General features: G+C 66.5%; 45 protein-coding genes and 1 pseudogene (1 of these 46 only partly in view). 30 read left to right on the forward strand and 16 right to left on the reverse strand.

Annotated elements, in window-relative coordinates; all coding sequences use genetic code 11:
* Positions 1-1,812, forward strand: the 3' portion of a protein-coding gene (locus CSC78_RS11015; protein ID WP_162337929.1) for an efflux RND transporter permease subunit. 1,275 nt of this gene lie to the left of the window's left edge; only the last 1,812 of its 3,087 coding nucleotides appear in the window; the start codon falls outside the window, past its left edge; the stop codon is at positions 1,810-1,812.
* Positions 1,813-1,879: 67 nt separating this feature from the next.
* Here the strand turns inward: CSC78_RS11015 and CSC78_RS11020 are convergent, their stop codons facing one another.
* From CSC78_RS11020 to ykgO, 8 genes are all read right to left on the reverse strand, one after another.
* Positions 1,880-3,115: a TraB/GumN family protein gene (locus CSC78_RS11020; protein ID WP_162337930.1), complete on the reverse strand. Its 1,236-nt coding sequence runs from the start codon at positions 3,113-3,115 to the stop codon at positions 1,880-1,882.
* Between the two features lie 16 nt (positions 3,116-3,131).
* Positions 3,132-3,662 carry a GNAT family N-acetyltransferase gene (locus tag CSC78_RS11025; protein WP_162337970.1) on the reverse strand — a complete coding sequence of 177 codons (531 nt, stop codon included), beginning with the start codon at positions 3,660-3,662 and terminating at the stop codon, positions 3,132-3,134.
* A gap of 9 nt (positions 3,663-3,671) precedes the next feature.
* Positions 3,672-4,556: a carbon-nitrogen hydrolase gene (locus CSC78_RS11030; RefSeq protein WP_162337931.1), complete on the reverse strand. Its 885-nt coding sequence runs from the start codon at positions 4,554-4,556 to the stop codon at positions 3,672-3,674.
* Positions 4,557-4,637: 81 nt separating this feature from the next.
* A complete protein-coding gene (locus CSC78_RS11035) occupies positions 4,638-5,945 on the reverse strand; it encodes an NTP/NDP exchange transporter (protein WP_162337932.1) in 1,308 nt (435 codons plus the stop codon).
* Between the two features lie 4 nt (positions 5,946-5,949).
* The gene (locus CSC78_RS11040; RefSeq protein ID WP_162337933.1) at positions 5,950-6,927 is read right to left on the reverse strand and encodes an aldo/keto reductase; all 978 of its coding nucleotides are present in this window, start codon (positions 6,925-6,927) and stop codon (positions 5,950-5,952) included.
* A gap of 123 nt (positions 6,928-7,050) precedes the next feature.
* Positions 7,051-8,082 carry an agmatine deiminase family protein gene (locus tag CSC78_RS11045; protein ID WP_162337934.1) on the reverse strand — a complete coding sequence of 344 codons (1,032 nt, stop codon included), beginning with the start codon at positions 8,080-8,082 and terminating at the stop codon, positions 7,051-7,053.
* Positions 8,083-8,109: 27 nt separating this feature from the next.
* Complete coding sequence (locus CSC78_RS11050) at positions 8,110-8,436, reverse strand: hypothetical protein (protein WP_162337935.1); 327 nt, start codon at positions 8,434-8,436, stop codon at positions 8,110-8,112.
* 108 nt (positions 8,437-8,544) lie between these two features.
* A complete protein-coding gene (gene ykgO / locus CSC78_RS11055; RefSeq protein WP_010342887.1) occupies positions 8,545-8,670 on the reverse strand; it encodes a type B 50S ribosomal protein L36 in 126 nt (41 codons plus the stop codon).
* A gap of 172 nt (positions 8,671-8,842) precedes the next feature.
* On the opposite strand from ykgO, the gene cmk reads away from it, so the two are divergent.
* The 10 genes from cmk to CSC78_RS11105 all read left to right on the forward strand — a co-directional run bounded on the left by cmk (position 8,843) and on the right by CSC78_RS11105 (position 18,807).
* Entirely contained in the window at positions 8,843-9,520 is a 678-nt protein-coding gene (gene cmk, locus CSC78_RS11060) for a (d)CMP kinase (protein ID WP_162337936.1), read from the forward strand.
* A gap of 151 nt (positions 9,521-9,671) precedes the next feature.
* Complete coding sequence (rpsA, locus tag CSC78_RS11065; RefSeq protein WP_162337937.1) at positions 9,672-11,363, forward strand: 30S ribosomal protein S1; 1,692 nt, start codon at positions 9,672-9,674, stop codon at positions 11,361-11,363.
* A gap of 97 nt (positions 11,364-11,460) precedes the next feature.
* Positions 11,461-11,766, forward strand: coding sequence for an integration host factor subunit beta (locus tag CSC78_RS11070; RefSeq protein ID WP_055944733.1), 306 nt, complete (start codon positions 11,461-11,463; stop codon positions 11,764-11,766).
* 70 nt (positions 11,767-11,836) lie between these two features.
* A complete protein-coding gene (locus CSC78_RS11075; protein ID WP_162337938.1) occupies positions 11,837-12,121 on the forward strand; it encodes a lipopolysaccharide assembly protein LapA domain-containing protein in 285 nt (94 codons plus the stop codon).
* A gap of 3 nt (positions 12,122-12,124) precedes the next feature.
* Positions 12,125-13,303 (forward strand): lipopolysaccharide assembly protein LapB, encoded by a 1,179-nt coding sequence (lapB, locus tag CSC78_RS11080; protein ID WP_162337939.1) that lies wholly within the window; start codon positions 12,125-12,127, stop codon positions 13,301-13,303.
* Positions 13,303-14,274 (forward strand): MraY family glycosyltransferase, encoded by a 972-nt coding sequence (locus CSC78_RS11085; protein WP_162337940.1) that lies wholly within the window; start codon positions 13,303-13,305, stop codon positions 14,272-14,274. The genes lapB and CSC78_RS11085 overlap by 1 nt, the downstream gene beginning before the upstream one ends.
* 17 nt (positions 14,275-14,291) lie before the next feature.
* Entirely contained in the window at positions 14,292-16,205 is a 1,914-nt protein-coding gene (locus CSC78_RS11090) for a nucleoside-diphosphate sugar epimerase/dehydratase (protein WP_162337941.1), read from the forward strand.
* Complete coding sequence (gene galU, locus CSC78_RS11095; protein ID WP_162337942.1) at positions 16,202-17,104, forward strand: UTP--glucose-1-phosphate uridylyltransferase GalU; 903 nt, start codon at positions 16,202-16,204, stop codon at positions 17,102-17,104. Before CSC78_RS11090 ends, galU begins: the two co-directional genes overlap by 4 nt.
* A gap of 69 nt (positions 17,105-17,173) precedes the next feature.
* Entirely contained in the window at positions 17,174-18,466 is a 1,293-nt protein-coding gene (locus tag CSC78_RS11100; RefSeq protein ID WP_162337971.1) for an NAD(P)/FAD-dependent oxidoreductase, read from the forward strand.
* Positions 18,430-18,807, forward strand: a complete 378-nt coding sequence (locus tag CSC78_RS11105) for a tRNA-binding protein (RefSeq protein WP_455566965.1) — start codon at positions 18,430-18,432, stop codon at positions 18,805-18,807. Before CSC78_RS11100 ends, CSC78_RS11105 begins: the two co-directional genes overlap by 37 nt.
* A gap of 70 nt (positions 18,808-18,877) precedes the next feature.
* Here the strand turns inward: CSC78_RS11105 and CSC78_RS11110 are convergent, their stop codons facing one another.
* From CSC78_RS11110 to CSC78_RS11120, 3 genes are read right to left on the reverse strand one after another with little or no spacing between them, the layout of a single operon-like run.
* A complete protein-coding gene (locus CSC78_RS11110; protein ID WP_162337944.1) occupies positions 18,878-20,083 on the reverse strand; it encodes an acetyl-CoA C-acyltransferase in 1,206 nt (401 codons plus the stop codon).
* A 26-nt stretch (positions 20,084-20,109) separates the two neighbouring features.
* Positions 20,110-22,482, reverse strand: a complete 2,373-nt coding sequence (locus CSC78_RS11115; protein ID WP_162337945.1) for a 3-hydroxyacyl-CoA dehydrogenase/enoyl-CoA hydratase family protein — start codon at positions 22,480-22,482, stop codon at positions 20,110-20,112.
* A gap of 23 nt (positions 22,483-22,505) precedes the next feature.
* Positions 22,506-23,135 carry a TetR/AcrR family transcriptional regulator gene (locus CSC78_RS11120; RefSeq protein WP_162337946.1) on the reverse strand — a complete coding sequence of 210 codons (630 nt, stop codon included), beginning with the start codon at positions 23,133-23,135 and terminating at the stop codon, positions 22,506-22,508.
* Between the two features lie 222 nt (positions 23,136-23,357).
* On the opposite strand from CSC78_RS11120, the gene ndk reads away from it, so the two are divergent.
* From ndk to moeB, 9 genes are all read left to right on the forward strand, one after another.
* A complete protein-coding gene (gene ndk / locus CSC78_RS11125) occupies positions 23,358-23,783 on the forward strand; it encodes a nucleoside-diphosphate kinase (protein WP_162337947.1) in 426 nt (141 codons plus the stop codon).
* Between the two features lie 10 nt (positions 23,784-23,793).
* The gene (gene rlmN / locus CSC78_RS11130; protein ID WP_162337948.1) at positions 23,794-25,017 is read left to right on the forward strand and encodes a 23S rRNA (adenine(2503)-C(2))-methyltransferase RlmN; all 1,224 of its coding nucleotides are present in this window, start codon (positions 23,794-23,796) and stop codon (positions 25,015-25,017) included.
* Between the two features lie 31 nt (positions 25,018-25,048).
* The gene (pilW, locus tag CSC78_RS11135) at positions 25,049-25,828 is read left to right on the forward strand and encodes a type IV pilus biogenesis/stability protein PilW (RefSeq protein ID WP_379608876.1); all 780 of its coding nucleotides are present in this window, start codon (positions 25,049-25,051) and stop codon (positions 25,826-25,828) included.
* Complete coding sequence (locus CSC78_RS11140) at positions 25,825-26,643, forward strand: helix-turn-helix domain-containing protein (RefSeq protein WP_162337950.1); 819 nt, start codon at positions 25,825-25,827, stop codon at positions 26,641-26,643. Before pilW ends, CSC78_RS11140 begins: the two co-directional genes overlap by 4 nt.
* 61 nt (positions 26,644-26,704) lie before the next feature.
* Positions 26,705-27,340: a YfgM family protein gene (locus tag CSC78_RS11145; RefSeq protein WP_162337951.1), complete on the forward strand. Its 636-nt coding sequence runs from the start codon at positions 26,705-26,707 to the stop codon at positions 27,338-27,340.
* The gene (bamB, locus tag CSC78_RS11150) at positions 27,337-28,524 is read left to right on the forward strand and encodes an outer membrane protein assembly factor BamB (RefSeq protein ID WP_162337952.1); all 1,188 of its coding nucleotides are present in this window, start codon (positions 27,337-27,339) and stop codon (positions 28,522-28,524) included. Before CSC78_RS11145 ends, bamB begins: the two co-directional genes overlap by 4 nt.
* A 182-nt stretch (positions 28,525-28,706) precedes the next feature.
* Positions 28,707-30,107, forward strand: coding sequence for a ribosome biogenesis GTPase Der (gene der, locus CSC78_RS11155; protein ID WP_162337953.1), 1,401 nt, complete (start codon positions 28,707-28,709; stop codon positions 30,105-30,107).
* Positions 30,104-31,321, forward strand: coding sequence for a molybdopterin molybdotransferase MoeA (locus CSC78_RS11160; RefSeq protein WP_162337954.1), 1,218 nt, complete (start codon positions 30,104-30,106; stop codon positions 31,319-31,321). Before der ends, CSC78_RS11160 begins: the two co-directional genes overlap by 4 nt.
* Before the next feature lie 18 nt (positions 31,322-31,339).
* Positions 31,340-32,494, forward strand: a complete 1,155-nt coding sequence (gene moeB, locus CSC78_RS11165; RefSeq protein ID WP_274379356.1) for a molybdopterin-synthase adenylyltransferase MoeB — start codon at positions 31,340-31,342, stop codon at positions 32,492-32,494.
* Here moeB and CSC78_RS11170 read toward each other — a convergent pair whose 3' ends face one another.
* The gene (locus tag CSC78_RS11170) at positions 32,495-33,433 is read right to left on the reverse strand and encodes a helix-turn-helix domain-containing protein (RefSeq protein WP_162337956.1); all 939 of its coding nucleotides are present in this window, start codon (positions 33,431-33,433) and stop codon (positions 32,495-32,497) included.
* A gap of 110 nt (positions 33,434-33,543) precedes the next feature.
* Here CSC78_RS11170 and CSC78_RS11175 point away from each other — a divergent pair, with 110 nt between their 5' ends.
* The 4 genes from CSC78_RS11175 to CSC78_RS11190 all read left to right on the forward strand — a co-directional run bounded on the left by CSC78_RS11175 (position 33,544) and on the right by CSC78_RS11190 (position 37,764).
* Positions 33,544-34,317, forward strand: coding sequence for an SDR family oxidoreductase (locus CSC78_RS11175; RefSeq protein ID WP_162337957.1), 774 nt, complete (start codon positions 33,544-33,546; stop codon positions 34,315-34,317).
* Positions 34,318-34,418: 101 nt separating this feature from the next.
* Positions 34,419-34,670 carry a hypothetical protein gene (locus CSC78_RS11180; protein WP_162337958.1) on the forward strand — a complete coding sequence of 84 codons (252 nt, stop codon included), beginning with the start codon at positions 34,419-34,421 and terminating at the stop codon, positions 34,668-34,670.
* 30 nt (positions 34,671-34,700) lie between these two features.
* A complete protein-coding gene (locus CSC78_RS11185) occupies positions 34,701-35,888 on the forward strand; it encodes a low temperature requirement protein A (protein WP_162337959.1) in 1,188 nt (395 codons plus the stop codon).
* Between the two features lie 37 nt (positions 35,889-35,925).
* Positions 35,926-37,764, forward strand: a complete 1,839-nt coding sequence (locus CSC78_RS11190) for a monovalent cation:proton antiporter-2 (CPA2) family protein (protein ID WP_162337960.1) — start codon at positions 35,926-35,928, stop codon at positions 37,762-37,764.
* A gap of 9 nt (positions 37,765-37,773) precedes the next feature.
* Here the strand turns inward: CSC78_RS11190 and CSC78_RS11195 are convergent, their stop codons facing one another.
* Both CSC78_RS11195 and CSC78_RS11200 read right to left on the reverse strand, forming a co-directional pair.
* Entirely contained in the window at positions 37,774-38,568 is a 795-nt protein-coding gene (locus tag CSC78_RS11195; RefSeq protein WP_238391244.1) for an alpha/beta hydrolase, read from the reverse strand.
* Entirely contained in the window at positions 38,561-38,857 is a 297-nt protein-coding gene (locus tag CSC78_RS11200) for a DUF1244 domain-containing protein (protein ID WP_162337961.1), read from the reverse strand. The genes CSC78_RS11195 and CSC78_RS11200 overlap by 8 nt, the downstream gene beginning before the upstream one ends.
* Before the next feature lie 147 nt (positions 38,858-39,004).
* On the opposite strand from CSC78_RS11200, the gene folD reads away from it, so the two are divergent.
* From folD to tadA, 5 genes and pseudogenes are all read left to right on the forward strand, one after another.
* Positions 39,005-39,862, forward strand: coding sequence for a bifunctional methylenetetrahydrofolate dehydrogenase/methenyltetrahydrofolate cyclohydrolase FolD (gene folD / locus CSC78_RS11205; protein WP_238391245.1), 858 nt, complete (start codon positions 39,005-39,007; stop codon positions 39,860-39,862).
* A 188-nt stretch (positions 39,863-40,050) separates the two neighbouring features.
* Positions 40,051-41,508: an IMP dehydrogenase gene (guaB, locus tag CSC78_RS11210; protein ID WP_162337962.1), complete on the forward strand. Its 1,458-nt coding sequence runs from the start codon at positions 40,051-40,053 to the stop codon at positions 41,506-41,508.
* 68 nt (positions 41,509-41,576) lie between these two features.
* Complete coding sequence (gene guaA / locus CSC78_RS11215) at positions 41,577-43,178, forward strand: glutamine-hydrolyzing GMP synthase (protein WP_162337963.1); 1,602 nt, start codon at positions 41,577-41,579, stop codon at positions 43,176-43,178.
* Positions 43,179-43,288: 110 nt separating this feature from the next.
* Positions 43,289-43,483 (forward strand): annotated as a pseudogene (locus tag CSC78_RS19290) (GIY-YIG nuclease family protein); the annotation flags it as partial.
* A gap of 159 nt (positions 43,484-43,642) precedes the next feature.
* Entirely contained in the window at positions 43,643-44,128 is a 486-nt protein-coding gene (tadA, locus tag CSC78_RS18870) for a tRNA adenosine(34) deaminase TadA (protein WP_274379357.1), read from the forward strand.
* Here the strand turns inward: tadA and CSC78_RS11225 are convergent.
* Positions 44,125-44,589: a DUF2721 domain-containing protein gene (locus CSC78_RS11225; protein WP_162337965.1), complete on the reverse strand. Its 465-nt coding sequence runs from the start codon at positions 44,587-44,589 to the stop codon at positions 44,125-44,127. The genes tadA and CSC78_RS11225 overlap by 4 nt on opposite strands.
* Before the next feature lie 100 nt (positions 44,590-44,689).
* On the opposite strand from CSC78_RS11225, the gene orn reads away from it, so the two are divergent.
* Positions 44,690-45,253, forward strand: coding sequence for an oligoribonuclease (gene orn, locus CSC78_RS11230; RefSeq protein WP_162337966.1), 564 nt, complete (start codon positions 44,690-44,692; stop codon positions 45,251-45,253).
* A 64-nt stretch (positions 45,254-45,317) separates the two neighbouring features.
* Here orn and CSC78_RS11235 read toward each other — a convergent pair whose 3' ends face one another.
* A complete protein-coding gene (locus CSC78_RS11235; protein WP_407072271.1) occupies positions 45,318-46,280 on the reverse strand; it encodes a mechanosensitive ion channel family protein in 963 nt (320 codons plus the stop codon).
* Positions 46,281-46,287: the final 7 nt, after the last annotated feature.

Consider the following 46,287-nt stretch of genomic DNA (forward strand, 5'->3'; position numbering starts at 1 on the left):
ACCCGCCACGTGGCGATCGCGCTGTCGGCCGGCACCCTGTGCCACTGCGTGGTGTTCCTGCCGATGATGTTCGGCGAGAAGAACATCATCACGATCTACCTCTCGCAGCTGGCGGTCACCATCTCGTTCTCGCTGCTGGCTTCGTGGCTGGTGGCCGTGAGCCTGATCCCCATGCTGTCGGCGCGGATGAAGACGCCGCCTGCCGTGAAGTCGCCACTGATCAGCCGTCTGCAGGAACGCTACGCGCGCGTGCTCCGCTGGACGCTGGAACACCGTGGCTGGAGCGTCGCCGGCATCCTGCTGATCTCGGCGATCAGCGTCTTCCCGATGATGAATACCAGCGGCGGCGGCGACGACAATGATCCCGACGAGATCAACATCTTCTACCAGTGGAAGGGCTCCTACTCGAAGGAGGAGATGGGCAAGGAAGTGCAGCGGGTGGAGGACTTCGTCAATGCCAACCGCAAGGAGTTCCACATCAAGCGGGTGTACAGCCGCTACTCCGAGCAGGGCTGGGCGCAGACGCGGCTCTATCTGGACATCGACGATCGTGAAGTAAGCAAGAAGATCGAGGAGGAAGTCCGCAAGGGCTTGCCGCAGTCGGCGCGGGCCAAGCTCGGCATCGGCTGGCCAGGCGGCATGGGCAGCGAGGGCCAGGGTGTGCGCTTCAGCCTGATCGGCGACTCCAGCCAGACCCTGCGCGAGCTGGCCGAAGACGTCATGCCCATCCTGGCGCGCGATCCGAAACTGCGTGACGTGCGCGTGGATGTCGGCGATGCCAATTCCGAGCTGGCGGTACAGGTGAACCGCGAGCGTGCGGCCTCCTACGGCTTCAGCGCGCAACAGGTGGCGCAGTTCGTCGGCATGGCATTGCGCGGCTCGTCGCTGCGGGATTTCCATCGCGACGACGTGGAGATTCCGGTCAACGTGCGCTTCGCCGGATCGGATCACTACGGCATTGAAGACCTGTCCTCGTTCATGGTGCGCAGCGCCTCGGGCAAGGAGATTCCCCTGCTTGCGATGGTCGACGTCAACGTCAACCCCGCTGCCAACTCGATCCAGCGCCTGAACCGCCAGACGATGCTGCGGATCGAAGCCGGGCTGGCCAAGGATGTGTCGATGGAGGACGCGCGCAAGTCCGTGGAAGCGACGCTGGACGGCATGGAGTTCCCGCCTGGCTATGGCTACACGTTCAATGGCGCGGGCTTCAACATCAACTTCGACGGCATGGACCAGATGGTAACGGCCATCATGATCGCGCTGGTGTTGATGCTAGTGATCATGGCAGCGGTGTTCGAGTCGCTGCTGTTCCCGGTCGCCATCATGTCCTGCGTGCTGTTCTCGATCTTCGGCGTGTACTGGTTGTTCTGGCTGACGGGGACCGAGATGAACATCATGGCGGTGATCGGCATCCTGGTGCTGATGGGCGTGGTCGTGAACAACGGCATCGTGATGATCGAGCACATCAACAACCTGCGGCGGCGCGGCATGGCGCGGACGGATGCGCTGGTGGAAGGCAGTCGCGAACGCCTGCGCCCGATCATGATGACGATGGGCACGGCGATCCTGGCGATGATCCCGATCGCGCTGAACACGCAGACTGCCGACGGCATGCCTCCTTACCACCCGATGGCGCGTGCCATCGCCGGCGGGCTGGCGTTCTCGACGGTCGTCAGTCTGATGTTCCTGCCGACCATCTACGCGCTGCTGGACGACCTGCGCAGCGGTACAGCCCGTTTGATCAAGCGGGCACGCCAGCGCCGCGGCCAGGCGCCTATGGTGGCAAGTGCCACCAGTCCGCACGGGGACTGACGCGGACGGCAGAGAAAAAGCCGGGCATTGCCCGGCTTTTTCTTTGGGTGGTGCGTCGGGGGAAGGATCAGCCGACGAGTTTTCCCAGCATCCGCAATCCGCCGGTCCACACGCCGATGGCGGTACCGAGGCTGGTCAGGAAGAAGTTCAGCAGCACGCGTGCCACCCGGTTCTTCCACCAGCCGCGCATCGTCTGCACGTCATCGCGCAACGCCATGAAGTCCGCATAGGTCGGCTTGCGAAGTGTCGCTTCCACGAACGCACTGACCGTGCCTGAGGCGAGCGCCGGATGCAGCGGCGTGAGCGGGGAAGAGACGAACGCCGCCAGGATGCTGAGCGGATGCCCGCCCGCGATCGCGCAGCCGATGGCGCCGAGGATGCCGGTCGCCAGCACCCACTGCAGCAGCAGGTCGGAGCCGACATCCACACCGCCCTGCCAGAAGCCCCAGGCGAAGCCGCCGATGAGGAACGCGCCGATGATGACTTCCATCCACGGAAAGCGCGACTTGGCTTTCACGACCTCGAGCGAGCGGCGGATCTCGGCCGGGTCGGCGGTGTCGTCCTTCAGGTGCCGGGTCAGGCCGGGCAGGTGGCCTGCACCCACCACCGCAAGCACGCGATACGGCGATGCCGCATCCGTCGGCTTGCCCGCGGCGACCTGGCGCAGAGCGGAAGCCATGTACTGGTCGCGCTCGGCAATGATGGTCTCGTACAACTGCGGGCTTTCGGCGGCGAACTCACCGAAGCTCGATTCCATCATGTCGCCCTGCTTGAGCTTCTCGATCTCGTCATCGCCGACTTCCTCGTCGCCGAACATGCTGGCCATGATGCCGGCGCCGACCTTGGTCCGCTGCCACCAGCCCAGCGATTGCAGCGCACGCTTGAAGGTCAGTCCGACCTCGCGGTCGATCAGGTGCACGGGCAGGCCGCGCGCCTTCGCATCCAGTGCGCCGGCCTTCAGTTCCTCGCCGGGCTCCACGCCGAGTTGTTCGGCCAGGCGCCGCTGGTAAGCGGCCAGCGCAAGATTGGCGGCGAACAGGTGGGTCTTGCCTTCGCGGATCACCTTCACCAGGTCCAGCCGCGACAGCGTGTCGGGGTCGGTCAGCGACTGCAGGCGGCCCGGGTCCAGTTCCACCGCGACGCTGTCGTAGTCGCCACTGGCTACGGCCGCACGCACCGCGTCGACGCTGGCGCGCGAGACGTGGGCGGTGCCGAGCAGGGTGTAGCGCACGCCATCGCGTTCGACGATCTCGTGGGGTTGTCCGTGCAGCGGGTCGGCAACGGCGTCAATCGATTCGGTCATCGGGTCGTTCGTCAGGTCAATCGTCTTTCGGAGGCGCGGCGGTGCCGTCGCCGAGGGTGCGTTGCATCTGCACGGTGTCCAGCCAGCGGTCGTGCTTCCAGGCGATGCCGCGGAAGATGCCGACCAGGGTGAAGCCGAACTTCTCGTGCAGGCGGATGGAGGCGGTGTTGGTGGGCTCGCCGATCACGGCGATCATCTGCCGGTAGCCGCGTGATTCGCAGGCCTCGATCAGTGCCTGCATCAGCGCGGCGCCGATGCCCTGGCCCTGCTGGCCGGGCACCACGTAGACCGAGTTTTCGACCGTCTTCCGATAGCCGGCGCGGGCGCGATAGCTGCTCGCGTAGGCGTAGCCGACGAAGGCGTCGTCGAGTTCGGCGACCAGATAGGGATAACCCGCGTCCAGCACGCCCTGCATGCGGCGCGCCATCTCGGGCTCATCCGGCACGTCGTACTCGTAGGTGTTGACGTGGTCGCGGACTTCATCCGCATAGAGGGCGGCGATGGCCGGCACATCGGCCGGCGTGGCATCACGGACGATCAGCGGCACACGCACGCCTCAGTCGATGTAGCGCTTGAGCAGGTCGCCGTACGCATCGATGCGACGGTCGCGCAGGAACGGCCAGATGCGACGCACGTGTTCGCTGCGCCGCAGGTCGACGTCGGCCATCAGGATGGTCTCGTCGGTGCCGGCTTCGGCGATGAATTCGCCCTGCGGACCGAGTACGTGGCTGTTGCCCCAGAACTGGATGCCGGAAGCGCCGAGCGGCGACGGCTCATGGCCGACGCGGTTGCAGCTCAACACCGGCAGGCCGTTGGCGACCGCGTGGCCGCGATGGCTCAGCACCCAGGCGTCGCGCTGGCGGTTCTTCTCCGGCTGTTCGTCATCCGGGTCCCAGCCGATCGCGGTGGGGTACAGCAGCAGGTCGGCGCCGGCCAACGCCATCAGGCGCGCGGCTTCCGGATACCACTGGTCCCAGCAGACCAGCACGCCAAGACGGCCCACTGAAGTGTCGATCGGCGTGAAGCCGATGTCGCCCGGCGTGAAATAGAACTTCTCGTAGAAGCCCGGATCGTCCGGGATGTGCATCTTGCGGTACTTGCCCGCGATGCTGCCGTCCTTTTCGTAGACCACGGCGGTGTTGTGGTACAGCCCGGCCGCGCGACGCTCGAACAGCGACGACACCAGCACCACGCCATGCTGCTTTGCCAGCTTGCCGAGTCGCTCGGTGCTGGGGCCGGGGATGGGCTCGGCCAGGTCGAACTCGTTGACCGATTCGTGCTGGCAGAAATACGCGCCGTTGTGCAGTTCCTGCAGCAGTACCAGCTTCGCGCCGCGCTTGGCGGCTTCGGCGACGCGCGCCTCGATCACCGACAGGTTGGCGTCGGCGTCGCCGTGGTTCTTTTCCTGGATCAGGGCAACGGGCAGGGTGGTGCGGCTCATCGTGCGAGGCGGGGGTATCGAGGGGAGGGCGCATGGTACCGCGTCCTCCGTGACGGCAGGCGTCCCGGGGGTGAACGCCGGCTAGGTGGCGTCGCGCGCCGCTTCCAGCCGCTTCTGCCGCCGTCCCAGCGCCACGCCGGTGACCGCCCACGCCGCCGCCACGCCGGCACCGATAAACATCGCCGCTGCGGGATGTTCGGCGAGTACGTCGAGCGCGCGCTTGACCCAACCGCTCAGCGCATCGCCACCGCGGTAGACGACGGTATCGATGAAGTTCTTCGCCTTGTATTTCTGCTCCGCGGGCACGACGGTGTACAGCATCTCCCGGCCGGGCCGCACGAAGGCGTATTCGCCCGCACGCCGCACCACCATCACCACCACGAAGACCGCGAACACCGGCGACAGCGCCAGCCACAGGAACCCGCCGGCCATGATCATCGGCACCGCCACCAGCAGCACGCCCACACCCAGCTTCTGCGCGATGCGGCCGGTGATGAACAACTGGCTGAGGATGGCCAGCGTCTGCACCACCGTGTCGATCAGGCCGAAGACCTGGGTCTGTTCTTCCTTGCTGGTGAAGCGCTCGGCGACCAGCTTGGCCTGTTCGAAATAGAGGAAGGTCGTGACCGTGGCGAGCAGCAGCACGAAGAAGGCGATGCCGAGCAGGTACGGCGAGCGGAATACGGCGGTCGCACCGGCGAAGGGATTGCCGCCCAGCGGCCGTTGCCGTTGCTCGGAGGAACTGGCGCCGGCGGGCAGCGGGTGGCGATCGCGCCAGCGATGCAGCCACGTCGCGGTGGCGGCGCTTGCGCCGATCAACACCGCCGAGAACAGCATCAGGCCGCCGTGCCCCAACGGCTTCACCAGCAACGTGGTGAGCAGCGGGCCGGCCAGGCCACCCAGGCTCGCGCCCGCGGCAATCAGTGCGAACAGGCGCTTGGCTTCGTGGCTCTCCATCACATCCGCCAGCACGCTCCATGCCAGCGAGATCATCAGCAGGTTGATGACCGACACCCAGATGTAGAACGTGCGCGCCAGCCACACATCGTCCGGCGTCGCCAGCATCGCGGCGCCATAGGCCAGCAGGCTGGCCACCACCATGCCGAACACCCACGGCACGATGCGTCGCCGCGCGACCTTCGAGGCGATCCAGCCGTACAGCGGCAGCACGACCAGTGTGGCGGCGAAGGTGCCGGTGAACAGCCACTGCAGGTTGTCGACACCGCCCGCGACGCCCATCGTTTCCCGGATCGGACGCAGCATGAAATAGCCGGCGAACAGCAGGAAGAACATCGCCAGGCCGGCGCCGACCACCGGCGCCTCGTGGTCGTGGACATTGAACAGACGGGCGAGCCAGCCGGCGATGTCCGGCGCGGGAGGTGTCGACATCGGCTCAGGCCAGCGCTGCGATCAGCGCATCGCGCTGCGCGGGCGTCAGGTCCGGACCCGTGCCTGCTTTCAGGTTGTCGGTCTGCCGATCGGGCTTTCCGGTCGCCGGAATCACCGCGGTCACCGCCGGATGGCTGAGCGCGAACTTCAGGAAGGCCTGCGCCCACGACGACACGCCCGTTTCCGTCAGCGCGGGCGGCACAGGCTTGTCCTTCACCTGCGCGAACAGCTTGCCGTCCTCGAACGCGCGGTTGATCAGCACGGCGACGCCCAGATCCTGCGCCAGCGGCAGCACGCGCTTCTCCGCGCCACGACTGACGACGGAATAGTTGATCTGCAGGAAGTCCGGCTTCTCCGCCTGCACGACATCGGCCAGTTCATCCTGCGCGCGTTCGACGTAGTGGGTCACGCCGACGTACTTCACCTTGCCCTGTGCCTTCAGTTCCCGCGCCACCGTCATCTGGGTCTTCAGGTCGCCGAGGTTGTGGACCTGCAGCAGCGCGACCTTGTCCGTCTTCAGACGACGAAGCGTGTCCTCGAACTGCTCGATGCCCGCGTCGCGTCCGCTCACGCCGGACAGTTTGGTGGCCAGCCAGGCCGTGCCGGTCAGCTGCTGCTCGGCCAGCAGCGCACCCATCACGTCTTCGGCGACGCTGTAGGTAGGCGCGGTATCGATCAAGGTCGCCCCGGCCGCGAAGAAGCGCTTCAGCACCTCGCGCAGCGGATCCAGCTCGGCCGCGGTCTGGCCGACCTCGAAGCTGCCCGAGGTGCCCATGCCGATGACAGGCACGCGCTCGCCCGTGGACGGGATGGCGCGGGTGTTCAAGGCACCCAGGACGGCGTCGGTGCTGGACGTTGGCGCGGTAACCGCGGGAGGCGTCGTGCCGGCGGCTCCGGCCTGGGCCGCGTCGCGGCACGCCGCCAATCCAAGGCCGGCGGTGGCCAGCGCAGTGGTCGTCAGGAACTTGCGTCGTGAATACACGGCCGTCTCCTTTGAGGGGAAACGGTGGTTATCCGGGATCGTGTCCGGCGAGATGTAAACGAAGCGTTCAATCTGCGCCCAACTGATGTCACGGTGCCATGAGCCGTGGCACCGCAGCTTTCATCAGTCCAGCAGGCCGGCCGGCAGTTGCATGGTGATGCAGTGCAGGCTGCCGTTCTGCCAGATCAGTGCACGGCAGGGCACCTGCACGATCTCGCGATCCGGATAGGCTTGGGCCAGTACCGCAGCAGCGGCCGCGTCCGCGGCGTCGCCATAGGCCGGCATCAGGACGGCACCGTTGATGATCAGGTAGTTCGCATAGGACGCCGCGAGACGGCGACCGTTGTCGATGACCGGCTGCGCCCACGGAAGCGGGAACGGCCGGTACGGGCGACCATCGGCGGTGCGCAGGGCGGCGATGTCGGCCGCCATTGCCTGCAGTTCCGCGTGGTGCGCGTCGCCGGCGTTGTCGCAGGCCTGGTAGACGATGGCATCGCCGGGTGCGAAGCGGGCGAGGGTGTCGATGTGGGCGTCGGTGTCGTCGCCCTCCAGGTAGCCGTGGTCCAGCCACAGCACCCGGTCCTGCTTCAGCCAGCGCGCCAGCTTCTCCGTCAGTTCGTCGCGGGAGGCATCGGGATGCCGTTCGTGCAGGCATTGCCATGTCGTCAGCAGAGTACCGGCACCATCGGTTTCGATGGCGCCACCTTCCAACGCAAAATCAATGCTTTGGACGAAGTAGTTGTGAAACAACTGCATCCCCGAGAGTTCGCCGACCAGCCTGTCGTCTCGGCTGGCCTCGTACTTGCCGCCCCAGCCGGTGAAGCGGAAGTCGAGCAGCTTGAAGCGGTCGCCATCGCGCAAGGTGATGGGGCCCGAGTCGCGCAGCCAGGTGTCGTCGTACTCGGCCAGGACGAAGCGCGCGCGCGCCATGTCGACCCGCGCGGAGCGCAGTCGCGCTTCGGCATACGTCTGCAGGTCGTCATCGGCGACACAGATCACCACCGGCTGGAAGCGGGTGATCGCAGCGACCAGGGCGACATAGGTCTCCTCGACCTCGGCGAGGCGGTCGGCCCAGTCGGTCTCGGCGTGCGGCCAAGCGATCAGGACCGCGGACTGGGGTTCCCACTCCGCGGGAAAGCGATAGGCATCGGTCATCGGATTACGGGGCGCGTGCAGCGCCGGTCAGCGGATGGGAGGCTTCGGGCCGATTTCCTCGGCAGAGGCCTTGTTCAGGACCACGTCGATAACGCGGTTCTTCTCGAAGTACACGGTAAAGCCCGGATAGACCCAGCGATGGATCACCGGCCACTGGCGCTTCTGGCCGCCGCGCGGCTCCAGCTTCTGCTGGGGCGCGCCGAAGCGAGCCTCGACATCGGCGGTGGTCTGCCCGCGGGCCGGGGCGGCGACGGGTTGTTCCTGGGCGCGTTCGATCAACAGCGTATCGGCGGATGCCGGGCCGGCTAGGCCGAGCAGGGCGATCAACGGAAGTGCGAGGGCACGGCGGCTCATGGTGGAACTCCCCTGGGTGATCCGCCTTTTATAACAAAAGGCAGGCAACAAAAAACCGCCCGAAGGCGGCTTTCCGCGCATTGCCGGCCGGAGCCGGCAGTGCCGTTCTCAGCGCTGGCGCGCCTTGAAGCGGGGGTTGGACTTGCAGATCACGAAGACCTTGCCGCGGCGGCGGACCACCTTGCAGTCGCGGTGACGGGCCTTCGCCGACTTCAGGGAGGACAGGACCTTCATGAGTTGAAACCTCGGCGTAAATGTATGGGGTGAAACGAAGCCCGGCATTCTAACGGCAATTCCATAGCCGGATCAAGCGGTTGCATGGGCCGGTGAGCGGGATGGCCTTGGGTGGCGTCGGCGCAGGGGCGTCGAGCATCCATAATGGAACCTCCGACTCATGGAAGCCCGCATGTCCGACCTCGCTCCCGTCCTGACCATCGATGGCCCTTCCGGCGCGGGCAAGGGGACGGTCAGCCGGATCGCCGCGTCCCGGTTGGGCTGGCACTACCTGGATTCCGGGGCTCTCTACCGGGCGGTGGGCGTGGCGGCCAGCTGGGCGGATCTGGACGTCTCCGATCCCGCTGCGTTGGTCCGTTGCGCCTTCGATACCCGGGTCGGCTTCAGGGAAACCGAAGCGGGATTGCGCGTGATCGTCGACGATCTGGACGCGACCGACGAGCTTCGTCTGGAAACGACCGGCGCGCTGGCATCCGCCATCGCCGCCATCCCGGAGGTCCGCTCGGCCCTGAAGGAACGGCAGCGGGCCTTCCGCCAGGCCCCGGGGCTGGTGGCGGACGGGCGCGACATGGGGACAGTCATCTTTCCGGACGCGCCTTACAAGGTCTTTCTGACCGCCAGCGCCGACGAGCGGGCCGAAAGGCGCTATAAGCAGTTGAAAGACAAAGGGGTTTCCGTCACAATCGACGGTCTGCTACGCGAGATCCTCGCCCGCGATGCCCGTGACGCCCAGCGCACGGTGGCGCCCCTGAGGCCGGCCGACGACGCCTTCCTCATCGACACCACCGGCCTCGGCATCGATGCGGTCGTCGAGCGCGTGCTGGCCCTGGTGCCGGCACGCGTGGGCTGATTCCCGCGCGGCAGAAGGTCCGTGCGGAATTCGCCGCGCGGTTTTTTCCAACCACAACACTCACGGCCATACGCATCCCGCGCAGGCCGACAACGGGTGGACCGTCCGCCTTCCGTGCGCCGGTCTGTTTCATCAACCGAGTATTTTTTCAATGACCGAATCATTTGCCGAACTGTTTGAACAGAGCCAGACCCAACTGGCCAAGCTGAAGCCGGGCGCCATCGTCACCGGCGTCGTCGTGGAAGTCCGCAACGACGTCGTGGTGATCAACGCCGGCCTGAAGTCCGAAGGCATCGTGCCGATCGAACAGTTCCGGAACGACGCCGGCGAAATCGACGTGGGCGTGGGCGACGAAGTGAAGGTGGCCCTCGACTCGATCGAGAACGGCTTCGGCGAAACCGTCCTCTCGCGCGAGAAGGCCAAGCGCGCCATGGTGTGGGACGAGCTGGAAGAAGCGCTGGAGAAGAACGAGACCATCACCGGTCGCATCAGCGGCAAGGTCAAGGGTGGCTTCACCGTCGACATCAAGGACGTCCGCGCATTCCTGCCGGGCTCGCTGGTCGACGTGCGTCCGGTGCGCGACCCGGGTTACCTGGAAGGCAAGGAGCTCGAGTTCAAGCTCATCAAGCTGGATCGCAAGCGCAACAATGTGGTCGTCTCCCGCCGTGCGGTGGTCGAGAGCGAGCATTCGGAAGAGCGCGAGCAGCTGATGGACAAGCTGCAGGAAGGCGTGGTGCTGAAGGGTGTGGTCAAGAACCTCACCGACTACGGCGCGTTCGTCGACCTGGGCGGCATCGACGGCCTGCTGCACATCACCGACATGGCGTGGAAGCGCGTGCGCCATCCGTCCGAAGTCGTGGAAGTCGGCCAGGAGCTGGACGTCCGCGTGCTGAAGTACGACCGTGAGCGCAACCGCGTCTCGCTGGGCCTGAAGCAGCTGGGCGAGGATCCGTGGGACAACATCGCCCGTCGTTACCCGGCCAACAGCCGCGTGTTCGGCAAGGTCTCCAACGTCACCGATTACGGCGCGTTCGTCGAGATCGAGCCGGGCGTCGAAGGCCTGGTGCACGTGTCCGAGATGGATTGGACCAACAAGAACGTCAACCCGTCCAAGGTTGTCCAGGTCGGCGATGAAGTCGAAGTCATGGTGCTGGACGTGGACGAAGAGCGTCGCCGCATCTCGCTGGGCATGAAGCAGGTCGCCGCCAATCCGTGGGAGACCTTCGCGGCCACCCACAAGAAGAACGACAAGGTGTCCGGCCAGATCAAGTCGATCACCGACTTCGGCATCTTCATCGGCCTGGACGGCGGCATCGATGGTCTGATCCACCTGTCCGACATCAGCTGGAACACCACCGGCGAAGACATCGTGCGCAACTTCAAGAAGGGCGACACGCTGGAAGCCGTGGTGCTGGCCGTGGACCCGGAGCGCGAGCGCATCAGCCTGGGCGTGAAGCAGCTGGAGCAGGATCCGTTCGGCCAGTACATGGCCGCGCACCCGAAGGGCTCGAAGGTCGAAGGCACGGTGAAGGAAGTGGACGCCAAGGGCGCTACGGTCGAACTGGCCGACGGCATCGAAGGCTACGTCATGGCGCGCGACATCAGCTACGACCGCGTGGACGACGCCAGCCAGCACCTGAAGGTGGGCGACAAGGTCGAAGCCAAGTTCATCGGCATGGACCGCAAGGGCCGCACCCTGCAGCTGTCGATCAAGGCGAAGGACGAAGCCGAGACCGCCGAAGCGCTGGCCGAGTACAACAAGTCGGCCGCCGAAGCCTCCACCGGTACCACCAGCCTGGGCGCGCTGCTGCGTGCGCAGCTGGACGGTGGCAAGTCCGAGTAAGCGGCTCGCGCCGTTGCAGTATCACCCGCAGTAACGTTCCCCACCGGCCCGGAGATCCCGGGCCGGTGCGGGTACATCCGCCCGAATTCCGCACGCGATGACCAAATCCGAACTCATCGAGATCCTCAGCCGTCGCCAGCCGCACCTCAAGGCCGAGGACGTGGACCTGGCCGTCAAGGCACTGCTGGAAATGATGGGCGGCGCCCTGTCGCAGGGCGATCGCATCGAGATCCGTGGCTTCGGCAGCTTCTCGCTGCACTACCGTCCGCCGCGCATGGGCCGCAACCCTAAGACCGGCGAGTCGGTCGCGTTGCCGGCCAAGCACGTCCCCCATTTCAAGCCAGGCAAGGAGCTGCGCGAGCGCGTCAGCGACGTCACGCCCATCGAAGAGAGCGGCGAGTAGTCCCGCCCCGGCGCGTGTCGTCCAGCGCCGACTCCGTTAAGCTAGGCGCCGTCCTGCAAGGAGTCGCCTGATGAACATGTTCCGCCTGGTCGTCGCACTGCTGTTCCTGGCCTACGGACTCATCATCGGCGTGCTCAACACGCAGCCGATCACGCTGAAACTCCTGTTTACCGAATTCCAGACCTCCTCCGGCGTCGGCATCATCCTGTCCCTGCTGCTGGGCGTGGTGGTCGGCGGCCTGATCGTGGTCGCCACGCTGGTGTGGCCCTTGTACGCGAAGCTGCGCAGGGCGAACCGCTCGGCCGCTGCCGCGGCGGGCGACGCTGGTCCGTCGGCCGCCGACAGCGGTCGCTGAGCCATGGCCTTCCTCACCGAGTGGTTCTGGTTCTTCCTGTTCCTTCCGCTGGCCGCGCTCAGTGGCTGGATCATTGGCCGTCGCGGCGGCCAGCGGCACGGCGACACCCAGGTCAGCCGGCTGTCGAGCACCTATTTCCGCGGACTGAACTACCTGCTCAACGAGCAGCCGGACAAGGCGATCGAGCTGTTCCTGCACATCGCGGAGCTGGACAAGGAAACCTTCGAAACCCAGGTCGCGCTGGGGCACCTGTTCCGTCGACGCGGTGAAGTGGATCGCGCCATCCGGCTCCACCAGGGGCTGGTGCAACGTACCGACCTCAGCGACGCGCAGCGCGTCCAGGCCCTGCTCGCGCTTGGCGAGGATTACATGCGGTCGGGCCTTCTCGACCGGGCGGAAACCGTCTTCACGGACCTGGCGCAGATCGATCAGCGCGCCCCCCAGGCCCTCAAGCATCTGATCGGCATCTACCAGGCGGAGCGCGACTGGGAAAAGGCGATCGACAACGCCCGGCGCTACGAAGAAGTCACGACGGAGCCGATGGGCAAGCTGGTGGCCCAGTTCGAATGCGAACTCGCCGAACGGCAGCGCACGGCGAACAACGTCGAAGCGGCGCGTGCCGCCGTCGCCCGCGCCTACCAGGCGGACGCCGGCAGTGTGCGGGCCGGCATCATCGAGGGACGCATCGAGGCGGACGCCGGCAATGCCGAAGCGGCGATCCGTGCGTTCGAACGCGCCGCCCGGCACGACCCGGATTATCTTCCCGAAGTCCTTCCCAGCCTGCTGACCAGCTACGACCAGGTCGGCGACCTGTCCGGCGCACGTGCCTTCCTGTCGGAAATGTGCGAGCACTACCGGGGCATCGCACCCGTGCTGGCGCTGACCAAACTGGTGGAGCGCCAGGATGGCGTGGCAGCGGCGCGCGCCTACCTCGCGCGCCAGTTGAAGGACAGGCCCTCGGTCAGGGGCGAAGCGTCGCTGATCGATCTCACGCTGGCCGAGGGTGCCGACCCGGCGGCCACCCTGCATGACCTCAAGCACATCACCGACCAGTTGCTGGTGCGCAATCCGAGCTACCGCTGCACGCGCTGTGGTTTCGGTGCACGGACGCATCACTGGCAATGCCCGAGTTGCAAGGAGTGGGGTACGGTCAAGCCGCTGTTGAACTATGCGGTAGTCTGATGCCGCCCCTGGTCGTCTGGCTGGCGCTGATCGCCTCGGTCACTGCCGCGGCCACCTGGGTAGCGCGGCAGTACGCCCTGCGCGGCAACCTGATGGACCAGCCTGGTGACCGGCGCAGTCACCATGTCGCGACGCCACGAGGCGGCGGCATCGCCATCGTGCTGGTCGTCCTCGTGGTCGGGTGCTACCTGATGTCGCGTGACCTGTCCGGTCGTGCGTTGTGGATCGGCTTCCTGCCAGGCCTGCTGATCGTGGCCGGCATCGGGTGGTGGGACGATCATCGGCCACTCTCCCCCTGGCTGCGGCTGGTGGTCCAGGCGGTAGCGGCACTGATGCTGGCCGCCGGGGCTGGGTGGCAGAGCGGCCACTGGCTGCCGGCGCTGTTGGCCTTCGGGGCTGCGATGGTGCTGGTCAACGTGTGGAACTTCATGGACGGCATCAACGGTCTGGCCACCACGCAGGCCGGGCTGGCCGCGGTGGCCTATGCGGGTCTGCTGGCGGGCGAGTGGCGCTGGCTGGCGCTGGCGCTGCTGGCGGGTTGCCTGGGCTTTTTGCCGTTCAATTTCCCGAAGGCCCGGATATTCCTGGGCGATGTGGGCAGCGGCGCATTGGGTTTCATGCTGGCGGGACTTGTTACGGCAGCATCAATTGCCGTCCCACCCGGCAGCGTACCTTTGCTGATGCTGCCCCTGAGCATTTTTCTCGTCGACGCAGGCTTCACATTGCTAAGGCGCATCCTACGTCGAGAGCCGTGGTGGACGCCCCATGTGACGCATCTTTATCAAATTGCGGCCCGGCGACTGGGGCACGGTCCGGTCACCTTGGCGTACGCCGCATCAAGTGGCGTTACACTCTCATTGATGCTTGTCTGGCCACGATCTACCTGGGGCCAGTCGGTCTCGGTAGCTGTAACTGTCTACCTGGTTGTTTCGTTTGTCTGGTTTGCCTCTCGCAGAGGACTGCGAGAGTAGGCGGGGAGAGGGATCTGATGATTTCATGGCGGGATCGATTGAGTAGCGGGTTACCGCGCATTTTGGTCGCGGCGCACGATCTGGCGATGGTGTGGGTCTGCTGGCAGGTTCTGCACCGTTTCCGTTACGCGATGGTCGCGCATGCCCCCGACTTTCCGGTATGGTCGAACGAGATCCTGATCGTGCTGGTCGCGCAGGGCATCGTATTCTGGTGGATGGGGCTGTATCGGGGGCTTTGGCGCTTTGCGAGCCTGCCCGATCTGTGGAACATCGTGAAAGCCTGTGCGCTCGGCTTTCTTGGCATCGTCGTCGGCTTGTTCTTCTATAACCGCTTTGGTTCGACTCCACGTGCCGTCCTTGGATTCTATCCGTTCGCACTGGTGGGATTTCTTGGTCTTCCCAGGCTGATCTATCGCGCATGGAAGGACAGTCAGGTCAAACGTGCCCGTGACACCTCCTCACGGGTGATCGTGCTCGGAGCCGGTCGCGCGGGCGAAGCGCTGGTCCGCGAGCTTCGACGCACCGGTGTATACCATCCGGTCGCCTTTCTCGATGACGCTCCACGGCTCCACGGGTCGAAACTGCTGGGCATCCCGGTACTCGGCGGACTGGAGAATGCCGCCGCCGTCGCGCGCGAGACCGCTGCGCGGATGCTCGTCATCGCCATGCCATCGCTCGACGCGCCCGCCATGCAGCGGGTCGTGGCGATCTGCGAAAGCACGGGGCTGCCGTTCCGCATGGTGCCGCGCCTGGTCAATGTCCTGGAGGGGCAGTCCATGCCGGGCGACCTCAAGGAGGTCGCGATCGATGACCTCCTCGGGCGCAAGTCGGTCACGCCGGACTGGAAGCTGATACGCGGCTGGCTGGGTGGACGTACCGTCATGGTGACGGGCGCCGGCGGTTCGATCGGTTCGGAGTTGTGCCGCCAGTGCGCGCGTCACGGTGCGCAGCGGATCGCCCTGGTGGAGATCGACGAGTTGGCGCTCATCACCATCCAGGGTGATCTGCGGCGCGCGTTCCCTGATCTCGAGGTGCTTCCCGTGCTGGGCAATTGCGGTGACCCCGCCGTGATCGCGCATGCGATGCGTATCGCCGAGCCGGATGCCGTATTCCATGCCGCCGCGTACAAGCAGGTGCCCCTGCTCGAGGGACACCTGCGGGAGGCGGTTGGAAACAACGTCCTGGCGACGGAAACCGTGGCGAGAGCCTGCCGGGAGTCGGGAGTCGGCACGTTCGTGCTGATTTCCACCGACAAGGCGGTGGATCCGGTGAACGTGCTCGGCGCCACCAAACGGCTGGCCGAGATGGCGTGCCAGGCGCTCGACGACGGTCGTTCCAGCACGCGGTACGTGACCGTCAGATTCGGCAACGTGCTGGACTCTGCTGGCAGCGTGGTGCCGCTGTTCCGCGAGCAGATCCGCAAGGGCGGGCCGGTGACGGTCACCGACCCGGACGTCACGCGCTATTTCATGACCATCCCGGAGGCCTGCCAGTTGATTCTGCAGGCGGCCTCGGGCGCGGCACATGCGTCGATCTACACGCTGGACATGGGTGACCCGGTGCCGATCCGGCTGCTGGCCGAGCAGATGATCCGCCTGGCGGGCAAGCAGCCCGGGCGGGACATCGCCATCGTCTACACGGGACTTCGCCCGGGCGAGAAGCTGCACGAGACGCTGTTCCATGCCGACGAACGCTACCAGCCCACCTCGCACTCCAAGATCATGAAGGCGCTTGCGCGCGACGTATCGCCGGAGTTCCTGGAACTCGCCCTGCAACGGCTGCGCGCCGCGTACACCCGGTACGACACCGCGGAACTCGGCGAGGTGCTGAGGGTGGCGGTTCCGGAGTTCGCGCCCCTGGTGAACGATCAGGATGAAGCGTCGGCTAATATCGTGGTCTTTCCCGGCCGCGACGCGCGCAGGATCCGATGACCCGAACCAGAATCCGCAAGGCCGTGTTCCCCGTCGCAGGGCTCGGCACCCGCTTCCTGCCCGCCACCAAGACCGTTCCGAAGGAGATGCTGCCGATCATCGATCGGCCGTTGATCCAGTACGCGGTCGACGAGGCCGTCGATGCGGGTTGCGACACGCTCATCTTCGTGACCAACCGCTACAAGCATGCGGTGGCGGACTACTTCGACAAGGCCTACGAGCTTGAACAGAAGCTCGAACGTTCCGGCAAGACCGAGCAACTGGAACTGGTCCGCAACGTGCTGCCTCCGCACGTGCGCGCGGTGTTCGTCACCCAGGCCGAAGCGCTGGGCCTGGGGCATGCGGTGCTGTGCGCCAAGCCGATCGTCGGCGACGAGCCGTTCGCCGTCCTGCTGCCCGACGATCTGATCTGGAATCGCGGTCCCGGCGCGCTGAAGCAGATGGCCGATGCGGCAGAAGCCGGCGGCAGCAGTGTCATCGCGGTGCAGGACGTGCCGCGGGAGCAGACGGGCAGTTACGGCATCGTCGCGACGGAGGCGTTCAATGGCCGCGAGGGCCGCATCAGCGCCATCGTCGAGAAGCCGAAGCCCGACGTCTCGCCGAGCACGCTGGCGGTCGTGGGGCGTTATGTCCTCGACGCGCGCATCTTCTCGCTGCTGGAGAGCACCACACCGGGTGCGGGGGGAGAAATCCAGCTCACCGATGCGATCGCGGCGCTCCTCGCGGAGAAGCCCGTCCACGCCTATCGGTTCCAGGGCACGCGCTTCGACTGCGGTACGCATATCGGCCTGATCGAGGCCACGATCCGCTACGCGCTCGACCACGAGAAGCTCAGCGATGCTGCGCGCGGCATGATGCAGAGTGCGCTGAACGAGTTGGGCGTGCAGGACCTGGGCTGACCGGATTGCCGCGAGGGGCGGCGTAGGGGTGCCACGCACGTGTCCGTGGCGGGAGATGGCTCCGTGCAGATGGCAACGCGCAACTACTATTCGGAGACCGCGGGCCGTGCTCCGGCGCTGCAAGCGCTGAAGTCACGCGTCGAGGCCGAGGTCTGCGTTGTGGGCGGCGGTTTCGCCGGTCTGAATACGGCACTGGGTCTCGCCGAACGCAATGTGCGCGATGTCGTGCTGGTGGAAGCGGACACGCCGGCATTCGGCGCTTCGGGGCGCAACGGCGGCTTCGTGTTCGGTGGTTTTTCGCGCGGCGAAGTTTCGCTGTTGCGTGACCTCGGTCCATCGCGGGCGAGCGATCTCTACACCGGAACGACGCAGGCGGTAGAACTGATCCGTCGCCGTATCACCCAGCATGGAATCGCCTGCGATGACACCCAGGCGGGGATCCTCTGGGCGAACTGGTTCAACGACCGGGAGGTGCTCAGGCAGCGGCAGGCGCTGCTCTCGACGGCCTTCGGGCAGGACTGGCGATGGATGGATCGCGACGAGGTCCGCCGCCAGTTGCGCACGACCCGCTACCACGATGCGCTGTACGAGCCGCAGGCGTTCCACTTCCATCCGTTGAAGTACGCGAATGGACTGGTGCGCGTCGCCCGGGAGCGGGGCGTTTCGCTGTTCGCGCATTCGCCCGCCGTTTCACTTGAACGCGCCGGCGGTGGTTGGCGTGTCGCGACGCCGTCCGGGAGCGTCGATGCGAAGCAGGTGGTCCTCGCCTGCGGCGGATATCTTGCCGGCCTGCATCGGCGTGTCGACGCCGGCGTGCTGCCGATCGCGACCTACGTGATGGTCACCGAGCCACTGGGCGTGCGACTGGATGACGCGATGCGCACCCGCGCTGCGGTCTACGACACCCGCTTCGCTTTCGACTACTACCGGCCGTTGCCCGATTCCCGGCTGCTGTGGGGGGGGCGCATCTCCATCCTGGATCGTTCGCCTCAGGCGGTCAGGCGCTTGTTGTATCGCGACATGCTGAAGGTCTTTCCGCAACTGGAAGGAGTGGGTATCGACTACGCCTGGTCGGGCCTCATGAGTTACGCCCGTCACGAGATGCCGCAGATCGGGCAGGTCGAGCCCGGTCTCTGGGTGGCACAGGCCTTCGGCGGGCATGGCGTGGCGCCGACGACGCTGGCCGGCGAAGTCATTGCCTCTGCCATTGCGGAGGGCGACAAACGTTGGCGAGAGTTCGGCGCCTATGGCCTGGTATCGGCGATGAAGCCGGCGGGATTCCTGGGGGCGCAGCTCAGCTACTGGTGGGCCGAAGCGAAGGATGCGTGGAAGGCGCGAGTGGAGCAGGGGGCGCAAACTTGAGCGGGACGGCAGACACGATAGGGTGGGACGACTTCATGCGAGTGGCGTTGTGCGCGGGCACCGTGCAGAAGGTCGAGCCGTTTCCGGAAGCGCGCAGGCCGGCGTGGAAGGTGTGGGTCGACTTCGGACCGCATGGGGTGAAGAAGACCAGTGCACAGATCCGGTCGTTGTATGCACCCGAGGATCTGGTCGGACGCCAGATCGTGGGTGTCATCAATTTCGCGCCCAAGCAGGTCGGTCCTTTCATGTCCGAGTTTTTGCTGACCGGATTCCACACCGACGAGGGCGTGGTGATCACTACGGTCGAACGCCGGGTTCCTGACGGTACGCGCATGGCGTGACGGCCGTCACCGCGCTCAAGGAAATGGCGCCTTCCGGCGCCATCTCTTTCTCATGCGGTCCAGCGAGTGCTTACAGCGATTCAAAGATGCCCGCTGCGCCCATGCCAGTGCCGATGCACATGGTCACCATGCCATACTTCTTCTGGTGGCGACGCATGCCGTGCACGATCGTCGCGGTGCGGATCGCACCGGTTGCGCCCAGCGGGTGGCCGAGGGCGATGGCGCCGCCGAGCGGATTGATCTTCGACGCATCCAGGTCGCTGTCGCGGATCACCGCCAGCGCCTGTGCGGCGAACGCCTCGTTGAGCTCGATCCAGTCCAACTGGTCCTTGGTCAGGCCGGCCTGCTTGAGCGCCTTCGGAATTGCGGCGATGGGGCCGATGCCCATCACTTCCGGGCGCACACCGGCCACCGAGAAGCTGACGAAGCGGGCCAGCGGCGTCAGGCCGTAGTCCTTGATCGCCTGCTCCGAGGCCAGCAGTACGCCTGCCGCGCCGTCGCTCATCTGCGACGAAGTACCCGCAGTGACCGTGCCACCGAACTGCGGGTTGCGGAACACGGTGCGCAGCTTGGCCAGGCCTTCCAGCGACGTGTCGGCGCGCGGGCCCTCATCCTGTTCGACCAGCAGCTTCTTCAAGCGGACCGTGTTGCCGGCCAGGTCGGGCTGGCGCGAGACGACTTCGTACGGACTGATCTCGTCCCTGAATTCGCCAGCGGCCTGTGCGGCCAGCGCCTTCTGGTGCGAGGCGACGGCGAAGGCGTCCTGGTCCTCGCGCGAGATCTTCCATTCCTCGGCGACCTTCTCCGCGGTGATGCCCATGCCGTAGGCGATCGAGACGTGGTCGTTGTCGAAGACGCTCGGCGCCATGGCGATCTTGTTGCCCATCATCGGCACCATGCTCATGCTTTCGGTGCCGCCGGCCAGCATCAGGTCGGCGTTGCCCAGGCGGATCTGGTCCGCCGCCATCGCCACGGCCTGCAGGCCGGACGAGCAGAAGCGGTTGATGGTCTGCGCGGCGATCGTGTTCGGCAGGCCGGCCAGCAGCAGGCCGATGCGCGCCACGTTCATGCCTTGCTCGCCCTCGGGCATGGCGCAGCCGATGATGGCGTCGTCGATGCGGTTGAGGTCGATGCCCGGCGCCTGCGCCACGACCGACTTCAGCACGTGCGCCAGCATGTCGTCCGGACGGGTGTTGCGGAACACGCCCTTGGGCGCCTTGCCTACCGGCGTGCGGGTGGCGGCGACGATGTAGGCTTCCTGTACTTGCTTGCTCATGTCTCTATGTCCTGTGTCGTCGTCGGTCAGTTACGCAGCGGCTTGCCGGTCTTCAGCATGTGCGCGATGCGGGCCTGGGTCTTTTCCTGCTGGGCCAGTTCGACGAAGTGCTTGCGCTCCAGCTTGAGCAGCCACTCCTCGTCGACCAGTGCGCCGCGGTCGACTTCGCCGCCGCACAGTACGGTGGCGATGCGCACGGCGATCTCGTAGTCGTACGGGCTGATGAAGCGGCCTTCCAGCATGTTCACCAGCATCATCTTGAAGGTCGCGATGCCGACGTCGCCGGCCACCTGGATGCGGCGGGCGGGCAGGGGCGGACGGTAGCCCGTCTCGGCCAGCGCCAGCGCTTCCTGCTTGGCGACATGCAGCAGTTCGTAGGCGTTGAAGGCCACCTTGTCGCCGGCACGCACGAGACCCAGTTCCTTGGCTTCGACGGCGGAGGCGGAGACCTTGGCCATCGCCACGGTCTCAAAGGTCTTCTTCAGCTCGGCGAACACATCGCCGCCCGGACCTGCGGCCTGCGAGGCGCGCACGGCGATTTCCTTCAGGCCGCCACCGGCGGGCAGCAGGCCCACGCCGGCCTCGACCAGGCCGATGTAGCTTTCCAGGTGCGCGATGGTGCGCGCACTGTGCATCTGGAACTCGCAGCCACCACCCAGCGCCAGACCGCGGACTGCGGCCACGACCGGCACCAGCGAATACTTGATGCGCTGGCTGGTGGCCTGGAAGTTGGCGACCATCGCCTCGAATTCGGCGATCTTGCCGGCCTGCAGCGCGCCCAGCGCGCCGGCCAGGTCTGCGCCGGCGGAGAAAGGTTCCTTCGGCTGCCAGATCACCAGGCCCTTGAAACGCTGCTCGGCGATGGTGATGGCTTCCTGAAGGCCATCCAGCACCGCGTCGGAGACGGTGTGCATCTTGGTCTTGAAGCTGACCACGCCGATGCCGTCGCCGTCGGTCCACAGGCGCACGCCGTCGTTCTCGAAGACCGTCTCGCCCTGCGGGAAGACCTCACCCAGCAGAGGATCGGGGAAGCGCTGGCGCTTGTACACGGGCAGCGACGAGCGCGGCAGCTTGGCATTCTTGCCGGGGCTGTAGCTGCCTTCGGCACCGTGCACGCCCTCGCGGCCGTCGAACACCCAGTTCGGCAGCGGCGCGGAGCTCATGGCCTTGCCGGCCACGATGTCGTCGGCGATCCACTGGGCCACCTGCTTCCAGCCGGCGGCCTGCCAGGTCTCGAACGGACCCAGCGACCAGCCATAGCCCCAGCGGATGGCGAGATCGACGTCGCGCGCGGTCTCGGCGATGTCGGCCAGGTGGTAGGCGCTGTAATGGAACAGGTCGCGGAATATTGCCCACAGGAACTGCGCCTGCGGATGCTGGCTCTCGCGCAGCTTGGCGAACTTCTCGGCCGGGTTCCTGATCTTCAGGATCTCGACCACCTCCGGCGCCGCGGTACGGTCGGAGGCGCGGTAGTCCTGCTTCTCAAGATCGAGGACCACGATGTCCTTGCCGACCTTGCGGAAGATGCCGGCACCGGTCTTCTGGCCCAGCGCGCCCTTGGCGATCAGCGCTTCCAGCCACTTCGGCGACTTGAAGTAGGCGTGCCACGGATCGTCGGGCAGCGTGTCAGCCATGGTCTTGATGACGTGGGCCATGGTGTCCAGGCCGACCACGTCCGAGGTGCGGTAGGTCGCCGACTTCGGGCGGCCGATCAGCGGGCCGGTGATGGCGTCCACCTCGTCGAAGCCGAGCTTGAACTCACCGGTGTGGTGGGCGGTGGCCAGAATCGAGAACACGCCGATGCGGTTACCGATGAAGTTCGGCGTGTCCTTGGCATACACGACGCCCTTGCCCAGCGTGGTGGTCAGGAAGGTTTCCAGGCCTTCCAGCACCGCCGCGTCGGTGGACTTGGCCGGAATCAGCTCGGCCAAGTGCATGTAGCGCGGCGGGTTGAAGAAGTGCACGCCGCAGAAACGATGGCGAAGCTGCTCCGGAAGCACTTCCGCCAGCTTGTTGATGCCCAGGCCCGACGTGTTGCTGGCCAGCACGGCGTGATCGGCCACGAACGGGGCGATCTTCTTGTACAGGTCCTGCTTCCAGTCCATCCGCTCGGCGATGGCCTCGATGATCAGGTCGCAGCCCTTCAGGTGCTCCAGGCCGGTTTCGTAGTTGGCCGGCGTGATCGCCTCGGCCAGGGACTTGCTGGCCAGCGGGGCAGGGCTGAGCTTGGCCAGGTTGGCGATCGCCTTCTGCACGATGCCGTCGGGGTGGCCGTCCTTGGCGGGCAGGTCGAACAGCACGGTGTCGACGCCGGCGTTGGTCAGGTGCGCGGCGATCTGCGCGCCCATCACGCCGGCGCCCAGCACGGCCGCCTTGCGAACAAGCAGGGGGTTGGACATGGGATTTCCTCGGATTGCAGGGGTTAGGTGCGGTCGGCGCGAAGGCCGGCCTCGGCGAAGCGGATCAGTTCACGGGCGGCACGCTCACGGTGCGCCGCCTCCGTGACACCGGTGGGGCGCTTGATCAGGCCAAAATCGGCCATGGCGTAGGTCAGGGCGCCGGAGAAGAAGTCGAGCCGCCAGTACAGCTCTTCCTTGCTCAGGCCGGGCACGCAGGCGGCAATGGCCTTGCCGAACTCGCGCAGCACATGGCCGTAGTGGTCGGACAGGAACTTGCGCAGGCCATCGTTCTTCTCGGCATAGGCCCGGGCGATGACCCGCACGAAGGCGCCGCCGCCATGCCGGTCCTGGGCCAGGGCGAGGGCGGGTTCGACGAAGGCCGCCAGAATCGGCTCCAGCTCGCCCGGCCGTTCCGCCAGGGCCTTCCCCAGCAGGGAGAGTCGGGCCGCGGTCATGTCGTCCATGCGGCGGCGGAACACCTCGTTGACGAGGTTTTCCTTGCTGCCGAAGTGGTAGTTGACCGCGGCGATGTTGACGTCCGCCCGGCTGGTGACCTGCCGCAGCGAGGTCCCAGCGAAACCGTGCTGGGCGAACAGCTCCTCGGCGGCCCCCAGGATCCGTTCCTTCGTCGAAAAATGCGTGGTGTTGCCCATGACGCCTCCGGGACCTGAATCAAACGCTTGTTTGATCCATTGTGTGTCCGGGGCGTCGGAAGTGTCATGTTGCGAAGCAGCAAATTCGCCCCCGGCCGGCTGCACACTTCCAGCAGATACGTTAGAATCTCGCTACGCTTTCTGGTCTAAGCCCGCGTTTCGACGCGGGTTTTTCATGTTAACCTCGGGTCCTCAGTGGCCCGCCCGAACGGAGAAATCCCCATGGCGCTGGAGCGCACCCTGTCGATCGTCAAGCCCGATGCCGTTGCCAAGAACGTCATCGGCGAAATCTATGCCCGCTTCGAAAAGAATGGTCTGAAGATCGTCGCCTCGAAGATGAAGCACCTGTCGCGCCGTGAGGCCGAAGGTTTCTATGCCGTGCACCGCGAGCGTCCGTTCTTCAACGCGCTGGTCGAGTTCATGATTTCCGGACCGGTCGCCATCCAGGTACTGGAAGGCGAGAACGCCGTGCTGAAGCACCGCGACATCCTTGGCGCCACCAATCCGAAGGACGCCGCGCCGGGCACGATCCGCGCCGACTTCGCCGACTCCATCGACGCCAACGCCGCACACGGTTCGGACTCGGTCGAGAACGCGAACATCGAGATCGCGTATTTCTTCGCCGCGACCGAAGTGTTCTCGCGCTGAGCGATACGCGATGAGCAGCCACGAACTGCCGCCGATCGAGTTGAAGCTGGCCACGGACGCACCGTCTGTGGCCATCGGCGTGCCCGTGTCTGCGAAACAGAACCTGATGGACCTGGATCGCGAAGGGCTTGAGCAGTTCTTCGTCGGTACGCTGGGCGAGCAGAAGTTCCGCGCGTACCAGGTGATGAAGTGGATCCACCACCGCTATGTCACCGACTTCAACGAGATGACCGATCTCGGCAAGAACTTGCGCGCGAAGCTGCAGGAGCATGCCGAAGTCGTCGTGCCGCAGGTCGTGTTCGACAAGCCCTCCACCGACGGCACCCACAAGTGGTTGCTCGGCATGGGAGTGGACGGCAAGAATGCCGTCGAAACGGTCTATATCCCAGACAAGAGCCGCGGCACGCTCTGCGTGTCGTCGCAGGTCGGGTGCGGCCTGAACTGCACGTTCTGCTCGACGGCCACGCAGGGTTTCAATCGCAACCTCACCACGGCCGAGATCATCGGGCAGGTGTGGGTGACGGCGCGCCACCTGGGCAACGTCCCCGCACAGAACCGCCGCCTCACCAACGTGGTGATGATGGGCATGGGCGAGCCGCTGCTCAATTTCGACAACGTCGTGCGCGCGATGAACATCATGCGCGACGACCTGGGTTACGGCCTGGCGAGCAAGCGCGTCACGCTGTCGACGTCCGGGCTGGTGCCGATGATCGACCGTCTATCCACCGAGACCGACGTGTCGCTCGCCGTCTCGCTGCATGCGCCGAACGACGCGCTGCGCGAGCAGTTGGTGCCGCTCAACAGGAAGTACCCGATCGCCGAGCTGATGGCGTCCTGCGTGCGTTATCTGCGCGCAAGCAAGAAGCGCGACTCGGTGACGTTTGAGTACACCCTGATGAAGGGCGTCAACGATCAGCCCGAACATGCGCGGCAACTGGCGCAGCTGATGCGCAAGTTCAGCAATGCCGCGCAGTTGAAGGATGCCGGCAAGGTCAACCTCATTCCGTTCAATCCATTCCCCGGTACGCGCTACGAGCGTGCGCCCGAGGAAGACATCCGCGCTTTCCAGAAGCTGCTGCTGGATGCGCAGGTACTCACGATGGTCCGCCGCACCCGTGGCGACGACATTGATGCCGCCTGCGGCCAGTTGAAGGGGCAGGTGATGGACCGTACCCGTCGCCAGGCCGAGTTCCGGCGGCAGCTGCAGGAACAGGGCATCGACGATGCCGCGTAAGGCGATCTGCCTGCTGCTGATCACCCTCCTGCTGGCGACGGCCTGCAGTCGTCTGACCTTCGTCCGACCCAAGGGGAAGGTGGAACCCATGTCGGGACCGCAGTCGACGCGCGAGTATTCAGTGGGCGACAGCCCCGAGGTGAAGCGCCGTCAGTCCGTGCAGACACTGCTTGCCCGTGCCGTGCAGCGGCTTCAGGCGGGCGAGCCCGACGCGGCCGAGAAGGATGCGCGCGCTGCGCTGAAGCTGGATCCCACGTCGGCCGACGCGACGACGGTGCTGGCGGTGGTCGAGGACCAGCGCGGCAATACCAGCGCTGCGGGGCAACACTACAAGCGCGCCGCAGAGCTGGCGCCTTCGCAGGGCGCTGCGCTCAACAATTACGGTACGTGGCTTTGCAAGAACGGGTTTGCAGCGGAGTCGCTGGTGTGGTTCGACCGCGCGATACAGGCGCCTGACTACGCCACGCCAGCCTCGGCGATGGCCAATGCGGGCAGCTGCGCACTGAAGTCCGGTCAGGCGGAGCGCGCGGCACGCGACCTTCGTCAGGCGCTGGCGCAGGAGCCGGCCAACGCCGTCGCGCTGGAAGCCATGGGCGAACTCGAGTTCCGCCAGCAGCAATACATGTCGGCCCGCGCGTTCGTCGAGCGCCGGCTGGCGGCAGCGCCTGCCAACGCCGCTGTCTTGAAACTCGCATCACAAATCGAGGACAGACTCGGCGACAAGGCCGCTGCCAGTCGATATGTTCAGCGGATTCGGGCGGAGTTCCCCGACGCGCTGGACGTCACAACCGGGGGAAATGCAGGGCCATGATGCAATCCGTAGTCGGGGATGTGGTCACGCCGCAGGGGTGCGGCGAGGCCTTGAAGGCGGCGCGCGAGCGGGCCGGTCTGTCGGTGCAGGAGATCAGCCAGCGGCTGAAGATGCCCGTGCGGGTGATCCAGTCGCTTGAGGCCGGGCAGTGGGACCAGTCGGGCGGCGTGGTGTTCGTCCGGGGCCAGTTGCGCAGCTACGGTCGCCTGCTGAAGGTGGATGTGGAGCCGTTCCTGCAGCAGGCGGAAACCGTGGTGGCGAGGCCGGCCGAGCTGGTGAGCCATTCCCACACGCCTCGTTTGCAGTACGTCTTCGAGAGTTTCAAGCGGCGAGCGGTCTACGCCGTGCTGACGCTTGTCATCGCGACGCCGGTGTGGATGGCGCTGCGCCCATCCTCCGGCCCATCGCCGGACGCCGCCACGGCGTCGCTGGATGTCGTGCCTGCCGCTCCGCGCGCACCGGGCCCGACGGCTGGCGCGACGCGTCCTGCGGCCAAGCCCCAGGCAGCGCCTTATGTCGCCTCGATGGCGCCGTTGCCGCGCGCGGCAACGCCCTGGCTTTCGATGTCGTTCAAGGGCGACAGTTGGGTCGAGGTCAACGCGCCCGACGGCCGCAAGGTCGAGCACGCGCTGCTGCGTGCGGGTGACGAACGCCGCTATGCGCAGGGCGAAGTGGGGCGCATCAAGCTGGGCGACGCCACCGCGGTCGAGGTTCAGCAAGCGGGGAGTACGGTGGATCTGGCGCCGTACCAGCGAGCGAATGTCGCACGCTTTACGGTATCCTCTGAGGGTTCCCTGGCGCCGGTCGTTGACTGACCCGCGCGCGGGTTTGTCCAACCTAGACCGAGACCCCGCCTGAGACGGGGCAAGAGAGCGCATGGCGATTGACGATCTGCTCGACGAGCACGAACAAAGCGAACGTGTCCGCAGCTGGCTGAAGAACAATGGTGCCGGCCTGCTGGGCGGCGTGGCCCTTGGGTTGGGCGTGATCCTCGGCTGGCAGTGGTGGCAGAAGGACCAGGCCGCCAAGCAAGAGCAGGCGTACCAGAGCTACCAGACCGCCGTCGAAGGCCTCGCCAAGGGCGACCTGAAGCAGACCCAGGGTGCGGTCGATGCGCTGGTCAAGGAAGACGCGCTTTACGCCGATGTCGCCGGCCTGCAGTTGGCCAAGGCGCAGATCCAGGCCGGTGAGCGCGATGCCGCCATCGCCACGCTGCGTGCACTGACACCGGACAACGCGTTGCGGCCGTTGGTGAACCTGCGCCTCGCCCGCCTCCTGATCGACGCCGGCAAGCACGACGAAGCGCTCAAGCTGCTGGACAAGGCCGACGATGCCTCCAGCCTCGAAGTGCGGGGTGATGCATTGCTCGCGACCGGCAAGCAGAAGGAGGCGCAAGACGCCTATACCCGCGCACTCACCACGCTGGATGCCGTGTCTCCTCAACGCCGGCTGGTGGAGTTGAAGCTGATCGATGCCGGCGGCACGCCGCCCAAGACCGGAGGTGCCGCATGAGCCGCGCGTCCGGTCCGGTCGTACGCCTGATCGCGGCCGTCACGATCATTGCCGCCCTTGGTGGCTGCAGTACCGTCAAGGGCTGGTTTTCCGGGAAGGAAAAGGAAGGCGAGAAGCCCGTCGACCCGGCGGAGCTGGTCGACTTCACGCCTTCCGCGACGGTTTCCAAGCTGTGGAGCGCCAACGTGGGCAAGGGCGAGAAGCGCCTCGGCCTGCAGCAGGTGCCGGTGGTGGAGGACGGGCGCGTCTATGCCGCCGCGGTGGAAGGCGGCGTGCGCGCCTACGATCTGCAGACGGGCAAGCAGATGTGGCAGTACAAGTCCGACCTGCGTCTTTCAGGCGGACCCGGTGCGGGCGACGGACTGGTGGCCGTGGGCACGCTCGACGGGCAGGTCATCGCGCTGGATGCGGCGACGGGTGCCGAGAAGTGGCAGGCCAAGGTGCCCAACGAGGTCATCGCGGCGCCGGCCATCGGCCAGGGCATGGTCTACGTCCGCACCAACGACGGACGCATTACCGCGTTGTCGTCGGAAAATGGCGAGCGTCGCTGGTTCTGGAACAACGAACTTCCCAGCCTGACGGTGCGTGGCAATGCGCCGGTCGTGTTGGGGCCGGGCGTGGTGTTCGCGGCCAGTGACGATGGCACTGTCACGGCATTGGCAGGCAACGACGGGCGCCCGATGTGGACCCAGACGGTCGGTATCCCGGAAGGCCGCAGCGAGCTTGAGCGCATGGCCGACGTGGACGGTGCACCGGTGCTCGAAGGCAGCACGCTGTATGTCACCAGCTTCAAGAAGGAAACGATCGCCCTGGAAGGTCCGTCGGGGCGTCCCCTGTGGACGCGCGACAATGGCGGCGCTGGTGGCCTTGGCGTGACCAGCAGCGCCGTGGTCGTGTCCGATCCGGCCGGGACCGTGTGGGGCCTGGACAAGTACAGCGGCAGCGCGTTGTGGTCGAATACCACGCTGGCCCGCCGCTCGCTCACCGCGCCGACGATCCATGGCGATTATGCGGTCGTCGGCGATTACGACGGCTACCTGCACTGGCTGAAGACGGACAACGGCGAGGTGGCGGCGCGCGCGCGCGTCGGCGGCAAGGCCATCCGTGGCAAGCCGGTCGTGGCGGACGGCATCCTGCTGGTGCAGGACGTGGAAGGCGGGCTGACGGCGTTCGGCTTCAAGTGATCCGCCGGATGGGCGGCCCATAGCCGCTCCTTCCTGCTTCCGGAAAGGGCCGCACTGCGGCCCTTTTTCGCGGAAGAGGGCGTATTCCGCTACCATGGCGACCCCTTGACCGACCGGAGCGGTCGCGCCATCCGCGCGACAGCGAGCGTCCGGCGTCCCCTCTCTTCACGGTTGCCCCCTGCATGCTGCCCCTCGTCGCCCTGGTGGGCCGTCCCAACGTCGGCAAGTCCACCCTGTTCAACGCGCTGACCCGCAGTCGTGACGCGCTGGTGCACGACCAGCCGGGCGTGACCCGCGACCGCAACTACGGGGTCTGTCGGCTCGACGAGGAAGACCCGTTCCTGGTCGTCGACACGGGTGGCATCGCCGGCGAAGAGGAAGGACTCGCGGGTGCGACCGCGCGTCAGGCGCGTGCCGCCGCCGAAGAGGCCGACCTGGTGCTGTTCATCGTCGATGGTCGCGAAGGCGCCTCTGCGCTCGACGACGACATCCTGGCCTGGCTGCGCAAGACCGCGCGCCCCACGCTGCTGGTCATCAACAAGATCGACGGCATCAACGAGACCACGGCGATCGCGGATTTCGCCCGCTATGGCTTCGCCGACGTCATCACGATCTCGGCCTCGCACCGGCAGGGCATCGACGACCTGCTGGAAGAAGTGCACCAGCGCCTGCCCGAAGAAGGCGGCACTGCGGGCCTGGACAACGATCCGAACCGCATGCGCGTGGCGTTCGTGGGACGCCCGAACGTGGGCAAGTCGACGCTGGTGAACCGCCTGTTGGGCGAAGAGCGCATGATCGCGTCCGAGGTGCCCGGTACCACGCGCGATTCCATCGCCGTGGACATGGAGCGCGACGGTCGCCAGTACCGCCTGATCGACACCGCCGGCCTGCGCCGCAAGGGCAAGGTGGAAGAGGCGGTCGAGAAGTTCAGTGTGGTCAAGACGCTGCAGGCCATCGAGCAATGCCAGGTGGCCGTGCTGCTGCTGGATGCCACCGAAGGCGTCACCGACCAGGACGCCAGCGTGCTCGGTGCCGTGCTGGATGCCGGCCGTGCGCTGGTGGTGGCGATCAACAAGTGGGATGGACTGACCGCCTACCAGCGCGAGCAGGCCGAAGCCCTGCTTGCCCGCAAGCTGGGCTTCGTCGAATGGGCCGAAGTGGTGCGTATCTCCGCGCTGCATGGCTCCGGACTGCGTGAGCTGTTCAAGGCGATCCATCGCGCGCATGCGTCGGCGACCAAGGAGTTCGGCACCAGCGAGGTCAACAAGGCACTCGAGATCGCCTACGAGACCAATCCGCCGCCGAGCATCCGCGGGCATGTCTCCAAACTGCGTTACGTGCATCCGGGCGGCGCCAACCCGCCGACCTTCATCGTCCATGGCACGCGCCTGAAGGTGCTGCCGGAGTCGTACAAGCGCTATCTGGAAAACTTCTTCCGCAAGCGCTTCAAGCTGGTCGGCACGCCGGTGCGCTTCATCTTCCGCGAGGGTGCCAATCCCTACGAGGGCAAGAAGAACGTGCTGACCGAGAAGCAGATCGCCAAGAAGCGCCGCCTGATCCGGCACGTCAAGCGCGGCAAGTGACGGGTTACCCGACCCGCATCGATTTCGCCGCCGCCGCGGAGATCATCCGCGACGTCGCCGGCAACCGGATGTTGAAGGCCGAGCGGGTGCCGGTCACGCGCGCCAGCGGCCGCGTGCTGGCCGAAGACATCGTCTCGCCGATCGCGCTGCCGCCCTTCGACAACAGTCGCATGGACGGTTTCGCCTTCGCGCATGCCAGTCTTTCGACGGAAGGTCCGACAGCGTTGCGACTCGCAGGAGCGCAGTTCGCGGGTCTCCTTCAGGACCTGCACGTGGCGCCGGGCGAGTGCGTCCGCATCACCACCGGCGCGCCCCTGCCACGCGGCACGGACACGGTCGCCATCAAGGAGGACTGCAACGAGGAGGGTGGTAGCGTCCGCGTGCCGGCCGGCACTGCACCCGGTGCGGATGTCCGTCGCTGTGGCGAAGACGTGCCTGCCGGCGTCCGCGTGCTAGAGGAAGGGCAGTTGCTGACGCCGACGCGGGCATCGCTCGCCGCGGCCCTGGGTGTGGCGTCAATGGCGGTCACGCAGCGCCCGACCGTCGCCGTGTTCACCACCGGCGACGAACTGGTCGAGCCTGGCCTGCCGCTGGCACCCGGCCAGATCTACAACAGCAACCGCGAGCTGCTGATGGGGTTACTGCGTGCGGAGGGGTTGGAGCCGACGGCATGGCCAACGCTGCCGGACGATCCCGAACGCATGGCCGCCATGCTCACCGACGCTGCGGCGGCGTTCGACGTGGTGATCACCTGCGGCGGTGTCTCGGCCGGCGAGAAGGACCATCTTCCGGGTCTGCTGGCGACGCACGGCCGCATCCACTTCTGGAAAGTGCGGATGAAGCCGGGCATGCCGGTGCTGTTCGGCGACATGGACCGCGCGCTCTTTCTCGGTCTGCCGGGCAATCCGGTCTCCGTGCTGGCGACGTTCCTGACGCTGGGACGTGAACTGCTGGACGGACTGCAGCGCCGTCGTGAATCCCGTCCACAGTGGAAGGCGGTGCTGACCGCACCATGGCGGAAGACCCATGAGCGCCTCGAGTTCCTGCGCGGCGGCCTGGGCAGTGCGGCCGACGGCCGTCTGCAGGTAACGCCAAATGCCGCCGATGCCTCGCATCAACTGCGCGCCGCCGCCGACAGCAATGCGTTGATCGTGCTGCCCGAAGGCGCGCACGACTATCGCGCCGGCGATGTCGTCCACGTGATCGGCTGCTGAGCCGGACCGCGCCACGACTTGCGCGATAATCGCCGCATGGCCATCCGCGAAATCGACCCCCGTGACGTTGCCGCCTTGCTGGCGCAGGGCAGTGTGTTCATCGACGTGCGCGAGGAGCACGAGCGCGCCAGCGGGCAGGCGGAAGGCGCGCGCGGTATCGCGAAGGGCGAACTGGAACGCGATCCGGCGACGCATCTGCCGGATCGCGACGCCAGCATCGTCCTGATCTGCCAGAAGGGTGGACGCTCGATGGACGCGGCGCGCGTGCTGGAGGCCGCCGGCTATTCCCGCCTGTCATCCGTCGCTGGCGGCACGTCGCGATGGATCGAAGAGCAGCGCTCGGTCGTCATGCCGGCGCTGTCGGCAGAGGCTCGTGACTTCAACGAACGCTATTCGCGCCACCTGCTTCTGCCGGAGGTCGGCGTCGCAGGCCAGCAACGCCTGCAGCGATCGCGGGTCCTGATGATCGGCGCGGGTGGGCTGGGTTCGCCGGCCGCGTTCTACCTGGCTGCTGCGGGGGTAGGGCACCTGCGCATCGCGGACGACGACGTCGTCGACCGCAGCAACCTGCAGCGCCAGATCCTGCATACCGAAGCACGCATCGGCGAACCGAAGGTTTCCTCGGCGCAGGCGACCCTGGCCGCGCTCAATCCCCGCACGCAGGTGGAGGCGGTGCAGGAGCGCGTCACCGCGGAGAACGTCGAGCGCCTGCTGGAGAACGTGGACGTGGTGCTGGATGGCGCGGACAACTTCCCGGCCCGCTATCTGCTCAACGACGCCTGCGTGAAGCTGGGCAAGCCGCTGGTGTACGGCGCCGTGCAGCGCTTCGAAGGGCAGGTGAGCGTATTCGATGCCGGCCGGCATCGCGGCGAACGGCCGTGCTATCGCTGCCTGTTCCCGGAGCCGCCCCCGCCGGAGTTCGCCCCGAACTGCGCCGAGGCCGGCGTGCTGGGCGTGCTGCCCGGGGTCATCGGGCTGCTGCAGGCCACGGAAGTGATCAAGCTGTTGCTCGGGACCGGGGAGACGCTGGCCGGCCGGTTGCTGCACTTCGATGCACTGGCCATGCGCTTCCGCGAAACCCGCTTGCGCCACGATCCGGACTGCCCGGTCTGCGCCGCCGGTCGTCCGTTCCCCGGTTACATCGACTACGCGGCGTTCTGCCGCGCGACCTGATCAGTAGACCGCGCGCATGCGCAAGCCTTCGCGGAACTGGCGCGGGGTGATGCCGGTGTCGCGCTTGAAGGCCGCACTCAGGTGGCTGTGGCTGGCGAAGCCGCAGTCGAATGCGATGTCCGCGATGTCGGCGTTTCCGTTGAGCAGGTGCCAGCGGGCGCGACGCAGCCGTTGCGCCAGGATGTACTGCGCCGGCGTGGTGCCGAAGTTCCGGCGGAACGCGATCAGCAACTGGTGCACGCTCAGGTCGGCCAGCGCGGCCAGCTCGGTCAGGGTGATGCGCTGGTCCAGCCGGCTTTCGATGTGGTCGCACAGCCTGCGCGCCGTCGCCGGAAGCAGCGCGGCCGGCTCCGGCCTGGTCACGGCGGGCAGCCGGTAGCTGTCGTACAGGTGCTGGCGCAGCACCCATTGCAGGCGCTCGGCCATCATCACCGACAGGTCGTCGCCGTTACGGCTTAGCCGCCCCAGTCGCGCCACGCTGTAGTGGAGGAATTCGTCCCGGTGGCCCAGCCGGGGCATCAACGCCTCCAGCGGAACGCGCGCCTCGCGTCCCACGTCCACGTCAGCGGCGGGCGACAGGCGCAGCTCGCCGTAGGTGATGACCTGTCCGCGCGCCTGGCTCGCATAGCGCCGGCGCGCGGGCACCAGCCAGATATCGCCCGGGGAGGGCGGGGCATGGGTCGATCCTGCGCCGTCGATCTCCGTTTCCAGTTCGCGCATGGTGCCGCCCAGATGGACGATGACGGTGTGGCGCGGCTGGTCGATGGCCCACAGCGTCCGCTGGCGGATGTCCTCGCGGCAGACCAGCAGTTCGACGCCTGGCCAGCGGGCCTGCGCCAGCACGGTATAGGGAGGGGCTCCCGTATCCGCGCCGCCAGCCGTCTCGCGAGACGACGTCCATCCATCGTGGGCCGGAGAATTTGACAGCGGATCGGACATCGTGAAAGCCGGATGGACTGCTTCGCACGCATCTTAGGGCCGTTCCGCGGGGTTGCCTACACGGTGCCCGCGCTGGAGCGTCCCCCTTCCTGTCCCTGTAGGAGCACTGCATGACCGACCATTCCATCCGCGGCAAAGTCGCCCTGATCGCCGGAGGCGCCAAGAACCTGGGTGGCCTGATCGCACGCGATCTCGCACAGCAGGGCGCTGCCGCCGTCGTCGTCCACTACAACAGCGCCGCCAGCAAGGCCGACGCCGACGCCACCGTCACAGCCGTGCAGGCCGCCGGCGCGAAAGCCGTCGCGCTGCAGGGCGACCTGACCAGTGCGGCCGCCGTGGAGCGCCTGTTCGCCGACGCCATCGCCGCCGTCGGCCGTCCCGATATCGCCATCAATACCGTGGGCAAGGTGCTGAAGAAGCCGATCACCGAGATCTCCGAGGCCGAGTACGACGAGATGTCGGCGGTCAATGCCAAGACCGCGTTCTTCTTCCTGAAGGAAGCCGGCAAGCACGTCAACGACAACGGCAAGGTGGTCACGCTGGTCACGTCGCTGCTCGGCGCCTTCACGCCGTTCTATGCGTCGTACGCGGGGACCAAGGCGCCGGTGGAGCACTTCACCCGCGCGGCAGCGAAGGAGTTCGGCGAGCGCGGCATCTCGGTGACGGCGGTCGGTCCCGGCCCGATGGATACCTCCTTCTTCTATCCGGCCGAGGGTGCGGACGCGGTCGCCTACCACAAGACTGCCGCGGCGCTGTCGCCGCACAGCAAGACCGGCCTGACCGACATCGAGGACGTGGTGCCCTTCATCCGCCACCTGGTCAGCGATGGCTGGTGGATCACCGGGCAGACCATCCTGATCAACGGCGGCTACACCACCAAGTAAGCCGGCGGCGGGGCGGCATCGCGTCCGCCCCCTCCCGTCTTGCAGGCGTGCCCTTGCGATAACGTGGGCGCACCGGATCATCACTGCTGAGGAGGACCCCCATGCGAACCCTGATTTTCATCGCCACCGGTCTGCTGCTGATGGGCATCGCGATGCGGTTGGCCAGCCCCGGCAGGCGTCGCGCCGTCATGGGGGTCTTCAGCGTGGGCTGGCTGCTGGCCGTGCTGTGGAACCTGCGGACGGGCATGTCGCATGGCTACTCGCTGCAGGAAGAACTGCCTATCCAGGCGGGGATCTACCTGGTACCGGTCGCGGCGGGCTGGTGGTGGGCCTGGAAGACGAGGCAACACTGAAACCCCACGAACGTTCCCGAGCCCGCCGTCATGACGAATTCCTCGCATCCCCTGTTGCGGCCAGCCGGTCAGCCCGCCCGCGTGGCCAACGTCGAACTGTTCTTCGACCTGGTCTATGTCTTCGCCATCACCCAGTTGTCCCACCACCTGCTCGAGCACCTGACCTGGCTGGGCGTGCTGCAGACGGCGACACTGTGGTTCGCGGTCTGGTTGGGCTGGCAATACACCGCCTGGGTCAGCAACTGGTTCAATCCCGAGCATCTGGTGATCCGCACCATGCTGATGGTGTTGATGGGCGTGGCGCTGCTGGTGTCGGCCGCCATTCCCGAGGCCTTCGGCGGGCGCGGCCTGCTGTTCGCCTGCAGCTTCGCGGCCATCCAGGTGGGGCGCACGCTGTTCGTGCTGTACAGCCTGGGGCGTGGGCATGTGCTGACGCCCAACTTCCTGCGGATGCTGTGCTGGTTGCTGGTATCGGCCGCGCTGTGGATCGCGGGCGGCCTGAATGAAGGAAGTACGCGCCTCGTGCTTTGGCTGCTGGCGGTGGGCTGCGAATACCTGTCGCCGATGGCCGGCTTCCCGGTGCCTGGGCTGGGTCGGTCGCGGACGTCGGACTGGACCATCGATGGCGGCCACCTGGCCGAGCGGTGCCAGCTGTTCGTCATCATCGCGCTGGGCGAATCCGTACTGGCCACGGGTGCGTCGTTCGGGCATGCGGCGCATCCGGGGCCGGCCGTGTGGAGCGCGTTCCTCGTGTCGTTCGTTGGCTGCGTCGCCATGTGGTGGATGTATTTCGACACGTCCAGCGGCGATGCGGCGCATGTGATCGAACATTCGGACGATCCCGGCCGGCTGGGCGCCTATTTCCATTACGTCCACGTGCTGCTGATTGGCGGCGTCATCGTCTGCGCCGTGGCCGACGATCTGGTGGTGGCGCACCCGCTGGACCCGGTGAAGGCCAAGTACGCCGCGGTCCTGGTGGGCGGCCCGCTGGTCTACCTGCTGGGCAATGCCCTGTTCAAGCGCGTCGTCTACCGGCGCTTTCCGCTGTCGCATGCCATCGGCATCGGTGCCTTGCTCGTGCTGTGGCCGCTGCTGCCGTGGGTCGACCTGCTGACCGCCGGCGCACTTACCACGGCGGTGATGGTGCTGGTAACGGTCTGGGCGGCGTACTACCGGCGCCGCGACACCCGCGTTGCGCACGCGCATACCCCCGGTTAGGGGCGGCAAGGCAGGCACCATCCGGTAGACTTCCGGCATGAGTGCAGAATCCGGTGCCAGCCAACTGGTCAGTGTCGTCGCCCTGCTGGGCGCAGCGGTGGTGGCGGTGCCGATCTTCCGGCGCCTCGGCCTGGGCTCCGTGCTGGGGTATCTGGCGGCGGGTCTGGCGATCGGGCCGTTCGGCCTGAAGTGGTTCAACGATCCCCAATCGATCCTGCACGTCGCCGAGCTCGGCGTGGTGATGTTCCTGTTCGTCATCGGCCTGGAGATGCGGCCCAGCCACCTGTGGAGCCTGCGCAAGCAGATCTTCGGGCTCGGCGCGCTGCAGATCGCGGTGTGCACGCTGCTGCTGACCGGCGTCGGCCTGGCGTTCGGCTATTCGCTGCCGGTGTCGTTCATCGGTGGCATGGGCTTCGTGCTGACGTCCACCGCGGTGGTGATGCAGCTGCTGGCCGAGCGCGGGGATGTGGCCTTGCCGAACGGGCAGAAGGTCGTCTCGATCCTGCTGTTCGAGGACCTGCTGATCGTCCCCCTGCTGGTGCTCGTCGCCTTCATGTCGCCGCAGGTCGTGCAGCCGGAGGAAGGCTCCCGCTGGGTGTCGATCGGTATCGCCGCGGCCTCGCTGGGCGGCCTGATCGCGGCCGGCATCTGGCTGTTGAATCCGTTCTTCCGCATCCTCGCCGCCGCGAAGGCGCGCGAAGTGATGACCGCAGCTGCGCTGCTGGTGGTGCTGGGCGCGGCGCTGCTGATGCAGCTCGGCGGCCTGTCGATGGCGATGGGCGCCTTCCTGGCCGGCGTGCTGCTGTCCGAATCGACGTTCCGCCACCAGATCGAAGCCGACATCGAGCCGTTCCGCGGCATCCTGCTGGGCCTGTTCTTCCTGGGCGTCGGCATGGCCCTGGACCTTGCGGTGGTGGCCGCCAACTGGCCGCTGATCGTCGGCGCGGTGCTGGCGATGATGGTAGTGAAGGCCATCTGCATCTACGTGGTGGCGCGGATAACCCGCAGTCCGCACGCCGAGGCGCTCGACCGCGCCGTGCTGATGGCCCAGGGCGGTGAATTCGCGTTCGTGTTGTTCGCCGCGGCGGCCTCGGCCGGCATCATCGACGCCACTGTCAACGCCAACCTGACCGCCATCGTGGTGTTGTCGATGGCGCTGACGCCGCTCTTCGTGCTGCTGCTGCGGCGCTTCACCCATCCCGACAAGCCCTCGATGGAAGGCATCGAAGAGGCCAAGGGCCTCAGCGGCAGCGTGCTGATCATCGGCTTCGGCCGCTTCGGCCAGGTGATGAGCCAGTCGTTGCTGGCGCGCGACGTGGACGTGACCATCATCGATACCGACATCGAGATGATCCGCAGCGCCGAGGAATTCGGTTTCAAGATCTACTACGGCGACGGCACGCGGCTGGACGTGTTGCGCGCCTGCGGTGCCCAGACCGCGCAATCCATCGCCATCTGCATCGACGACAAGGAAGCGGCCAGCCGCATCGTCGAACTGGTCCGGCACGAGTTCCCGCAGGCGCAGGTGCTGGCGCGCTCGTTCGACCGCGAGCACTCGCTGGCGCTGATCGCGGCCGGGGTGGACTTCCAGATCCGCGAGACGTTCGAATCGGCCGTGGAGTTCGGCAAGGCCGCATTGCTCAGCGTAGGCGTGTCGCAGGATGATGCCGATGCGATCGCCCTGGAGATCCGCCGCCGCGACAGCGAGCGCTTCGAACTGGAAATGGCCGGCGGTAGCCTGATGGACGGTGCGCGGATGATGTATGGCAACACGCCTGCCAAACCCACGCCGACCCCGTTCACCAAACCCAAGCGTGAAGCGAAGGCGCTCAACGAGGAAGCCGCCGAGATCATCGGCGAGGAAGAAGAGGAATAGCCGGAAGGGTCAGTCGGCGGGCGCAAGGAAGTCGCGGATCGCCGGCCAGTAGGCAGGATCCGTCGACAGGTTGTCGTGACCGGCACGCGGGAAGTCCACGACCCGCGCCCGTCCCTTGAACGATGCCAGCAGGCGATCGGTGTGCGCTGGCGGCACGACGGTATCGCGGCCTGCCCTCAGCACCAGCAGGTTTCCACCGTAACCGGGCAGGCGGGCGGCGGAGTCGTAGCGATCCTTCAGCAGCAGGCGGACGGGAAATACCGGGTAATGGGATTGTGCGACGGCGGCCAGGCTGTCGAACGGCGTCACCAGGACCAGATGCCTGACCGGGCGCTCCGACGCCACGTGGGTCGCCACGCCGCTCCCCAGGCTGCGGCCGATTACGGCCACATCGCCATCCGGATGGCGTCGCGCGATGTCGTCATACACCGCAAGCGCATCGGCCAGCAGGGCGGCTTCCGATGGTTCACCATCGCTGGCTCCGTAGCCACGATGGGCTACCAAGTAGACGGTGCGGGAGGGCAGCCACTGGGCGAACACGTCGCGGTTGGCTTCCACGGCCTCGGCATTGCCACCGAAGTAAAGCACCGCATCCTGTCGACCGGGGTTCACGACCCAGCCGCGCAGCACGGCATCGGGCCGCTGGAAGGCAAAATCCGTCTGCGCCGGAGCGACCCGCGTGAACTGCGGGTAGTAGATCAGGCGGCGCTGCTGCAGGTAGAGCAGGGCGCAGATCGCCAGGTAAGCGCAGATCGCCAGTCCGAGCAGCCAGACCACCATGCGACGCGCGCGATGATCAGCCATGGCGCTCCTGCGCCGCCTTGAACGCGGCCAGTTGCTCCGGCGTGGCCTCGCGCTGGTGCTGCGCCTTCCATGTGGCGAACGGCATGCCATAGACGCGCTCGCGGGCCTGCTCCTTGTCCATCGCAATGCCTGCTTCGGTCGCCGCCTCGCGGTACCAGTCGGCCAGGCAGTTGCGGCAGAAGCCCGCAAGGATCATCAGGTCGATGTTCTGCACATCGGGGCGGTCATGGTTGAGGTGTTGCAGCAGCCTGCGGAAGGCGGCGGCTTCAAGCGCGGTGGTGTCGGTCATGCGGGCAATCCGGGAGCAGGGAGGAGGGCGTCGTCAGTCGCCAATCGGCACGATGGGGTTGCCATGTCGTCGCGACTGACGTCGCTCCCACAGACACCCATGCCGGAATCGGGGACAATACGCGCCGACTCTACACCGCCCCTTCCCATGACTGCCCGAATCCTGGACGGCCGCCGCATCGCCGAGAACCTGCTGGACGAACTTAAGGTCCGGGTCGACGCACGCGTGGCCGCCGGCCTGGGCCGGCCCGGCCTGGCGGTGGTGCTGGTGGGCGGCGATCCTGCTTCCACGGTCTACGTGCGCAACAAGCGCCGTGCGGCCGAGAAGGTCGGCATCGAAGCCTTCGACCACGACCTGCCGGCGGGCACGACCGAAGCGCAGCTGCTCGCGCTGATCGACCAGCTGAATGCCGATCCGAAGATCCACGGCATCCTGGTACAGCTGCCGCTGCCGGGCATTCCCGATGCCACGCGCCTGATCGAGCGCATCGATCCGCGGAAGGACGTCGACGGCTTCCATCCGGCCAACGTCGGCCATCTGGCGCTGCGCCAGTTCGGCCTGCGCCCGTGCACGCCGCGCGGCATCACGACCCTGCTGGGCTACACCGACCAGCCCGTCCGCGGCCGCAACGCGACCATCGTCGGCGTCAGCAACCACGTCGGCCGCCCGATGGCGCTGGAACTGCTGATCGCCGGCTGCACGGTGACCAGTTGCCACAAGTTCACCCCGCGCGACGTGCTGCAGGCGCGGGTCGGCGATGCGGACATCCTGGTGGTGGCGGCGGGCAAGCCGGGGCTGATTCCGGGCGAATGGGTCAAGCCCGGCGCGGTCGTCATCGATGTCGGCATCAACCGGCTGGACGACGGCAGGCTGGTGGGCGATGTCGGCTTCGATGCGGCGTTCGAGCGGGCGAGCTGGATTACCCCTGTCCCCGGCGGTGTTGGGCCGATGACCGTGGCCACGCTGATGCAGAACACACTGGAAGCGGCTGAAGCGGGCCTCTGAGCCGCGTTCCGCCTTTGTGGGGGCGACGCAAGTCGCGATGAAGCGCCCGGATTGGCCCATCGCGACTTACGTCGCTCCCACAGACAGAGGGCGAAGCCGGGAAAGCATCGTTCCAGGTGCGAAGGCCGCCGGAAGACCCACCGATCAGGGTATAATGCCGCGCTTCCCCAACTCTCCCGGGCCCGCCGATGCTGCGCATCCAGGCTGAAGCACTGACGTACGACGACGTCTCCCTCGTCCCCGCCCATTCCACCGTCCTGCCCAAGGATGTCAGCCTGGAAACGCGCCTGACGCGCGACCTGCGGCTGAAGCTGCCGATCGTCTCGGCGGCCATGGATACGGTCACCGAAGCGCGCCTGGCCATCGCCATGGCCCAGCTGGGCGGCATCGGCATCCTGCACAAGAACCTGACCGTCGAGCAGCAGGCCGCGGAAGTGGCCAAGGTCAAGAAGTTCGAGGCCGGCGTCATCAAGGAGCCCTTCACCGTCGGGCCCGAGACCACCATCGCCGAAGTGCTCAAGCTCACCCGCGCGCGCAACATCTCCGGCGTGCCGGTGGTCGACGGCGGCCAGCTGGTCGGCATCGTCACCAGCCGCGACATGCGCTTCGAAACGAAGCTCGACGATCCGGTTCGTCACATCATGACCAAGAAGGATCGCCTGGTGACGGTCCGTGAAGGCGCCAGCGATGGCGAAGTCCTGCAGCTGCTGCACAAGCACCGCATCGAGAAGGTGCTGGTGGTCAACGACGCGTTCGACCTGCGCGGGCTGATCACCGTCAAGGACATCCAGAAGAAGACCGACAACCCCAACGCCGCCAAGGACAGCGCGAGCCGCCTGGTCGTCGGCGCCGCGGTGGGCGTGGGCGGCGATACCGACCAGCGCGTCGAAGCGCTGGTGGCCGCGGGCGTGGACGTGATCATCGTCGACACCGCGCACGGCCATTCGCAGGGCGTGCTGGACCGCGTCAGCTGGGTCAAGAAGCGCTTCCCGCAGTTGCAGGTCATCGGCGGCAACATCGTCACCGGCGATGCCGCGCTGGCGCTGATGGACGCGGGCGCCGACGCGGTCAAGGTCGGCGTTGGCCCGGGCTCCATCTGCACCACGCGCATGGTGGCCGGTGTGGGCGTGCCGCAGATCACCGCGATCGACATGGTCGCCGAGGCGCTGCAGGACCGCATTCCGCTGATCGCCGACGGCGGCATCCGCTACTCGGGCGACATCGGCAAGGCGATCGCCGCCGGTGCCTCCACGGTCATGATCGGCGGCCTGTTCGCCGGCACCGAGGAAGCCCCGGGCGAAGTCGAACTGTTCCAGGGCCGCAGCTACAAGAGCTACCGCGGCATGGGCAGCTTGGGCGCGATGGAGAAGGGGTCCAAGGACCGTTACTTCCAGGACGCCAGCGACGCCGACAAGCTGGTGCCGGAAGGCATCGAAGGCCGCGTGCCGTACCGCGGTTCCGTGGGTGGCATCATCCACCAGCTGATCGGCGGCCTGCGCGCGACGATGGGTTACGTGGGCTGCGCGACCATCGAGGACATGCGCAGCAAGCCGAAGTTCGTCGTCATCACCGGCGCCGGCCAGCGCGAAAGCCACGTGCACGACGTGCAGATCACCAAGGAACCGCCGAATTACCGCATGGGCTGAGGCGCATCCGGTGTGGTTTGTAATAGGTGATTGGTGATTCGTTAGAAGAAAAGCGGAGCAAAGAACACATGTCGGGTGCAAACGAATCACGAATCACCAATCCCGAATCACGGCTTCACGACGACAAGATCCTCATCCTCGACTTCGGCGCGCAGTACACGCAGCTGATCGCCCGCCGCATCCGTGAGATCGGCGTCTACTGCGAAATCTGGGCGTGGGACCACGACCCGGAGGAGATCGCGAAGTTCGGCGCCAAGGGCATCATCCTGTCGGGCGGTCCGGAATCCACCACCCAGCACGGCGCCCCCGCCGCGCCGCAGCAGGTGTTCGACAGCGGCCTGCCGATCCTCGGCATCTGCTACGGCATGCAGACGCTGGCCGCGCAGCTGGGTGGCGCGACGGAAGCCGCGGATGCGCGCGAGTTCGGCCATGCCGAAGTGCAACTGGTCGCGCACGACGCGCTGCTCGGCGGCCTCAGCGACCACCAGGGCGAGCCGCGCATCGACGTGTGGATGAGCCACGGCGACCATGTCGCCAAGGCGCCGCCGGGCTGGACGATCACCGCGACCACCGACCGCATTCCGGTCGCCGCGATGGCGCTGGAAGAGAAGCAGTGGTACGGCGTGCAGTTCCATCCGGAAGTGACGCATACCAAGCAGGGCCAGACCCTGCTGCGCCGCTTCGTCGCCGAGATCTGCGGCTGCAGGACGCTGTGGACGGCCGCCAACATCATCGACGACCAGATCGCCCGCGTGCGCGAGCAGGTCGGTTCTGACGACGTGATCCTTGGCCTCTCCGGCGGCGTGGATTCCTCCGTCGTCGCCGCGCTGCTGCACAAGGCCATCGGCGAGCAGCTGACCTGCGTGTTCGTCGACACCGGCCTGCTGCGCTGGCAGGAAGGCGACCAGGTGATGGCGATGTTCGCCGAGCACATGGGCGTCAAGGTCGTGCGCGTCAACGCCGCCGACCGCTACTTCAAGGCCCTGGAAGGCGTCGCCGATCCGGAAGCCAAGCGCAAGATCATCGGCAACCTGTTCGTCGAGATCTTCGAGGAAGAGTCGAACAAGCTGAAGAACGCCAAGTGGCTGGCGCAGGGCACGATCTACCCGGATGTCATCGAGTCGGCCGGCAGCAAGACCGGCAAGGCGCACGTCATCAAGAGCCACCACAACGTCGGTGGCCTGCCCGAGCACATGAAGCTGGGCCTGGTCGAGCCGCTGCGCGAGCTGTTCAAGGACGAGGTGCGTCGCCTCGGTGTCGAACTCGGCCTGCCGCGCACGATGGTCTACCGTCATCCGTTCCCGGGTCCCGGCCTGGGTGTGCGCATCCTGGGCGAAGTGAAGCCCGAGTACGCCGAGCTGCTTGCAAAGGCGGACGCGATCTTCATCGACGAGTTGCGCAAGGCCGACCTGTACGACAAGACCTCGCAGGCGTTCGCCGTGTTCCTGCCGGTCAAGTCGGTGGGCGTGGTCGGCGACGCGCGCGCCTACGAATGGGTCATCGCGCTACGCGCGGTGGAGACGATCGATTTCATGACCGCGCACTGGGCGCACCTGCCGTACGAATTCCTCGGCACCGTGTCGAACCGCATCATCAACGAACTGCGCGGCGTGTCGCGCGTGGTCTATGACATCTCCGGCAAGCCGCCGGCGACGATCGAGTGGGAGTGAGGGATTGAAGCGTGCTGCATGCGGGTGATCCATCTCCCGTTCGTGGTGAGCTCGTCGAACCACGCTGTTGGCGCTGAGTCCGGAGCACCGGGATGCAGTTTTGGGTTTACATGCTCGAATGTGCGGATGGCTCGTACTACGTAGGTCAGACAGACTGCCTGGAAAGGCGTGTTGTCCAGCATCATGCAGGTGATGTGCCCGGGTGTTATACGTTCAAACGCCGCCCATTGGCTTTGGTCTGGTCGCAGGAATTTTCGAGCCGTGTGGAAGCGCTCACGTCGGAGAGGCGGATCAAAGGCTGGAGTAGAGCGAGAAAGCAGGCTTTGATCGCCGGTGATTGGAAAAGGCTCAGTGAACTGGCCAGGGGAAGGACCTCTGGTCAAGCGCCTTCGGCCGGAATGGATGAACCCTGCGAAGAGCGTGGTTCGACAGGCTCACCACGAACGGGTGCCGGAGGTAGGCAGGTGTCGGATTCAGTCAACGACAACGAAGAGCACTGGATGCGCCACGCCTTCGCGCTGGCCGACCGCGCCGAGCGCGAGTTCGACGAGATCCCGGTCGGTGCGGTGCTGGTAAGCCCTGAGGGGCAGGTGCTGGGCGAGGGCTGGAACCGCAACATTCTCGACCACGACCCGAGCGCGCACGCCGAGATCGTGGCCATGCGAGAGGCGGGCAGGGTGCTTGGCAACCATCGGCTGGTCGGCTGCACGCTGTACGTCACCCTGGAGCCGTGCGCCATGTGCGCGATGGCGCTGGTGCACGCGCGGGTCGCGCGCGTCGTGTATGGCGCGTCAGACCCCAAGACGGGTGCTTGCGGCAGCGTATTCGATCTGGTTGCGGATCCGCGCCACAACCATCGCATCGAAGTGATCGGCGGGGTGCTGGGCGATGAAGCCGGTCGCCGGCTGACCAATTACTTCCGCGCCAAGCGTGGACGCCCGCTGGTCTAGGGCGTCGGGAATTTCCGCTTCACCTTTCGGTGGTCCATCTCTTCGTTGATCGCGGTGACCGCGAGCGTCGATTCGCGCGCGAGCAGCAGGCTGGCCGCCAGCATCGCCACCACGCCTAGCGCCGCCAGCCAGGTCGGCAGCGAACCCAGCCGATGGCCGGTGAACGTATCGACGGCCACGGCGAGGCTGGTGCCGACGAAACAACTGATCGCCGCGTAGAGCAACTGGCCCGCGCGCAGGATGATCAGGCTGCGCCGGCGCTGGAGCGCAATGCGCTTCTCGAGCAGTGCACGATCCGTCTCGTCTTCCGCGTCGGCCAGTTCGCGCAACAGCGTGCGAGCGCGATCGATGATGCGTGCCAGCCGGTTGTTCGCCGACAGCAGCAGCGAGGCCGTCGCCGTCAGGAAGAAGGCCGGCGCCAGCATCGCGGTGAGCACGGCATGGTCGGTGGAGGGATTCATGGGCCGGTCGCCGGGATGGTCTGCGTTATGATGACACGATGCGGTGCTGCCGCACGCCCGGTGTGGCTTCCCGGGTCCTCCTTCCGTCACGGACTGCTGCATGGCCTCGAACAACGCGCACAACGACCGCCTGATCTGGATCGACCTCGAAATGACCGGGCTGGACACCGACCGCGACTCGATCCTCGAGATCGCCACGGTGGTCACCGACTCGAAGTTGAACGTGCTGGCGGAAGGGCCGGAGTTCGCCATCGCCCATCCGGTGTCGGTGCTGGAGGCGATGGACGACTGGAACCGCAACCAGCATGGCCGCTCGGGACTGTGGAAGCGCGTGGTGGAGAGCGACGTGTCGCTGGGCCAGGCCGAAGCGCAGACGGTGGCCTTCCTCAACGAGTGGCTGCCGGCCGGCGCCTCGCCGATGTGCGGCAACTCGATCTGTCAGGACCGCCGGTTCCTGCACCGGCTGATGCCGCGGCTGGAGAAGTACTTCCACTACCGCAACCTCGACGTCAGCACGCTGAAGGAACTCGCGCGCCGCTGGGCGCCGCAAGTGCTGGAGGGCGTGCGCAAGCAGGCCAGCCACACGGCCTTGAGCGACGTGCGCGATTCCATCGAGGAACTGCGCCACTACCGCAGGCACATGGCGGCGCTCGCCGGCGAGTGACGTAGCGTGCGCCATGCGCACGTCCCTGCGGAGTCATCATCTCGCGTCGTGCGCACGGCGCACGCTACTTGGGCATGTCGCCGTCGTCGACCACGCCCTTGGTGATGATGTCCGTCAGTGGCGTGCCGTCCGCATTGTGGTGGTACACGTGCAGGTCGCGCTGGGGATACGGGATGTTGAGGCCATTGCCGATGATCTCGGTGCGCACGGCTTCGGTCAGATCGCTCCGGGTCTGGCCGAAATCCTTCGTCTTCGCCCACGCGTACAGTGTAAGGTCGACGCTGCTCTCGCCCAGTTGCGACACGAACACGAACGGTTCCGGCTCCTTCAGTACCATCGGGTTGGCGTGCGCGATATCGAGCAGCACCTGCTTGGCCTGCTTGAGGTCATCGTCGTAGCCCACGCCAACCAGGATGTCGATACGGCGCTGCGGCTTGGCCGTGAAGTTGATGATGGGCGCCGTGGTGATCAGGCTGTTGGGCAGCACGATCAGGCGGTTGTCGACGGTGCGCATGCGCGTCTGGAAGATGCGTACTTCCTCGATGATCCCTTCCAGGCTGGCCGCCTGCACGAAGTCGCCTTCGCGGAACGGGCGCAGCACGATCAGCATCACGCCCGAGGCGATGTTCGACAGCGAATCCTTCAGCGCCAGGCCGACGGCTAGGCCGGCGGCGCCGAGCACCGCGAGCATCGAGGTGGGATTCACGCCCAGCGAGGTAAGGGCGGTGATGATCACCAGCACCATCATTGCGGCGTAGCTGGCGCGGCGCAGGAAACCGCCCAGCGTGGCATCCGCGTGCGTGCGCCCGAGCACGCGCTCCAGGCCTGCGCTCAACCGCTTCGCCAGCCACATGCCGACCAGGAAGATGAGGACGGCCGCCAGCAACTTCAGTCCCCACGTTTCCAGCATCTGGAGCCAGTCGATGCCGCGCAGTTCGCGCATCAGCGCTTCCGGTTCGGCGGACATCCCGGCGGGGAGGGGTGCAGCGGGGGCCGGGGTGGGGGCAGGACATGGGACCTCCAGTATGGTGCAG

Source organism: Pseudoxanthomonas japonensis, assembly GCF_010093445.1.
GTDB lineage: Bacteria > Pseudomonadota > Gammaproteobacteria > Xanthomonadales > Xanthomonadaceae > Pseudoxanthomonas_A > Pseudoxanthomonas_A japonensis.

Coding starts and splice junctions, on each gene's coding strand:
- galU (WP_162337942.1), top strand. CDS start 16,202: ATGACCCGAACCAGAATCCGCAAGGCCGTGTTCCCCGTCGCAGGGCTC.
- guaA (WP_162337963.1), top strand. CDS start 41,577: ATGTCGGGTGCAAACGAATCACGAATCACCAATCCCGAATCACGGCTT.
- CSC78_RS11045 (WP_162337934.1), bottom strand. CDS start 8,082: ATGACCGATGCCTATCGCTTTCCCGCGGAGTGGGAACCCCAGTCCGCG.
- CSC78_RS11020 (WP_162337930.1), bottom strand. CDS start 3,115: ATGACCGAATCGATTGACGCCGTTGCCGACCCGCTGCACGGACAACCC.
- CSC78_RS11110 (WP_162337944.1), bottom strand. CDS start 20,083: ATGAGCAAGCAAGTACAGGAAGCCTACATCGTCGCCGCCACCCGCACG.
- lapB (WP_162337939.1), top strand. CDS start 12,125: ATGGCCTTCCTCACCGAGTGGTTCTGGTTCTTCCTGTTCCTTCCGCTG.
- CSC78_RS11120 (WP_162337946.1), bottom strand. CDS start 23,135: ATGGGCAACACCACGCATTTTTCGACGAAGGAACGGATCCTGGGGGCC.
- der (WP_162337953.1), top strand. CDS start 28,707: ATGCTGCCCCTCGTCGCCCTGGTGGGCCGTCCCAACGTCGGCAAGTCC.
- ykgO (WP_010342887.1), bottom strand. CDS start 8,670: ATGAAGGTCCTGTCCTCCCTGAAGTCGGCGAAGGCCCGTCACCGCGAC.
- CSC78_RS11185 (WP_162337959.1), top strand. CDS start 34,701: ATGACGAATTCCTCGCATCCCCTGTTGCGGCCAGCCGGTCAGCCCGCC.
- CSC78_RS11180 (WP_162337958.1), top strand. CDS start 34,419: ATGCGAACCCTGATTTTCATCGCCACCGGTCTGCTGCTGATGGGCATC.
- CSC78_RS11035 (WP_162337932.1), bottom strand. CDS start 5,945: ATGTCGACACCTCCCGCGCCGGACATCGCCGGCTGGCTCGCCCGTCTG.
- CSC78_RS11170 (WP_162337956.1), bottom strand. CDS start 33,433: ATGTCCGATCCGCTGTCAAATTCTCCGGCCCACGATGGATGGACGTCG.
- ndk (WP_162337947.1), top strand. CDS start 23,358: ATGGCGCTGGAGCGCACCCTGTCGATCGTCAAGCCCGATGCCGTTGCC.
- CSC78_RS11075 (WP_162337938.1), top strand. CDS start 11,837: ATGAACATGTTCCGCCTGGTCGTCGCACTGCTGTTCCTGGCCTACGGA.
- rlmN (WP_162337948.1), top strand. CDS start 23,794: ATGAGCAGCCACGAACTGCCGCCGATCGAGTTGAAGCTGGCCACGGAC.
- CSC78_RS11145 (WP_162337951.1), top strand. CDS start 26,705: ATGGCGATTGACGATCTGCTCGACGAGCACGAACAAAGCGAACGTGTC.
- CSC78_RS11070 (WP_055944733.1), top strand. CDS start 11,461: ATGACCAAATCCGAACTCATCGAGATCCTCAGCCGTCGCCAGCCGCAC.
- CSC78_RS11030 (WP_162337931.1), bottom strand. CDS start 4,556: ATGAGCCGCACCACCCTGCCCGTTGCCCTGATCCAGGAAAAGAACCAC.
- CSC78_RS11200 (WP_162337961.1), bottom strand. CDS start 38,857: ATGACCGACACCACCGCGCTTGAAGCCGCCGCCTTCCGCAGGCTGCTG.
- CSC78_RS11225 (WP_162337965.1), bottom strand. CDS start 44,589: ATGAATCCCTCCACCGACCATGCCGTGCTCACCGCGATGCTGGCGCCG.
- folD (WP_238391245.1), top strand. CDS start 39,005: ATGACTGCCCGAATCCTGGACGGCCGCCGCATCGCCGAGAACCTGCTG.
- guaB (WP_162337962.1), top strand. CDS start 40,051: ATGCTGCGCATCCAGGCTGAAGCACTGACGTACGACGACGTCTCCCTC.
- CSC78_RS11090 (WP_162337941.1), top strand. CDS start 14,292: ATGATTTCATGGCGGGATCGATTGAGTAGCGGGTTACCGCGCATTTTG.
- CSC78_RS11140 (WP_162337950.1), top strand. CDS start 25,825: ATGATGCAATCCGTAGTCGGGGATGTGGTCACGCCGCAGGGGTGCGGC.
- orn (WP_162337966.1), top strand. CDS start 44,690: ATGGCCTCGAACAACGCGCACAACGACCGCCTGATCTGGATCGACCTC.
- bamB (WP_162337952.1), top strand. CDS start 27,337: ATGAGCCGCGCGTCCGGTCCGGTCGTACGCCTGATCGCGGCCGTCACG.
- CSC78_RS11175 (WP_162337957.1), top strand. CDS start 33,544: ATGACCGACCATTCCATCCGCGGCAAAGTCGCCCTGATCGCCGGAGGC.
- CSC78_RS11085 (WP_162337940.1), top strand. CDS start 13,303: ATGCCGCCCCTGGTCGTCTGGCTGGCGCTGATCGCCTCGGTCACTGCC.
- CSC78_RS11050 (WP_162337935.1), bottom strand. CDS start 8,436: ATGAGCCGCCGTGCCCTCGCACTTCCGTTGATCGCCCTGCTCGGCCTA.
- CSC78_RS11115 (WP_162337945.1), bottom strand. CDS start 22,482: ATGTCCAACCCCCTGCTTGTTCGCAAGGCGGCCGTGCTGGGCGCCGGC.
- rpsA (WP_162337937.1), top strand. CDS start 9,672: ATGACCGAATCATTTGCCGAACTGTTTGAACAGAGCCAGACCCAACTG.
- cmk (WP_162337936.1), top strand. CDS start 8,843: ATGTCCGACCTCGCTCCCGTCCTGACCATCGATGGCCCTTCCGGCGCG.
- CSC78_RS11195 (WP_238391244.1), bottom strand. CDS start 38,568: ATGGCTGATCATCGCGCGCGTCGCATGGTGGTCTGGCTGCTCGGACTG.
- CSC78_RS11100 (WP_162337971.1), top strand. CDS start 17,174: ATGGCAACGCGCAACTACTATTCGGAGACCGCGGGCCGTGCTCCGGCG.
- CSC78_RS11190 (WP_162337960.1), top strand. CDS start 35,926: ATGAGTGCAGAATCCGGTGCCAGCCAACTGGTCAGTGTCGTCGCCCTG.